Raw genomic sequence first — 54980 nt, 5'->3', positions numbered from 1 at the left:
TCCTCGACCTCAAGCTGCACGACATCCCCAACACGGTCGCCGCGGCCATGCAGGCGATCAACACGCTGAACCCGGCCGTAGTGACGATCCACGCCGCGGGCGGACGCGCGATGATGGAAGATGCCAAGGCCGCCGCGGGTGAGAACACCAAGGTCGTCGCCGTCACCGTGCTCACCAGCCTCGACAACGATGACCTCTCGGCCATCGGCATCACGGCCGATCCGATGGAGCAGGCCCTGCGTCTGGCCGAGCTGTCGCAGGCCGCAGGGCTCGACGGCATCGTGTGCTCGGGCCACGAAGTCGGCGCGATCCACAAGCAGTGGAAGGACGGCTACTTCGTCGTTCCCGGCCTGCGCCTGCCCGACAGCAAGCTGGCGGACCAGAAGCGCATCGTCTCCCCGCGCGAGGCGCGCGACAACGGCGCGAGCCTGCTCGTCGTCGGCCGCCCGATCCGCGGCGCGGAAGATCCGCTGGCCGCCGCCAAGGCCATCGAAGAAACGCTCTGAAACCCATCCTTTCAAGGGGCCATCGCCCCTTGACCCCATAATCGGCACCCTCACCTTTCTCAGCCCGCGCAGGGCGCGCAAGGTGAGGTTGACCGTTCCGGGAGCCCGAGGGCGATGGCCCTCGGAAGCCCCTCCTTCATTTTCCAATCCAGCGCCGCGCACCTCCCATTCATCGCCACGAAACATCCCCTCGTCCAAGTCGTTGGACAAGCTCTGAGAGGATGATGGAGTGCACACGACGATGAAATCGAAGCTTCTTTGGGCCGCTGCGGCCGCGACACTGGCGACGCTTCCCGCGCTGGCGCAGGCGCAGCAGGCCGAAGCCCCCGCGATCGCGGCGAACCATACGCTACTCAGCGTAAACGCGGAAGGCTCCTCCAACCGCGAGCCCGACATGGCCAACTTTCGCGCCGGCGTCACCACGCAAGGCGCCAGCGCCAGCGCCGCCCTTGCCGAGAACTCACAGCGCATGACCGCCGTCTTTGCCGCACTCAAGCGCGCAGGGATCGCCGAGAAGGACATCCAGACCAGCAATCTGAACGTGAGCCCGGTCTATTCACAGCCCGCCCGCCGCCCAGACGGCGGCTATGACGCGAACGAGCGCACGATCACCGGCTACCAGGTCAACAACACCGTCCTGGTGCGCCAGCGCAAGCTGGACAACTACGGAGCCGTGATCGACGCACTCGTTTCCGCGGGCGCGAACGAGGTCAATGGCCCCGACTTTGGCCTGTCTTCCCCCGAGGCGGCGCAGGACGAAGCGCGTACCGCTGCGGTAAAGGCCGCGCGCGAACGCGCCGAACTCTACGCCAGCGCGGCGGGCCTGCGTGTCGTGCGAATTGTCTCGATCAGCGAGGCGGGCGGGTATGCACCCCAGATCCGGGCCAAAAGCGACATGATCCGGGTCTCCGCAGCCCCGCCGCCTGCTCCGGTCGCGGCGGGCGAACTCGACATCACCGCGCAAGTCTCGGTCCAGTTCGAACTGGCCCCGTGAGAGGCCCTGCTGCTCAGTTGAGCATCATGTCCTGCGAATCGATGGCGTAGTTCACCAGGGTAACCGCGTCCTCGTCGCCCTTGCGGTAGGTGAAGCGCTCGGTCCCGGTGCCTTTCTCGAACGTGGTCTGGTAGGTCGCGGTGAGGTAGGTGCCGGAGGTCGAGGCGTTGGTGTTCCAGCCCACCTGCTTGGTCTCCTTCACGGCCCCCAGCTTGGTGTGGACCGCGCCGAGCAGCTTCTCGAACGCGGCCTTGTCGCTGGCGCTACGCAGTTCCGGGTCGGCGCGAGTCCAGATACGGGTGTAGTTTGCCGCATCGAGATCGCCGTGGAACCGCGCGATGACCGCGTCCGCCTTCTCGAAGGACTCCTTGATCCCGCACCCGCCAAGCATTGCAGCGGCGGCAAATGGGACTAGAAGGCGCGCGATACGGTTCATTGCGAAGAGATCCTTGTTGCAACTGGCAGGGGGCAAAGAGCCGAGATCACTCTAGCCAGCGGACAGGCCATGCCAACACCGGCGATCAAGATTTGCGGTATCTCCACAGCCGACGCGCTCGACGCCGCGATCCGCGCGCAGGCCGAGTACGCCGGCTTCGTGTTTTTCGAAAAGAGCCCGCGCCATGTGACGAGCGCACAGGCCGCCGCGCTCTCGCAGCGCGCCCAGGGGCGCATCGCGCGCGTGGGGCTCTTCGTCGATGCCGACGATGCGACCATCGGCGAGGCACTGGCCGCGGCCCAACTCGACGTGCTCCAGCTTCATGGCTCCGAAACGCCCGAGCGCTGCGCGCAGCTGCGCGCGCGCCACGGCGTGGAGGTGTGGAAGGCACTGCCCGTCGCCACGGCCGAGGACGCGGCAAGGGCGCATGGCTACGCCCAGGCCATCGACCGCGTGCTGTTCGATGCCAAGACGCCCAAGGGGACGCTGCCGGGCGGCATGGGCCTGAAATTCGACTGGCGGCTGGTGGCCAACTGGAAGGGCCCTGTCGCCTGGGGACTTGCCGGAGGGCTGACCCCGGACAATGCCGCCGAGGCTCTTGCCCGCACCGGCGCCCCGCTCCTCGACACCTCCTCGGGTGTGGAGAGCGCGCCGGGCGTCAAGGATGCCAACAAGATCGCCGCCTTCTGCCGGGCCGCGCGCGCCTGAGCGCTCAGAACATGATGCCGAGCCCGGCGATGAGGATTTCCTTGTCGCCTTCATGCTCGGTTGCGAGGTGCTTGTACTCCGCCTTGAGGTAGAGCCGCTCGCCGATTTCCTGCTCCCAGCCCCCGCTGAAGCCCCAGGCCGCCTCGCAATGGGGGCAGTCCCTGGACTGATAGTTCAGGCCGACGAAGGCCTTGCCCCGCTCGGTCACCTCCAGACCGGCGCGCACGCCGATGCCCAGCGCCACGTGGCGCTCCTGGACCATCTCCTTGTCGAGGCTGGCCTCGAGCCCCACGAAGATGGTCTCGGTGAGGTCCCAGTCATAGCCCGCCGCGAGGCCAAAGATCGCCGCGTCTTCCTCGGGGCCAAAACTGATGCCGCCGATAGCTTCGGCATAGGCCTCGTCGGCCCGCGCCGGACTGGCAAGGCCCACCACTGCCAGAGCCAGAAGCCCTCCCCACGCCCTGCGCCGCATCGCCTCTTCCTTTGCCGTCAGGGCCAGGTGCAAAGGCGTGCGCCGGGCCCAAGTGAAAGGAGATGCTATCATCCTGAAGAGCGCAGGGAACTCAGGTGTTTCCCGCGCAGATCAAGGGGCAGATGCGGAAGAGTACGCACACGAAAAAGGGCGCCCCGCAGTCGTGCGAAGCGCCCCTTTCGTGCCCGGGTTGCGACCCTCAGGCTATGGGTATGGCGATCAGAACTTCACGCCAACGCCGACCAGACCCACGTCTGCGTCGGGGGTGTTGTCGCCGATCAGCATGTGCTTGTACTCGGCCTTCGCGTAGAAGTTCTTGTTGAGCGACTGCTGCACGCCGCCGCCCAGGTTGACCGAGCTGTTGCAGTAGCGGCAGGGCTTCGACTGCCATGCGGCCGAACCGTAGATCTTGGTGCCTTCGAACAACTTCACACCGGCGCGGCCACCGGCGCCCCATGCGACGCGGGTGTGGTCGGTCAGGATCTTGTCGGCCGAACCTTCGACGCCGATGAAGACGTTCTTGGTCAGGTCGTAGTCGTAACCGGCAGCAACACCGGCGATGGCTTCGTCACCGCTACCGTTCCAGATGATGCCGGTGCGGCCTTCGACGCGGATCTCGTCCGCCATGGCGGGCGTGGCGACGGCAGCAACCGCAGCAGCGGCGAGCGAAACAAGTGCAATACGCATAAAAACAGACTCCAGTTGTACCCCCGACCCTCGGCGGGGGGTGTCCCTCTTGCGGGGCAGGAGCGCCGCTGCGCCTTCCAACCTGTCGGCCAGATGAACGAAATATTCCTTTATGTCCTCTAGACGTCACAATTCTGCGGCATAGAGACACATTATTGCATTGAATGTGCTGGCAATTGCACTCCTTGCAATTGAAAACACAGCTGTCCTCCCCAGCGCGCGATCCCGCTGGACAGGCCTGCGCGGCTCTGCCAATCCGCGCTCACTATGACTGACCAAACGCCTGTGAACCGCCCCGCGAGCCCTCTGGCAGCCGACCAGGTGAACTCGTGGCGCGCCCTGCCCGATGCCTCCGGCCACTTCGGCCAGTTCGGCGGTCGCTACGTCGCCGAAACGCTCATGCCGCTCATCCTCGATCTCGAGAAGGAGTACCGCAAGGCGCAGGACGATCCCGCGTTCTGGTCGGAATTCGATTCGCTGATGAAGGACTTCGTCGGCCGTCCCAGCCCGCTCTACTACGCGCCGCGCATGACCGAGCACTGGCGCGAGAAGGCGCCCGCCGGAAAGGGCCCCAAGATCTACTTCAAGCGCGAGGAGCTGAACCACACCGGCGCGCACAAGATCAACAACTGCATCGGCCAGATCCTGCTCGCGATGCGCATGGGCAAGACCAGGATCATTGCCGAGACCGGCGCGGGCCAGCACGGCGTCGCGACCGCGACCGTGGCCGCACGTTTCGGCCTGCCCTGCACGATCTTCATGGGCGCGACCGACGTCGAACGCCAGAAGCCCAACGTGTTCCGCATGAAGCTGCTGGGCGCCGAAGTCGTCCCCGTGACGAGCGGCGCGATGACGCTCAAGGACGCGATGAACGATGCGCTGCGCCACTGGGTCGCAAACGTGCACGACACCTTCTACATCATCGGCACTGCGGCGGGCCCGCACCCCTATCCCGAGCTCGTACGCGACTTCCAGTCGATCATCGGCAAGGAAACGCGCGAACAGATGCTGGAGAAGGAAGGGCGCCTGCCCGACCGTCTCGTGGCGGCCGTGGGCGGAGGCTCGAACGCGATCGGCCTGTTCCACCCGTTCCTCGATGATCCGGACGTCAAGATGACCGGCATCGAGGCAGGTGGCCACGGCGTCGACACCGACAAGCACGCCGCTTCGCTGACGGGCGGCAAGCCCGGCATCCTGCATGGCAACAAGACCTACCTCCTCCAGGACGAGGACGGGCAGATCACCGAGGCGCACTCGATCTCGGCCGGTCTCGACTATCCCGGCCTTGGGCCCGAGCATTCCTGGCTGCACGAATCGGGCCGGGTCGACTACGTGCCGATCACCGATGGCGAGGCGCTCGAGGCCTTCCAGCTGTGCTGCGCGCTCGAGGGGATCATCCCCGCGCTCGAAAGCGCCCACGCGCTGGCTGCCCTGCCCCAGCTGACGGCCGAGATGGACGAGGACCAGCTTCTTGTCGTCAATGTCTCGGGCCGCGGCGACAAGGACATCTTCACGGTGGCCGAGGCGCTGGACGTCGAACTGTGACCAAGGGCTGGCAGCGGCCCCTGGTCGACGCCCTGATCCTGTGGATGGCGGTCTTCCCCGCCATCTTCGTCTTCGCCGAACTGGTCCAGCGCCGCTCGATCGACCTCTCGTCCTCGCGCTATTACTGGGCCTTCGCCTTCCGGGGCACCTGGCTGAACATCGGCATCAGCCTGGGCTATCTCGGCATTTTCGTATTCCTGACTGCCGGTATCCTTCGCATGACCCGAAAGAGCCTGTTTACCTGATGACCCGCTTCGAAAACGCCTTCGCCAAGGGCCCGGCCCTCGTCACCTTCATCACCGGCGGCGATGGGGACACCGCCGCCAACCTCGACGCGCTCGTTGCGGGCGGCGCCGACGTGATCGAGCTGGGCATGCCCTTCACCGATCCCATGGCCGATGGCGACGCCATCCAGCAGGCCAATATCCGCGCGCTCGGCAAGGGCACACGGACCAAGGACATCTTCGAGCTCGCCACCGGCTTTCGCCAGCGCCACCCGGACGTGCCGCTGGTGCTGATGGGCTATGCCAACCCGATGATCGCGCGTGGGGCTGACTGGTTTGCCGCCGAATGCGCCAAGGCCGGCGTCGACGGGGTGATCTGCGTCGACATTCCGCCCGAAGAGGACGCCGAGCTCGGCCCGGCGCTGCGCGCTGCGGGGATCTCGCTGATCCGCCTGGCCACCCCCACCACCGACGCTTCGCGGCTTCCCGCCGTTCTCGAAGGCTCCTCGGGCTTCCTCTACTACGTCTCGGTTGCCGGGATCACCGGCACGCAGACCGCGGCGCAGACCTCGATCGAGGACGCCGTGGCGAGGCTCAAGGCCGCCAGCGACATTCCCGTCGCGGTCGGCTTCGGCGTGCGCACGCCCGAACAGGCGAGCGCCATCGCGAAGGTCGCAGACGGTGTCGTCGTGGGCTCGGCCTTCGTCGATCTCGTCAAGGAACACGGCGACAAGGCCGCCGGACCTTTGCGCGAACTCACCTCGGCGCTGGCCGAGGCTGTCCACTCCGCGCGCTGAGCGCCTCGAAGGCACGCCCGAAGAGCCATGTCCCGCCCCAACGACTTCGCGGTCTCGGAAGCCCCGGCCGTCCAGACCCAGCTTGACCGTCTTGCCGCGCTGTCGGTCCCGCAGGGCCGCATCGGGCTCGACGTCATCAAGGACCTGTGCGCGCATCTCGGCCATCCCGAGCGCGCGCTGCCGCCGGTCTTCCATGTGGCAGGCACCAACGGCAAGGGGTCGACCTGCGCGTTCCTGCGCGCCGCGCTGGAAGCGGCGGGCAAGACCGTCCACGTCTTCACCAGTCCGCACCTGGTGCGCTTCAACGAGCGCATTCGCGTTGCGGGCACACTGATTTCGGACGAGTTGCTCGCCGAATTGCTCGCCGAAGTGTTCGACGTGGCCGAGACCCACGGCATCGGCGCCAGCTTCTTCGAGATATCGACAGCGGCCGCCTTTCTTGCGTTCTCGCGCATCCCTGCGGACGCCTGCATCTTCGAGGTGGGCCTTGGCGGGCGGCTCGATGCCACCAATGTCATTCCCGATCCCCTCGTCTGCGGCATCGCCGCGCTGGGCATCGACCATGAGCAGTTCCTGCTTTCACCGAGCGAAGGCACCCCGGACGATCCGTTCGCGCGCATTGCCTTCGAGAAGGCGGGCATCGCCAAGGCGGGCGCCGCGCTCGTCACGCTGAGCTACGGCCCGGGCATGAACGAGACCGTGGAGGCCCAGGCCGAGCGCGCCGGGACTTACATCGTGCGCGCAGGCTCGGACTGGTCGACCGCGCCTGAACCCGACGGCTTCTCCTATCAGGACCACAAGGGCCTGCTGCACCTGCCGCGCCCGCGCCTCTCCGGGCCGCACCAGACGATCAATGCAGGCCTTGCCGTTGCCATGCTGCGCCATCAGGACGCGATTGCCATCCCCGACGCCGCGCTGGCTGCCGCGATGGACTGGGCGCGTTGGCCCGCGCGCCTGCAACGGCTCGAGCCAGGCCCTCTGACTGCACTGCTCCCGGAAGGTACCCCGTGCTGGCTCGATGGCGGTCACAATCCCGATGCGGGCAACGCGCTTGCCCAGCACTTCCGCGAGCCGCGCCCGTACGTGCACCTCGTCATCGGCATGCTCGCGAACAAGGACCCGCACGCGCTCATCCGCCCGCTCGCCGCCCAGCTCGCCAGTGTGACCGTGGTTCCGGTTCCCGGCCACGAATGGCACGCAGCGGACGATTTCGACTACGCCCTCGCCCCCGAGGCAAAGAGCGCTGAAGGCGTGCGTGCGGCTCTTGAAGGGCTCGACGTGAAGGACGGCGAAGTCGTCCTTATCGGCGGCTCGCTCTACCTTGCAGGCACCGTACTGGCGGCGAACCACCAGCTTCCCGACTGAGCGGCCGGGAAGGCCCGCGCGCTCACTCGCGCGCGTCGCCTTCGCCGACTTCACCTGCCGTGCCCATGGCATCATCGACAAGGCCGGTCGCCATCATCACCGCGAAGATCGCGATACCCGGCAAGGCCGCGACGGTGGTCGCCAAGTAGAAGTTCACATAGCCCATCGCCTCGATCAGTGCGCCCGCCGTGGTGCCGGTAAGGAAACGCCCGACGACGCTCGCCCCGGCCGAGATCAGCGCGTATTGCGCCGCCGTGAAGCGCAGGTCGCACAGCGCCGAGAAGTAGGCCACCACGACCACACCGCCATAGCCGCTCGCAAAGTTCTCGAACCCGATGGCGAGCGCCATGCCCAGGTTCGAGTGGCCCGCGGCGGCCAGCATAGCAAAGCTGAGGTTGGAGACCGCCATCAGCACCAGCGCAATCAGCACCGAGCGCTTGAGGCCCATGCGCGCGTAGATCACGCCGCCCACGAACACGCCGATGATGAGCGCCCAGAACCCGATCCCCACGTCGTAGAGCGCGATCTCGTCGTTGGAGAAGCCAAGGTCGTCGAACAGCAGGCGAAAAGTCAGGTTGGCCAGCGTATCGCCAATCTTGTGAACGAGGATGAAGGCCAGGACGAGGAACGCGCCCTTGCGCTGGAAGAACTCCGCGAAGGGCCCTGCAATCGAGGCCCAGATCTCGGCCATCCCCTTCTTGTCGCGCACGACCTGGTGGCGCTGGGGCTCGCCGACGACAAGCGCGGTCAGCATCGCGGGCAGCGCGAAGACCGCGCAGACCGCATAGGCCAGGTGCCAGTCCGAACGCGCCGCGACGACCAGCGCGAGCGAGGCGGCCAGACCCGAACCGATGCGCCAGCCATACTGGCTCATCCCCGAGCCGGTCCCCAGCTGGTAGGGCTTCAAGGTCTCGATACGGTAGGCGTCGATCACGATATCGAAGGTCGCCCCCGCAAGCCCCATGAGGACAGCGGCCAGCGCGGTCGCGGCGATGTCCGCCTTCGGGTCGACCAGCGCGAGGTTGAGGTTGGCGGCCATGACGAGCAGGCCGACGACCAGCATCCAGGAGACCCGCTGCCCCAGGCGTCCGATCACGGGCAGCGAAACCCCGTCGATCACCCAGGCCCAGAGCGGCTTCAGGTTGTAGACGAAGAAGGCCAGAGCGAAGGTCGTGATCGTCGATTTCTCGATCCCGTCCTGCGCGAGGCGCGTCGTCAGCGTCGCCGCCAGGAGCGCAAAGGGATAGCCCGAGGACACCCCCAGCATGAAGGCCGCGACGGACTCCTTCTCCATGTAGGGCCGGACCGAATTCCATAGGCCGCGTCGTTGGTTAGTCGTCTGCGCGGTCACATTCGATCCTTTTCGTCATGATCATGCGCGCAACTTAACGAGGCGCAGCGTGAAGGGAAGGCTGGATGAAGCCGCGATCAACAGGTATGGGGCAGCGGATGTCCAAACCACCTCGCAAATCCGGCGGTTCCTCGTACGGATCCGATTCGCGCGGATCCGATTCGCGCGGATCCGATTCGCGCGGATCCGATTCGCGCCGCTCCGAAGGCCGTAGCCCTGCGCGCGGTCCTTCGCGTGGCCCCCGTTCGGGTGGCCGCTCCTCCGACGAGCCCCGCCGCGACGGCCCTTTCAACGAACGCAAGGGCGGCGCCGGGTCGCGCCCGCGCAGCTTCGGCAAGCCGAGGCCTGCCGGTCCCACGCCCAAGGATCCGAACCTGCCTGCACGCGAGGGCGACCGCATCGCCAAGCTCCTCGCCCGTGCCGGGGTTGCGAGCCGCCGCGAGGCCGAGCGCATGATTGCCGAAGGCCGCGTGAAGCTGAACGACGAGCTGGTCGAGACCCCCTCGACCGTGCTGACCTCGCTTGCGGGCGTCACCGTCGATGGCAACCCGGTGAAGGAAGCGGACGCCACGCGCCTGTTCGCCTTCCACAAGCCCGCCGGGCTCATCACCGCCGAGCGCGACCCGGCCGGTCGCCCGACGATCTACGCCGCGCTGCGCAACGCCCTGCCCAAGGATGCGGGCCGCGTGATGCCGGTGGGACGTCTCGACTTCAACACCGAAGGCCTGCTGCTGCTCACCAACGATGGCGAGTTCAAGCGTGCGCTGGAACTGCCCTCGACCGGCGTGCCACGCACCTACCGCGCCCGCGCTTTCGGCGATATCACCCAGGAACAGCTGGAAAGTCTGATCGAGGGCGTCGAGATCGACGGCGTGCGTTACGGTAAGATCGACGCCAACATGGAGCGCGGAGCCGGACGCAACCGCTGGATCGAGATGACGCTCACCGAGGGCAAGAACCGCGAAGTGCGCCGCGTCCTCGAACACTTCGGCCTCAAGGTCAGCCGCCTCATCCGCATCGGCTACGGCCCCTTTGCTCTGGACGAGCTGCCCAAGGGCGCCGCCGTCGAGATCGACGCGAAAGTGCTCGACCGCTTCCGCCGCGATATCGACCGCGCGAAGGGCTGAGGGAGACCACGAGATGAAGGGACCGGCCACCCGGACCGGCCTGCGCATCGTCGCGGGCGAATGGCGCGGGCGCAAGCTCGCCACCCCTGAGGGCGACACCACCCGCCCCACCGCCGACCGCACGCGCGAGACGCTGTTCTCGATGCTGGCAAGCCGCCTTGGCACCTTCGAGGGGCTCAAGGTGGCCGACCTTTTCGCAGGTTCGGGTGCCCTCGGCCTCGAAGCGCTTTCGCGCGGGGCCGCCCACTGCCTCTTCGTCGACCAGGACGCCGCCGCGATCCGCGCGATCCGTCGCAACATCGCCAACCTCAAGGCCCAGGACCGCAGCGACGTGCGCCCGGTCTCCGCGCTCTCGCTCGGAACGGCGAAAGAGGCTCTCGATCTCGTCCTGCTCGACCCGCCCTACGACACCGGTGCGGGCGCGGTGGCAGCCGACAAGCTGGCGCGTCTGGGCTGGATCAACGAGGCGACCTGGGTCTCGATCGAGACCGCCCGGGATGAAAGCGTCTCGGTGCGCGGTTTCGAGGTCGAGGCGACCCGCGATGTTGGCAAGGCCCGCCTTCACATCTTGCGCAAGGTCTGAGGAATAGGCTGCAACGCACTTGCCTGAAACGAAAAAGGGCGCCGGAAGTACCGGCGCCCTTTTTGCTAAAATTGCCTGAGTGGGATCAGGAAGCGGGCGCCTCCAACCCCTTGTCCTCGGGATAGTGGTCGAGCGGGCGGTTGCCGAAGTTGAGGCCAGCCTCGCGCGGATTGATGCAGCCGTCAGTGGCCTCACCGCGGCACACGTCATAGACCTTGCCCTCGACCCGCACCTTCGCGGCCACACCACGCGCGTCCTTCTCGACAACCTCGGGGGATGCCGATGCGCTCTGCGCCTGAGCGCAAAGGGGCAGGACCGCAGCCGCAGCGGCACAAGCAATAAGACCTTTCTTCATAATCTTACTCCCATTACTTAAAGCCCCCTGTGCGCATCCCGCAGCCGCCTTCCGACGCTGGCGGACCGGCGCACATCCCGGGGCCGATCACTCCATTTCGACGCATTGGCCGGTGGAATTGTTCCACGACGGCGACGAAGCGACCTTGCACCGGGTTAATCCGTTCCCTAGTTGTTCACGGGTGACCGAGAGCCATTCCCCGCTGCCCGCCGCGCCCGCTCATCCTGCAGGCGCCGACGCGTCCAATCCCCTCATCGCCGGACTGAACGAACCCCAGCGCGACGCCGTCCTGACGACCGAAGGGCCGGTGCTGATGCTGGCCGGTGCAGGCACGGGCAAGACCTCCGCCCTCACCCGGCGCCTCGCCTATCTCGTTCAGAGCCGCCTCGCCTGGCCGAGCGAGATCCTGTGCGTGACCTTCACCAACAAGGCCGCGCGCGAAATGCGCGAACGCGTCGGCCAGCTCGTCGGCCCGGCGGTCGAAGGCATGCCCTGGCTCGGCACCTTCCACGCCATCGCGGCCAAGATGCTGCGCCGCCATGCTGAACTGGTGGGCCTGGAATCGAACTACACGATCATCGACACCGACGACCAGCTGCGCCTCCTCAAACAGCTGATCCAGGCCGAGGGGATCGACGAGAAGCGCTGGCCCGCCAAGCAACTGGCCGGGTGTATCGACCGCTGGAAGAACCGCGGCCTCAACCCGCGCGATCTCGACGCGCGCGAGAATGAGGCCTACGCCGAGGGCAAGGGCCAGCATTTCTACCATATGTACCAGGAGCGCCTGAAGGCGGTGAACGCCTGCGACTTCGGCGATCTTCTGCTCCACATGCTCAACATCCTGCGCGAGCATCGCGACGTGCTCGAACAGTACCAGCAGCGCTTCAAGTACGTCATGGTGGACGAGTACCAGGACACCAACCAGGTTCAGTACCTGTGGCTGCGCCTGATCGCCCAGCACCGCCGCAACATCTGCGTGGTGGGTGACGACGACCAGTCGATCTACTCCTGGCGCGGCGCCGAGGTTGCCAATATCCTGCGCTTTGAAAAGGACTTTCCGGGCGCCAAGGTGATCCGGCTCGAACAGAATTACCGCTCCACACCGCAGATCCTGGCCGCCGCTTCGGGCCTCATCGACGAGAACACGCAGCGTCTCGGCAAGACGCTCTGGACCGAGCGTCACGGCGGCGACAAGCTCCACGTCGTCGGCGTCTGGGACGCGCCGGAGGAAGCGCGCCGGGTGGGCGACGAGATCGAGCGCCTCGAACGCGAAGGCGCCCCGCTCGACCAGATCGCGATCCTCGTGCGCGCGCAGTACCAGACCCGCGAATTCGAGGACCGCTTCATCTCGATCGGGATGAAGTACCGCATCGTCGGCGGCTTCCGATTCTACGAACGCGCGGAAATTCGCGATGCCCTCGCCTATCTGCGCGTCATTGCCCAGCCCGCAGACGACCTCGCGTTTGAGCGCATCTACAACACGCCCAAGCGCGGGCTCGGGGCCAAGGCCCTGGAAAAGCTGCACCTCCTGGCCCGTCGCCGCGGCATCCCGCTCGCCAAGGCCGCGCTTGAAATCTGCGACACCGACGAATTGCCCGCCCGTGCGCGCAACACGCTGCTTTCGCTGATGCGCGATTTCGCGCGCTGGCGCGACATGGCGAAGGAGGAAGGCCCCGCCGACCTCATCCGCACCGCCCTCGACGAGAGTGGCTACACCGACGCGCTCCAGGCCGAACGCACCCCCGAGGCCAGCGGACGCCTTGAGAACCTCGTCGAGCTCGCCCGCGCGATGGAAGAGTACGACAGCCTCGGCGATTTCCTCGAACACGTCAGCCTCGTCATGGACAATGACGCGCGCGATGATGAGGAGAAGGTCACGATCATGACCATGCACGCGGCCAAGGGGCTGGAATTCGACAACGTGTTCCTGCCCGGCTGGGAAGACGGCGTGTTCCCCTCGCAGCGCTCGCTGGACGAAGGCGGGCTGGCCAGTCTCGAGGAAGAGCGCCGCCTTGCCTACGTTGCGATCACCCGTGCGCGCCGCAAGTGCACCATTCTTCATGCGGCAAACCGGCGCATCTACGGCCAGTGGACCAGTTCGATCCCCTCGCGCTTCATCGCCGAACTGCCCGAGGACCAGATCGAGAGCGAGACCACGCTGTCAGGCGGCGCATCGCTCTGGCGCGCACAGTGGTCCGAGCACGCCGATCCCTTCGCCGACGTCGCCCGATCGCAGCCGGGCCGTACCGTAACGCGCGGGCCAGGCTGGCAGCGCGCCGCCCAGCGCGAGTTCGAGACCGCCCCCAAGCGGGTCAAGGAGAGCACCCGCAGCGCGGCGAGCTTCGCTTCCAAGCCGCGCACCGACATCGAAGTTGGGACGCGCGTGTTTCACGAGAAGTTCGGCTATGGCACCGTTGCGTCGCAGGAAGGCAACAAGCTGGAGATCGAGTTCGAGAAGTCCGGCTCCAAGCGGGTCCTCGACAGCTTCGTAAAGCCCGCTTGAAACATATTGAAAAAAAGCCGGAAGGTATCTCCCTTCCGGCCCTTTTCTCTATCTATTCGTCACATGTCCGCGGCGTCGATCTTGTCCTGCCAGGGGTCCTCGCGGAAGTGGACCTTACCATCAGTCGCGAAGTCCATGATCTGGCCGTTTGCCTCGGCGTAAGGCTTCCAGGCGGGAAGTCCCCAGCCCGTACTCGGCGCGCCGGTCTTGGCGAAGTTGACGAGATAGCTGCTCATCGCATCGCCCATCGCGTTGTCGCGCACGCTTGTCTCGTCGCCATACTTGGCCCTCTGCGTATCGAAGAAGAAGGGGATGTCGGTCGCGTGCTGGGCGCCGGGCACGGCGACCGAATCGGCCACGTAGGAGAAGCGGTACTCGTAGACGGGTACGCCCTGCTCGCCGATCACCTTGGCCAGCTTGCGCGCGCCCGCGACCATCTGCCCCTCGACCCCGCCGATGTCGGCGGCCGTCGCGCCGATCATCACCGGGACATGCGCGAAGTCGCCGTTCTCGAAATGGGTCCGCTGAGGCGCGGCCGTGACACCGTCGACGACGGGCAAGGTGTACGTGACAGGGCCTTCCTGCGGCGCAAAGAGCGCCATGAGGTTGAGGCCGTCGACCACCTCCTCGCCCGAGAGCGCGCGCAGTTTATCCAGCGCAGCGGGGCCCGTGCCGGTGATGCCCTTCTTCTTTGCAAAGGCCAGGCCTGCCTCGTGCGCGGTCTCCATGCTCGACTTGGTAAAGCCCTTCCCGTTGCCTCCCGACATGACCACTGCCTTGTCGAACAGGCCCTTGGCTGCGGGAAGCGTCAGCAGGTTGTCGACCGAGTTGCCGCCCGCACTTTCGCCCGCAATCGTCACGTTGTCCGGGTCACCGCCGAAGGCCGCGATGTTGCGCTTCACCCATTCGAGCGCGGCGATCTGGTCCATGTAGCCGTAGTTGACGAGCTTGCCATGGTCGGGATCGGCCTTGGTGAGCGCGGGGTGCGCGAAGAAGCCGAAGCGCCCGATGCGGTAGTTGAAGCTGAAGACGAGGACGCCCTTCTTCGCCAGTTCCGCCCCCGAATAGGTGGCCGGGGAGGCGCCGCCATTGATGAAGCCGCCGCCATAGATCCACACCAGGACGGGCAGCTTGCCTTGCGCCTTCTCCGGGCGCCAGACATTGGCGTAGAGACAATCCTCCGCAGGCGGCGTGCCGAGCGGTGCGGCATCGCCACCAAAGGGCTTCTGCATACAATCCGAGGCATAGCTCTTGGCCGCGCGCACGCCCGACCAGGCCTTGGCCGGCTGCGGCGCGCGCCAGCGCAGTTCGCCCGTCGGCGGGGCGGCGAAGGGAATACCCTTCCAGCTCAGGACCCCGTCCTGTGCGACACCCGCCAGAGTCCCTGTCTCGACCTTGGCCGTGGGAGCACTCTCCTGCGCGCTGGCCGCAACGCTCAGCCCCGCGAGCACGAGAGCGGACATAACCATCGGAATTTTCATCAGTAACCCTTCCATTCGAGCGCACGTCGACGCGTCCGCTCGTTGCAATCGCACCTGCCAGAGTGGAGTTCCCATGCAAGGAGGCAAGCGCAAAAAGGCGCGCTGTCCATGGACCGGCTTGCAAGCCCGCCGCCATCTGCGCATCCTGCGGCGCAAATGTCCGGAGGGGAGGACCGCCATGAACACCACGACTTCCGCCATGCCGTCGCTGGATCGCCGCCGCCTGCTCGGCGCTTCGCTGATGCTGCCCGCGCTCGGCACACTTGGTCTTTCTGGGCGCGCGCTGGCCGCCGATACACCGCAAGGCGCGATCCTGCGCCAACTTGATGCGGGCCGAGAGGCCGACATTGCCCGGCTGCGCGAATGGATCGCCCTGCCCTCGATCGCAGCGGAGAACCGCAACATGCCCGAAGGCGCGCAGATGATGGCGCGCCTTGCCCGCGAGGCCGGGTTCGAGCGCGTCGAGGTCGTGCCGACCGATGGATTTCCGGGCGTCTTCGGGGTCATGGACAACGGCGCCGAGACGACGCTGGGGCTCTACTTCATGTACGATGTGAAGCAGTTCGACCCGGCCGAGTGGTCCTCGCCGCCGCTTGAGGGGCACATCATCACCAAGCCCGGCTGGGGCCAGGCGCTGGTCGGGCGCGGAGCGATCAACCAGAAGGGCCCGCAGGCAACGCTGCTCGCCGGGCTGCACGCGATGCGCCGCGCCGGGATCACGCCGCCTGTGAACCTCGTCCTCGTCGCGGAAGGCGAAGAGGAAATCGGCTCGCCCCACTTCAAGCAACTCGCCACCCATCCCAAGGTGCTTCCCGCGCTGAAGAAGTGCGCCGGGATCTTCATTCCCGCCTGCTGGCAGGGGCCCGATGGCGAAGTCTCGATCAACCTCGGCGCCAAGGGCGTGGTCGAGTTGGAGCTCATCGCCAGCGGCGAAGCCTGGGGGCGCGGCCCTGTCGGCGACATCCATTCGAGCAACAAGGCCAGCGTCGATTCGCCGGTCTGGCGGCTCGTCCAGGCTTTACAGACGCTGGTGACACCCGATGGGAATACCGCCGCCATCGACGGCTGGTTCGAGAACGTGCGCCCGCTTACTGCGCGCGAGAAGGAGCTGATCGCCATCTCGGCGGCGAACACCGACGAAGCCAAGGTCAAGGCGATGATGGGGGTCACCCACTGGATCGACGACCTGCCCTTCGAGGCCGCGATTGCCCGCCAGGCCAGTCAGCCCACGGTCAATATCGAGGGGCTCGTCGCGGGCTACACCGGGCCCGGCGGCAAGACGATCCTGCCCGGACGCGCAGCTGCCAAGCTGGACCTGCGCCTTGTCCCCAACCAGACCCGCGCCGAAGCCGAGCGCAAGCTGCGCGCGCACCTCGACGCCCATGGTTTTCCCGATGTCGAAATGAAGGTGACTGGAGGCTACGATCCCACCGAAGTCGCCGAAAATGCCCGCCTGATCCGCGCGCAGAAAGAGGCCTATGCGGCGATGGGCGTGAAGGCGAACCTGTTCCCGCGCCTCGCCGGATCCTGGCCGGGCGCCGTGTTTACCGCGCCGCCGGTGTCCATTCCCGCGACACAGTTCGGCATCGGCCATGGCAGCGGCGCACATGCCCCGGACGAATATTTCGTGATCGATTCGACCAACCCCAAGGTCGCCGGGATGTCCCGTGCGAGCCTGGGCTTCGTCGAGCTCATGTACCAGCTGGCACGCACCACGTAAGGCGCGCGCCAGACAGGCGCTCGTTTCAGGAAACCGCGGAAACCGCGAGGAAGTCCGGGATCGGACCGTTCCAGTCGCCCGCCGCTTCGAGCACGGGGGCTGCCACCGTGGGCTCGGCCCGGCGACGCGGCGCGCGGCGCTTGGGAGCCGGAGCCGGGCTCTCGGCCTCGACCGTCTCCTCGGCCACGGGGGCCGGAGCGGGCTTCGCCGCTGCCTTAGGAGCAGGCTTCGCCTTGGCCGGAGCCGCAGTGGTCTTGGTGGCCGTCTTCGAGCGGCTGGCGCGCTTGCGCGGCGCGGGAGCAGCTTCGGCCTCTTCAGCGGCAGGAGCCGCCTCTGCGCTGTCCGCAGCCTCACCAAACAGCGGGATCGTCCCACCTGTCAGCTTCTCGACGTTCTCCACCGCTTCGGCATCGTCCGGGGTCACGAGGGTGAAAGCCCGGCCCGAAGCGCCGCCACGGCCGGTGCGGCCAATGCGGTGGACGTAGTCGTCCGGATGCCAGGGCGTGTCGTAGTTGAAGACGTGGCTCACGCCCTTCACGTCGAGGCCGCGTGCGGCAACGTCGGAGGCGACGAGAATGTTGATCTCACCCGACTTGAAGCAGTCGAGCTCGGCGATGCGCGAGGACTGGTCCATGTCGCCATGGATCTCGCCGGCTGCAAAACCGTTCTGCTTCAGGTTCTTGGCCAGTTCACGCACGGTCGTCTTGCGGTTGCAGAAGATGATCGCGGTCGACACGTTGTCGGTGCGCAGGATCTCGCGCAGCGTCTCACGCTTCTTGCGTGCGGTCACCGGCACCTTGAACTGGGCGATGTTGGTATTGGTCGAGGCCGGACGGGCGACTTCGATGTACTTGGGGTTCTCGAGGAAGCGGTCAGCCAGCTTCTTGATAACCGGCGGCATCGTTGCCGAGAACAGCAGCGTCTGGCGGTTGGTCGGCAGCTTCGAGCAGATCGTCTCGATGTCCGGGATGAAGCCCATGTCGAGCATGCGGTCAGCTTCGTCGATGACCAGCAGTTCACAGCCCGTGAGCAGGATCTTGCCCCGCTCGAACAGGTCCATCAGGCGGCCCGGCGTCGCGATCAGGACGTCCACGCCTTCCTGCAGCGCCTTGACCTGTTCGCCCATCTGGACGCCGCCGATCAGCAGCGCCATGCGCAGGTCGTGGTTCTTGCCGTACTTGACGAAGTTGTCCGCCACCTGCGCGGCGAGTTCGCGCGTCGGCTCCAGGATAAGCGAGCGCGGCATCAGCGCACGGCGGCGGCCATGTGCGAGCACGTCGATCATCGGGAGAACGAAACTGGCGGTCTTGCCGGTGCCGGTCTGTGCGATCCCGATGAGATCCTTCATCATGAGGACCGGGGGGATCGCCTGCGCCTGAATAGGGGTCGGTTCGCTGTAGCCCGCGGCTTCCACCGCTTGCAGCAATTCGTCAGACAGGCCGAGGTCGGCAAAGCTCATATACGCTCAGGTTTCCGGATAAGGGGATGCGGGACAACATGTGTTCTTGGCAATGCACCAGCCACTTGGGACCCGCGCATCACGATTGCGGGCCCCTAGTCCGATTGGTGCACAAAAGTCAAGGAAATCCGCAGAACTCGCGGACGAAAGGACGTCAGTCCCGAATCCGGACAAGTTCGCGCATGCGAGTCAGGCTGCATTTGGTGCCACTGCGCGATTGCAGCTTGTCGCGCTTGACGCAGACCTTTCCGTCTTCGTTGCCCGCAAGATAGAAGCCCGAATAGAAATCCATCGCGCGGCACGAATGGTCGAGTTCCGCGCTCACTACGCGCCGGTCACGCATGAAGAAGATCAGGCGGTTGCCGCGTTCGGGCTGAACCCCCGCGATCCCGGCCGCCGCAACGCACTTGCTCATAGGGCGCTCCTCGTAGCGCGGCGCGCCCGGCCCGCCGGGCATGGCAATGCCGCGCATGTCAGGAGGAAGCGGCGCCCGGCCACGGGGCGAAATGCGGATCGTCATGCGCCGCTCGATGCGCACCTGCCAGGCGGGCTCCGGTTGCACGCGGCGCATCTGCTCCTCAGGAAAGGAAAGAGGCCCCGGCGCATCATCCAGAGCCACCGCCTCGGGCCAGAGCTGCGTACGTGCGGTGTCATGCCCCCACGCCCCACCGTCCCGCGGCTGCAAGGCCGAGGACGCCGGCGCAAGAAACGCCAGCGGTATCAGCAGGACGGATGTGAAACTCATTGCAGACCCATTTCCCCGACGCACGGTGATGCCGCAAGCCGATCCCTAGCGCAACAGCTTGAACGCCTGCTGAACCTTGCCTCGGGAAAACCCTCCCTGCCCGCGCCTACGACGCCGCACGCACTTTCAAGAAGGGATGAAAGTGCCTGGGGGCTGTGCCATAGACCCGCGCAGATGAGCACCTTCGACACCTTCCTGACCGAGGCTAACGCCCTGCTTGGCCCGCGCGGCCTGACCCGCGATACAGACCTGACCGCGCCCTGGACGACCGACTGGCGCGGCCGCTTTCACGGCGCCTGCCTCGCCCTCGCCTCGCCGGCCGACACCGCGCAGCTGAGCGCGCTCGTGAAGCTGTGCGCGGCGCACGGCGTGACGCTTGTCCCCCAGGGCGGCAACAGCGGCATGTCGGGGGGCGCCACGCCGTCGCCCGAGGGCAATCAGCTCCTCGTCTCGCTGCGCCGGATGAACACGATGGGCGCCATCGACGTCGCCGAGCAGCGGGTCACCTGTGGGGCGGGCGTCGTGCTCCAGAGCCTGCACGAAGCGGCCGAGGCGCAAGGCTTGCGCTTCCCCCTGACGCTGGGCGGCAAGGGCTCGGCCACGGTCGGCGGGCTTATCTCGACCAACGCCGGCGGCACGCAGGTGCTGCGCCATGGCTCGATGCGCGCCATGGTGCTGGGCATCGAGGCGGTACTGGCAAGCGGCGAGGTCTATTCGGCGCTAACGCCGCTGCGCAAGGACAACCGCGGCTTCGACCTCAAGCAACTCTTCATCGGCGCGGAAGGCACACTGGGCATCGTCACGGCTGCCGCACTACAGCTTGCACCCGCCATCGGTGAGCGGGTGGTGATCTGGGCGGCCGCGCCCTCGCTGGGCGCCGCGCGCCAACTGCTCCATCGCTGCGAGGAGGCACTGCCGGGCGCGGTAGAGGGCTTCGAGGTGCTGCCCCAGCCCTGCCTCGACCACGTGCTCGAGTACCTTCCCGAGGCCCGTGCGCCGCTCGCCACGCGCGCGCCCTGGCATGTCCTCATCGAAGCGGTCGCGCCGCGCGATGCGCCCGCAGGATCGGGTACGGCCTTGCGCGACCAGTGCGAAGCCGCGCTGGCCAGTGCACTCGAGAAGGGGGTGATCGCGGATGCCACGATCGCGGCCAACGAGGCGCAGGCCGAGGCGTTCTGGACCTTGCGCGAATCCGTCTCCCCCGCCGAGCGCGCGCAGGGCCCCGCCGTCCAGCACGACATCTCGGTGCCCGTGGCCGACATGCCCCGCTTCATCGAGACGGTCAGCCCCCAGCTCGAAGCCGAGTGGCCAGGCACGCGCGCGGTCGCCTTCGGGCACCTTGGCGATGGCAATGTCCATTTCCACATGATCGCGCCCAAAGGGGTCGATGCCGCCACCTGGTATGCGGGCGAGGCCAAGGCCATCAGCGCGCGCGTCCATGATCTGGTCACGCAGTGGAACGGCTCGATCTCGGCCGAGCACGGGATCGGCCAGCTCAAGCGCGACGAACTGGCCCGGCTGGCCGACCCGGTGGCGCTGGGGCTGCTGCGCGCGGTCAAGTCCGCGCTCGATCCGCAAGGTCTCCTCAACCCCGGCAAGCTGATGAACTGAGTAGAAGTCCCCTAGTGGCGGGAACCCTCGGCTTGCACGGCCGCAATCAAGCCACTAAAGCCACGCGCTGATCTTTTTTGAAACCTCGATCGCGGAGAGTATTGCAATGGCCACTGCGCCACAGAATCCATCCCTTCCCTTGTTCTACAAGGATCTGGTGCCGCTCAATTCGCAGCAGCACGCAAGCTGGAAGACGCGTTCGACCGACAAGGCGACCTGGCTGGCCGGGGTGAACTCGATTCCCCTGACCGTCGAAGAGTTCCCGCAGGCACAGCGCCACTTCCCGATCATCTTCACCGGCACCGACCAGCCGATCCCGCTCGCGCTGATGGGCATGAACGAGGGCGTGAACGTCTTCGTCGAGGACGACGGCACGGTTCCCAACCCGATCTACATACCGGCCTATGCGCGCCGCTACCCCTTCATGCTCGCCCGTCTGCGCCCGGACAGCGAAGAGCTCTCGCTCTGCGTCGATCCCAGCAGCGACCTCATCGGCGAGATCGAGGAAGGCGAGGCCCTGTTCGCCGATGGCGAGCCGACCGACACCACCAAGAACATGCTCAAGTTCTGCGAGAACTTCGAGATGGCGGGTTCGAAGACCGGCAACTTCATGGCCGAACTCAAGAAGCACGACCTGCTCATGGACGGTGAGCTCAACATCGACATCGGCGGCGGCCAGCCCTTCAACTACCGCGGCTTCAAGATGGTCGACGAGAACAAGCTGCGCGAAGTGCGTGGCGACATCCTGCGCCAGTGGAACCAGAACGGTCTCCTCGCGCTGATCTACGCCCACCTCTTCTCGCTCGATCTGGTGCGCGACATCTTCGGCCGCCAGATGCAGCAGGGCAAGGGCCCGCATGCCCAGCCGCAGGCTCCGGCCGCGAATGCCTGACCGGGGCGCCTGACCCGGCACGCCGGATCCCAGGCACCTCATTCGGGCCCCTCGCCCGACCGGAAATACCCGCGGCCCGGGTGGACGACGCAGACGCGAAGTCCGCCCGGGCCGCTGCTTTTGAAGGTTACCAACCGCTTCATGACAAAAATGTCACAATCGGATTTGATAATCCGGACACGTGATTTTTTAACTGGACATGATGCGTAATTTTTGCGTCGAAGAATCGCTTGAACTCGGCACAAGGTTCGCTATGTTGGAGACAGCCTGATCGGCGCTACCCTCATGGCCCGATCGGCTGGTGCACTCGATGTGCACCTCCTCCCTGAACCTTGGCCACCTCGCGCGTCGCGCGGGGTGGTTTTTTTAGGTCTGCACGCGCGAGGCGCCAGACCTACTGCGCCTACTGCGCCTACTGCGCCTACTGCGCGGCGAGCGGCCAACCCTCGCCGCCCTCCTCGGCCCCGCGCGGGCGCGCCAGCTCCATGACCGCCGCGGCCTGAACCCGAACCAGGCCCGCAAGCTGCTCCACCAGCGCGTCCACGCCCGCGCTCGGCGCACGCATCTGCGCATCGAGATAGCACGTCCGGTCGATCTCGACCTGAAGCGCGTGGATGCCGCGACGAGGCGCGGCATGACGGTCGAGGACATAGCCCCCGGCATAGGGCCGATTATGGGCCGCAGTGCGCCCGCAACGGGCAAAGTGGGCAAAGGTCGCGGCGATGACCGCGCCATGGCAGCTCGCTCCGAAGCGATCCCCGATCACGATCTCGGCGCCGGTCTGGCCGGGCCGGGCCTGGAGCGGCGGCATCGAATGCAGATCGACCAGCAGCGCCACACCCCAGCGCGCGCGAATTTCCACAAGGCGCTGCGCAAGCGCGGCGTGATAGGGCGCATGGACCTGCGCGATCCGGGCCTCGACCTCCTCGCGGCGCAGCGAACGGCGCCACAGCTCACCAATACCCGGCAGGCGCCGGGGAATGAGACCAAGGCCACTGCGCGCCCGCGGCGAAAGCGCGCCCCGCGACGCACCCGAGCCCCCTTCGCCCGGCATGCGCTCGACCATCCCCCAGTCGACATCCTCGGGCGCACGGTTGAGATCGATCATCGCCCGCGGTGCATGGGCCAGAAGCAGGTCGACGCCGGTCGCCTCGGCCACCCCGCGCGCGAGAATGTCGACGAAGCGATCTTCCAGCCGCACACTCGCCTGCGCAGCTTCGCGCAGGTCCCCCAGCAGCGCCTCGGGATAGGCTCTCCCCGCGTGCGGCACGGCCAGCAGGATCGGCATCTCCCCTGCGCCTCCTCCATGCAGCGTGTACGCGGGCTGCGGCTGCGCATGCCCCGGCACACTGCCTCCCGAAAGCGCGAGGGACGGCGCGTCCGGGCCGGACAACGAATCTGGTGAATGGGGAGCAGGCGACATGGGGCGAACGCTGCCCCGTTCCCACGCCCCTGTCAAAGCCCCGGCGCACAGCCCACCTCGCGGCCTCGCCCCGACAGGTCCCCAAGACCATTCCGGGCAAGAAATTTAACCCCAACCGCGCTATGACGAGTCGCCCAGAGCATTTTTCCGCCTGATGGATTCACCTGATGATTCCGAATATGCGGAAAAAGCATAATCTGGAGCGGTTGGTCCGATTCCATCGGATCGGGAGGCCGCTTCACAAGACACCGCCTTGCGGTCGCACACGAACACCAGGTTGGAATAAAACAAGAGATGATCCGCATCCTCCTAGCCGAAGACGATCAGGCCATGCGCACCTACCTCGCACGCGCACTGGAAAATGCCGGGTACGACGTCGTCGCGGTCGACCGAGGCACGCAAGCGCTGCCCCACCTCGAAAGCGACAGCTTCGACCTGCTCCTCTCCGACATCGTCATGCCCGAGATGGACGGCATCGAACTGGCCCAGCGCTGCGCCAAGATCGCGCCCGCCACCAAGGTCATGTTCATTACCGGTTTTGCCGCCGTTTCGCTGCGCGCCAGCCGTGAAGCCCCGCAGGCCAAGGTGCTGTCCAAGCCCTTCCACCTGCGCGATATCGTCTTGGAAGTGCAGCGAATGTTCGGTTTGAGCGAGCACGTGCAGATCTGATTACATTTTTCTGAAAAAAGCCCTTGCCAAGAATCGGAAGCCCCTTTAGAGGGCCTCTCCACCGAGGGGGACAACTTCTCGGAACGCTCGAATGGAATGGGCGTATAGCTCAGTGGTAGAGCACTATGTTGACATCGTAGGGGTCGCAAGTTCAATCCTTGCTACGCCCACCATTCCGCAAGACCCCGCCGGCTGAAAAGCCAGGCGGGGTTTTTGTTTGGGGCTTTGCGCGCCCTTCCCCGCTCACCACGCTCCGGCATCGACAAGCATGGCCGCAAGGTCTTCGGGCCAGACCTGCTCGTCCAGCCGCTCCAGCTCGGCACGAGGACACCAGCGGTGCCCGGCTATGGCGTCCTGCTCCAGGGCGGTGCGATGGAGCGCCGACAGGGCCGCACCGTCGTGGCGCACCAGGAAGTAGCGCTCCTCGCTCTCCACCGGCTCGCCTGTGGGCATGACGAAGTGCACCGTGCGCCGCGCCACCTCGCGCCCGGGATCGGTGATCGCAAAGCCGGTTTCCTCGAACAGTTCGCGCAGGGCCGCCTGCGCGAAATCCTCGCCCGGCTCGAGCCCGCCACCCGGCGTCGCCCAGAAATCACCTCCGCGCAAAGCACCCTCACGAAAGACGAAGCGCAGCAGCAAAACGCGCAACTGCGCGTCGAGTACAAGCAAGCGGGCGGCACGGCGGGTTCTCATGGTGCGCGCAGCGATGCCCGAAGAGCCGCACCTGCGCAATCGTGCGCCGCGCCCACCTTTTCGCCACTTCGCCTGCCCGCATCGCGCCCCTGTCGATGCAGGCCCGGTCGCGATGGCCGAACGCCATGCCTTTGCGCAACCAAGATATTGCAAATCATTATCTACGGCTTGCAAGGCGCTCTGGGACGCCCGGACAGACCCGCCTTGCTATACGGGCGCTCTCTGCCTAAGAGACGGCCCAATTCTCACCCACCTTCACCCCAGGGGAGCTTTTCTCGAATGGCAAAAATCAAGGTAGTTAACCCCATCGTCGAAATGGACGGCGATGAGATGACCAAGATCATCTGGGAGTGGATCCGCGAACGCCTGATCCTTCCCTACCTCGACATCGATCTGAAGTACTACGACCTCTCGGTCACCAAGCGTGACGAGACCGACGACCAGATCACCGTCGACGCCGCCAACGCCACCAAGGAATACGGTGTCGCCGTCAAGTGCGCCACGATCACCCCGGACGAAGCCCGCGTCGAGGAATTCAGCCTCAAGAAGATGTGGCGTTCGCCCAACGGCACGATCCGTAACATCCTGGGCGGCGTCGTCTTCCGCGAGCCGATCGTCATCAGCAACGTGCCCCGTCTGGTTCCGGGCTGGACCGACCCCATCGTGGTCGGCCGTCACGCCTTCGGTGACCAGTACCGCGCCACCGACACGCTGATCCCGGGCCCGGGCAAGCTGCGCCTCGTGTTCGAAGGCGAAGACGGTCAGGTCATCGACAAGGAAGTATTCGACTTCCCGGCTCCGGGCGTCGCCATGGCGATGTACAACCTCGACGAGTCGATCCGCGACTTCGCGCGCGCCTCGTTCAACTACGGCCTCAACCTCAAGTGGCCGGTGTTCCTGTCGACCAAGAACACGATCATGAAGGCCTACGACGGCCGCTTCAAGGATCTGTTCCAGGAAGTGTTCGACACCGAAGGCTTCGCCGAGAAGTTCAAGGAAGCCGGCATCACCTACGAGCACCGCCTGATCGACGACATGGTCGCCTCGGCACTCAAGTGGTCGGGCAAGTTCGTCTGGGCCTGCAAGAACTACGACGGTGACGTGCAGTCGGACACCGTTGCCCAGGGCTTCGGCTCGCTGGGTCTCATGACCTCGGTTCTCATGGCGCCCGACGGCAAGACCGTGGAAGCTGAAGCTGCCCACGGCACCGTGACCCGTCACTACCGCCAGCACCAGCAGGGCAAGGCCACCTCGACCAACCCGATCGCGTCGATCTTCGCCTGGACCCGTGGTCTTTCCTACCGCGGCAAGTTCGACAACACCCCGGACGTCGTCGCCTTCGCCGAGACCCTCGAGCGCGTCTGCATCGAGACCGTCGAGAGCGGCAAGATGACCAAGGACCTCGCGCTCCTGATCGGTCCGGACCAGAGCTGGATGACCACCGAGCAGTTCTTCGAGGCGATCGTCGAGAACCTCGAGAAGGAAATGAAGGCCCAGGGCCTCGGCTAAGCCGAAACCCGGCTTCCTTCATCGGAACCGACACGCGGGGCGGGCTGGACATCCAGCCCGCCCCGTTTGCGTTGGGACGAGGCACATAGGCGGCCAATACGTTCACTATGGATCATAGTCGCTGCCCGAAATCTTAAAAAAGTGTTATATAGTTGGCTCGTACCCTGCCCTTCGGGATCGCAACGTTCGAGACGCAGCAGGGCCATGGATCCATGTGAACGTGGACCACACGAAAACCCTGCTGCCCGTTGCAGTCGACCTGGCCAAGACCGGGTTGGAGAGAGAAAGAGGGCACGCCAGGTATGGGCTACGTCTCAGCGGCCGAATTCGTGCGCAAGTTTGCGCGGTTTCGCGATGAAGCACACGATTCGCCAGTTTTCATCACCCACCACGGGCGCGAGACGCACGTGCTTTGCCCCATCGATCTGTGGAACCGGATCGGCGGCGGCGAACCGGGCGAGAACCCCAACCAGCGCAACGAATCGGCCAATTTCGCGCTTGCCGACTGGATCGACGACGGCATCATCGCCTGCGACGAGAACATGCGCGTCGTCTACGCCAATCGGAATGCCCACGCCCTGACCAAGTCGCGGCCCGGCACGCTGATCGGCCCCACGCTGATCGAGGCCCTTCCCTGCATCAGCGGAAGCCTGCTCGAAGTCCAGGCCCGCCAGACGCTGGTGCATGGGCACCCGAACATGGCCGACATCCCCTCCCCCTTCGTCGAGAACGCCTGGCTGCGCTTCCAGACCTTCCCGCTCGAGGACCGCCTCGCCATCCGCCTCCACGACATCACCCAGGACGTCGAGCGCCACTTCAAGGCCAACGTCAAGGAAGCCATGATCGAGGCGCTCAACAAGCATGGCGGCGTGGCCTATGCCCGCGTTTCGGTGCGCGGCACCATCGACCGTGTTGATGCTCCTTTCTGCGAAATGCTCGACCTGCCCGAGGAGCGCCTCATCGGCGTCGCCCTCACCGACCTTGTCGCGGTGGCCGACAAGGTGGCCTTTCGCGAAACACTCGAAGGCGTGCTGCGCGGCGGCGAGCCGGTCCGCCTGCACACCCATTTCCTGACCAATCGGGGCGAGACGATCCCGCTGTGCATGGCGCTGGTGAAGCTCGAAGGTGTCTACGGCAGCGAAGGGGCCATCGCCGTCTTGACCGACGAGAGCGACAGCGCCTGAATCCACCTGCCTGCTGCGGGGCAAACGCCAAGTGCCGTCGTGATGCGTGCGGCCAGCCGCCCGAAGCTTGTCCGATCCGGTTCAGTGTTCCAGGCTTGAGCAATGCCTGTCCCCGACTACCCAACCCACAGCCGCTTTTCGACCCTAGCCAAATCCGCAGCAGTGGGAGCCTATGCGGGGACGGCTCTATTCGTGCTGGTCATTGCCATCGTTGAAACGCAGCCCTTGTCCACGTTCGCACACGAAGCGTGGATCATTCCGGTTCTCATCGCCGGGTATGGCACGGTGGCCATCCCTTTCACGGCACTGGGGTTATGTCTCTTTGGCCTGCCTCTTCGCGCGCTTCTGGGGCCCTGGCGCGACGCCCCCTGGATGGCTCTGCTCGCCGCACTGTGTGGAGCCGTGACGGGGCTCATCTTCTTCTGGCTTTTCACCGGCCTGACTTGGGGGCCACTTACCCTTGCGACCTTCAGGAGTGGCGCATTCGGCATCACTTGGGGAGTGCCCACAGGGCTCGCGTATTGGCATTTCGAGAGGAAGGCGTCTGCCCCTCCCGGAATGGCGGGGCGGACAAAGGTAAACAGAAAATTGCAGTGACCATCTGCCCAATACGAAGGTTGGCGGGAACGGGCCTTTCCACGAAATTAACTACCACTGCAACTAGCTGAGACAGCGACCACTTTTCCCAAAGGCAGCCTGTGTAAAATACGAAGGCCACCCTTCAGGGCCTTCAAAGTCTCCTTCGCATTCCGCGCGCATCCTGAACGTGGAGATAAGGAGAGAGACGATGACCAAGGCTATCGGAGGAGCCATTTACCCACGTTACGCGCGGCCTCGCCGCATTCTGGCCCCCGTCGCGCGCCGCCTGTCGCGGATCCGCCGTCTGCCCGCCCACACGGGCGGCGCGGTCCTGGTGGAAGCTGCGCTTGCCCTTCCCGTCCTCATCATGCTGCTTCTGGGCGTCGTGACTTACGGCGGCTGGTTCATGGCCGCCCATTCGCTGCAGCAGGTCGCCAACGAGGCGGCCCGCGCTTCGGTCGCCGGGCTCGATGCGGGAGAACGGCGCCAGCTGGTCGACACCAGTGTGGCCGACAGCGTCCTGCACACCGGCACGCTCGATCCGGACCTGGTGACCGTGCAGACCGGCCTCGACGGCCAGTATTACCGCGTCACCCTCGTCTACGATGTCACCCAGGCCGAAATGTTCAGCAACTCCCTGGTGCCCCTGCCCGGCGACACGATCGCGCGCGCAGCCACCGTCCAGCTTGCCGGGATCTGAGGAGTTGGCCCATGAAAGCACGCACAACATGCCTTCGTACCCTTCGCCGCGACAACGAGGGGGCGGTCACCGTCATGCTGGCAGGCTCTCTGCTCATGCTGATGGGGGTGGCCACGGTCGCTGTGGATCTGGGCGCGATCTACCTCGCTGAGCGCCGCCTCCAGGGCCTGGCCGATGCCGCTGCGATGGCCGCCGCACAGGAAAACGCCCTCGAAATGCGCCGCTCGGCGGTCCAGGGCCTCATCGACCAGAGCCGCGAGGCCGACATCGAGATCGCCGAACTCGAAAGCGGCACCTATCGCCAGGACAAGATCGTGCCCCTGGACGAACGCTTCCAGCTTGGCGGGGAGGACAGCGCCGCACGCGTCCACCTTGTCCAGACCGTCCCGCTCTTCTTCGGGCGCGCGCTCGGTTTCGAAACGGCCACGGTGCGCGCGCGGGCTACGGCCGCGCGGATCGACATGGCGGCCTATTCGCTGGGTTCGAGCCTTGCCACCGTATCGGACGGCATTCCCAACGCGCTGCTCTCGGCGCTGATCGGGACCGAGCTCAACCTCTCGGTGCTTGATTCGCAGAACCTTGCCAGCGCCGACGTCGACCTCTTGGGGTTTGCCGAGGCCCTCAAGTTGCAGGTCAATGCGAACGAGGGCACCTACGCCGATCTGTTCAACACGCCTGTACCGCTGGGCGATGCGCTGCGCGCGATCGGCTCGACCGCCTCCGACAGCGCCACGGTTGCCCTCATCGACCGGATCGCGGACGAGGCCCCCTTCGTCGAAGTGCGCCTTGCCGACCTCCTCGATCTGGGTCCCTACGGAGCGCTTGACTACGATCCGGGCACGGCGGGCGTGGAGGTCGATGCCTTCTCGCTGGTGCGCATGCTACTGGAACTCTCGCACGGCGACACGCTCGACATCGAACTGGACCTGGCCGCCACCGGGCTCTCCAGCGTCCATGTGCGCCTCGTGCGCGGCTATGGACTGGCGCATTCCCCCTGGCTGACGATCACTGGCGCGCGCGATTACGTCCTGCGCACGGCCCAGGCCCGGCTGCTCGTGTCCGCGCGCGTGGGTACGGGGAGCCCTTGGCTGCCATCCATCGAACTCCCCCTCTACACCGAGCTCGCCCAGGCCGAGGCGACGCTCGACGATATCCAGTGCAGCGGCGATCCCGATAGCGACGGTGTGCGGCTTGGCGTGACCCCGGCCATCGGCACCATCGGCATCGGGCGGCCCGACGCGCAGGACATGGGCGACCTTTCGAGCCCGGTCACGCTTTCGCGGGCCACGCTCGTCAATGTACCGCTGATTGCGCGCGTCACCGCACTATCGGAAGTGTCGCTGGGCGGCACGACCGGCCCGCAGGAGGTCCTCTTCACCTTTGCCGACATTCGCGACAAGGTGACCAAGACCGTCTCGACGCAGGATCTCACCCAGTCGCTGGCGACCTCGCTGATCGCGCAGACCGACCTCGAAGCCCAGACCCTGGGCCTCTCGCTCAGCCTCTCCTCTGTCACCAACATCGTCGGCAATACCCTGTCCACGATTGCCCCGACACTCGATGCAACCGTGTTCTCTCTCACGCAGGCGCTCGGCGTCCGCCTCGGGGCCGCCGACGTACAGGTCAACAAGGTCCGCTGCGGAGTGCCCACCGTCATCGCCTGACGCATCCGGACCGACCCGCGGGAGAGCCTCCCCCTTTCTCTCTCCCGACACCTACCGGGCCCGCCGCCAGACCCTCGGCCGCGGGCCCGTTTTCCTGTGCGAGCCGGGACTCCTTGGCGACGGTCTACTGCCTGGAATGGTGCTGACCCCATCGCCATTTCCGAAAGGCCTGAACACCGGAACCAAGAGCCAGGGCACCGCCTATTGCGAGCCAGACGAGCGCCCAACTTTGAAATAGGTCTGTTTCCTGCGAATGTTTCAAAACCAGCCCCATGCCGATCGAGGCGACCAAGGCCAGCTTTCGGTACGTAATTTTTGAGAGCACGAGCCCGCGCGCTTGCTCCCTCGTCAATGCGGCACGCTCCGGCGTCCGATGCCGAAGCGCCCGAGCTGGTGCATTCCACGACCAATAGTAGAACACCACGAATGCTACCATGATCGCGTACACTCCGATCCTGATCGCGAACATGGACTCGGAGACGTCCCTGCCCCGATTGAACCAGGGTACCAGCACTGACAGGAGGACAATCGCCATGATCATCGACCAGTTCGCGTACCGGATGTGCGCGCAGTAGGCCGTTATGAATGCCTCCTTTTCCGCCTCGCTCACGCGATATTGCGCACCCTTCTGGCTCTTTCTGTAAAGGGCGCCCTCGGCATCCGCAGTGAACTGATCGGCAAACATTTGCCGGACGCGTTTGGAGCTGGAATGGGCAAACATCCTAATACGTTAAGTGCTTCGTCTGACTTCCGCCATCAAATTGGGGGGCACTGTTGAAGCCATACGGATGGACGGACACATGTGTTCCTGTTATGTTCCAATTATGGAAGCCATCAAGGGCCGCGGCGCGGTCAGCAATCAGACGAGTACGCGCTTCAATCTCACGCAAAGTGAGAGCGATGGCGACTGGCTTGACGAGCGAGAGCAGATCGACGGCCCTCCCCCTTCGGTCACGACGGTCGTCACCGAGTTGCACCCCAGAACAATCGTCTCGTTCAACCAATCGCCCGACATCCCCTTCGACCGCTCGATCAACGCGTACAACGGATGCGAACATGGCTGCATCTACTGCTTTGCCCGGCCCAGCCATGCCTACCACGATCTCTCGCCGGGACTGGACTTCGAAACCAGGCTCTTCGCCAAGCCCGATGCCGCCCGGCTGCTGCGCGAAACGCTGGCTCGCCGGAACTACCGCGTCGCGCCGATTGCGATGGGGACCAACACCGATCCTTACCAACCGATCGAGCGGCGCTACCGGATCACCCGGGACATCCTCGAACTGTGTCTGGAGGTCGGCCACCCGGTCAGCCTCGTCACCAAGTCCGACCGGATACTTGCCGACAGCGACGTGCTGGCCGAGCTGGCGCGGCGCGATCTTGTCAGCGTCGGGATCTCGGTCACCAGCCTCGATGCCCGCCTCTCGCGCCTGCTCGAACCGCGCACGGCAGCTCCTGCCAAACGCTTTGCCGCGCTCGAGGCCCTGAATGCCCAAGGTATTCCCGCCCACGCCATGATCGCGCCGGTCATCCCCGCAATCACCGACCACGAACTGGAAAGCCTGGTCGAGGCAGCCGCGAAGGCGGGCTCGCGCGGGGCCATGTGGATCATGCTGCGCCTGCCCCTCGAAGTGGCCCCGCTCTTTCGCGAATGGCTCGAAGCCCATTTCCCCGACCGCGCAGGCAAGGTCATGGCGATCATCCGCGAAATGCGCGGCGGGCGCGACAACGATCCGCGCTTTGGCGAACGCTTCCGGCCCCAGAGCCCCTGGGCCGACCTCGTGCGCAGCCGCTTCCGCCTTGCCATGAAGCGCCACCGCCTTGGGCCTCCCGGCGTCCACCTCGATTGCAGCCAGTTCCGCGCGCCCTCGCCCGACGGGCAGCTGAGCTTGCTATAGAGGCCCGGGCATGATCAGGAAGACACCGCCCATGCCACAATACACTTGCCTAATAACAAGTGCCGTGCGTTCATGGCGCACTTGCATTGCCCACCGTGCTCCCGGAGGAAAATCCATGAACGCCGCTCTCCTCGCGCTGGCTCTTGCCAGTCTTGCCCAGGCTGCAGGCGCGTCCCCAGCGCCGGACGGCCAGGCTAGGCTACCCTCGGTGAGCCGCGCGCAAGCCTGCACCCCGGGCTGCCTCTCCACGACCGAGGCGGTCACCTACGCCTCCTATCTGGGCTCGAAAGCAGGCGTTGCCGGGATCTTCGAGATGCCCGTGCGCGCGGTGGGCGCGCAAAGCGGCCACATCTACCTGAACTCCGAGCGCGACTACCGTGACCGCAACTGCCTGACCGTCTCCATTCCCATGCGCACTGCACGGCGCATGTTCGGCAGCGATGACCCGGATGAGATTGCCAAACACCTGAAGGGACAGCGCATTTTCGTGAAAGGCATCGCCCGGCAGGTCCGCATCAATTTCACCGCCAACGGCCAGCCGACCGAAAAGTACTATTTCCAGATCCACGTCCTGGCCGACCAGCCCGAGCAGCTACGCCTCGCGGTCTGAGGCACGACGAGCTCCCGTCCCGCACCTTCCGTCTCCCCGCTGAACGCGCGGTAATCTGCGGTTCATGGAACCGGAGGCGCGCATCCTTGGTTATTCCCGGCAACACGAAACAACAACGGGATGCGAAACCATGGCAGATGAATACGTGACCCACGAGCGCCGCACGACCACCGACGAACCGGCTGCGGCACAGCCTACCCACACCACCGTCATCCATGAGAGCAAGTCGTCCTCAGGCGGCAGTGGCCTTGTCATCGCGCTGATCCTGCTCGTCGCGGTTGTCGGCGGCTTCTACCTCTTCAGCCAGACCTCCTCGAGCGAGGTTGCGCGCGACAACGCCATTGCCGATGCGGCGCAGGATGTCGGCAATGCGGCCTCGCAGATCGGCGATGCGGCCGAGAGCGCGGCCGAAGGCGCCGCCAACAACTAAGGCCCCGCGCCCTCACACGCAAAAAAGGCCCGGCATTCCATGGGGAGTGCCGGGCCTTTGTGCGTGTTTCAAACGAAGCGCGCAAATCAGGCCGCGCGGCGCACGCTCTCGGGGCCCTGGCGGGCGATCAGCGAGATGTTCGAGAGCCCCTCGACACTGGCGAGTTGCTCGGCGAATTCGCCGTCGAGCGCAAAATCGCGACCCAGCCGCACCCGCTGGTCACGGCCATCGCCCAGCTTGAGCGTCGCCATCACCTCGCCCGTGCCCTTGCGCCCCGGACGCATGAGGAGCGCGAGTTCCTGCACCGCCTCGACCGTGCTGATGTCGAGACGCAGGAGCATGCGCGCGCCCGCCGTCACTTCGGCCAGCGGACGTCCGCTGCGCACGGTGACGCGCGGCGGCTCGTCCTCGCTCGGGCTGTCGAGCTCGACCTGAAGCAGCAGGCAGGCGTTTTCCTTGCCCCAGGCGACGAAGGCATCGACCATGTTCTCTTCAAAGCAGCAGGCCGAGAAGTTGCCCGAAGCGTCCGAGTAGTCGACCATGACGAAGTCCTTGCCCCGCTTGGTCTTTCGCTTCTGCACGTTCTCGACCATCGCGGCCATGACGGCGCCGGTGCGCCCGCCCTCACCGCCCCCTGCCATGAGGCTGGTGTAGGTGCGCGCGCCGTTCGCCGAGGCGACCGCACGGTACTGCTCGACCGGGTGCGCGGCAAAGTAGAAGCCGAAGACCTCGCGCTCCTTGGCCATCTGGTCCATGCGGCTCCAGGGCTTGGCATCGACCAGGCGCAGGCCCTGCACCGCGTGGTCCTCGTCCCCGAAAAGACCGCCTTGCGTCGAATTGCGCTCGCGCGCGGACATGTCGGCCTCGGCGAGCAGCGTGTCGGCGTTGGCGATGACCTTCGCGCGGTTGGGTTCAAGCCCGTCCAGGCCGCCCGCCGCGCCCAGGCTTTCCAGCAGGCGGCGGTTCATCGAGCCCGCCGGGGCGCGCCGGAACAGGTCATCGAGGCTGGTGAAAGGCCCGTTGGTCTCGCGCTCCTTGACCACCGCGTCCATCGCCTTCTCGCCCACGTTGCGGATGCCCGCCAGCGCATAGCGCACAGCGAGGCTGTCGTGGGTTTCCTCGACGATGAACTCGGCTTCGGACTTGTTGATGTCGGGCGGCGCGACCTCGATGCCGTTGCGGCGCATGTCGTCGACGAAGATCGCCAGCTTTTCGGACTGGTGCATGTCGAAGCACATGGCCGCGGCGTAGAATTCGTGCGGGTAGTGCGCCTTGAACCAGGCGGTGTGGTAGGCAAGCAGCGCGTAGGCCGCCGCGTGCGACTTGTTGAAGCCGTAGCCTGCGAACTTGTCGATCAAGTCGAACAGTTCGTTGGCCTTGGGCGCGTCGATGTCGGAGACTTCCTTGCAGCCCGCGACGAAGCGCTTGCGCTGCTTGTCCATCTCCGCCTGGACCTTCTTGCCCATGGCGCGGCGCAGAAGGTCTGCATCGCCCAGCGAGTATCCGGCCAGGATCTGCGCGGCCTGCATGACCTGTTCCTGGTAGACGAAAATCCCGTAGGTTTCCTCCAGGATACCCGCCAGCTTCTCGTGCGGGTAGATGATCTTCTCCAGCCCGTTCTTGCGTCGGCCGAAGAGCGGGATGTTGTCCATCGGGCCCGGGCGGTAGAGCGAGACGAGCGCGATGATGTCGCCGAAGTTGGTCGGCTTCACCGCCGCGAGCGTGCGGCGCATGCCTTCCGATTCCAGCTGGAACACGCCCACCGTATCGCCGCGCTTCAGAAGCTCGTAGGTGCCCGGATCGTCCCAGCTGAGCGTCGAGAGGTCGATCGTGATGCCCCGCCGCTCCAGAAGATCGCAGGCGCGGCGCAGCACCGAAAGCGTCTTGAGGCCGAGGAAGTCGAACTTGATGAGGCCGGTGTCCTCGACGAACTTCATGTCGAACTGCGTCACCGGCATGTCCGAACGCGGATCGCGGTAGAGCGGGACCAGCTTTTCCAGCGGTCGGTCGCCGATGACAACGCCCGCCGCGTGGGTCGAGGAGTTGCGCGGCATGCCTTCGAGCTGGACGGCAAGATCCACGAGGCGCTTCACTTCGTGGTCGTTGTTGTATTCCCGGAGGAATTCTTCCACCGGCGGCGAGGTGGAGCCGTCCTTCTCCTTCTTGCCGTTGAGCGCCTGGTCGAGCGTCCACGGGTCGGTCGGATGGTTGGGCACCATCTTGCACAAGCTGTCGACGCGGCCATAGCCCATCTGCAGGATGCGCCCGCAGTCGCGCAGCACCGCGCGCGCCTTCATCTTGCCGAAGGTGATGATCTGGGCGACGTGGTCGTGCCCGTACTTCTTCTGCACGTAGCGGATCGTCTCGCCGCGCCGGGTTTCGCAAAAGTCGATGTCGAAGTCGGGCATCGAGACGCGTTCCGGGTTGAGGAAGCGTTCGAACAGCAGACCCAGCTTGAGCGGATCGAGGTCGGTGATGGTAAGCGCCCAGGCAACGAGCGAACCAGCGCCCGAACCACGGCCCGGCCCCACAGGAATGCCGCTATCCTTGGACCACTTGATGAAGTCGGCAACGATCAGGAAGTAGCCGGGAAAGCCCATGCCCACGATGATGTCGATCTCGAACTTCAGCCGCTTGGCGTAGTCGATGAAGTCTTCGGTGACGCCCTTCTCGCGCAAGGCTTCGTAGGCGCTAGCCAGTTCCTCCCCCTCGAAGGCGAGCGCCTCGTCGAGCTCGGCTTCGGTGGCGTCGGGCCAGTAGGGGGCGAGACGGCGCGCCAGGCCGCGGCGCGAATCGCGCGCGAGCATCGCTTCCTCGCCCTTCTTGTCACCGGCAAGGCTGGGCAGCAGCGCCGGACGGCGCGGCGGGACATAGGCGCAGCGCTGCGCGACGACGAGGGTGTTGGCCATCGCCTCGGGCAGATCGGCGAACATCTCCTCCATCGCCTCGATCGGCTTGACCCAGCGCTCGGGCGAGGAGCGCGGACGTTCGGCCGCGTCGACCTGGGTGGAGTTGGCGATGCACAGCATGGCATCGTGCGCGTCGTGGAAGGAACTTTCCGAGTACTGCGCCGGGTTCGAGGCCACGAGCGGGATGTCGCGCGCATAGGCGAGATCGATCAGCGCCTCCTCGCTCGCGTCCTCGACCTCCTCGCCGGTGCGGGTGATCTCGATATAGAGGCGGCCCGGGAAGAAGCGTTCGAGCGCTTCGCAATAGCGGGTCGCCTCGGCCGTATCGCCCTTGGCGAGAAGCCGCGCGAGCGCGCCCTCATCGCCGCCCGAAAGACAGATCAACCCATCGGTGTAGCCTTCGAGCGACTCAAGCTCGATGTGCGGCTCCAGTTCGAGCGGGCGTTCGAGGTGCGCGCGGCTGACGTGGCGGCACAGGTTCTCCCAGCCGGCCTCGTTCTGCGCGAAGAGCGCGAGCCAGTCGATCGGACGATCCTGCCCCTGCGCCACGGCGCCCGGGCGTGCAACGGCAAGGAACGTGCCGACGATGGGCTGGATGCCCGCCCCCTTGGCCGCCTGGGCATAGGTGGGCGCGGCGTAGAGGCCGTTGCGGTCGCAGATCGCCATGGCCGGGAACCCCCGGGCTTTCGCCAGTTTCGCCATGGCCTTGGGGTCGATCGAGCCATCCAGCATCGTGTAGCTGGAGAAGATGCGCAAGGGTACGAAAGGAGAGAACGCCATATCCGCGATCTAGGCCCCGGGCTGCGGACGGATCAAGACCTTGCGGGCATCGAGCGGGGGATAGCCGCGCACGCGGGCGCATCGCAGACGTACGGGGCGCGGACGCTGGTTAACGCTAGAGCATGACTATCTGGCGCCCATCCGGCGAGCGATGATGCCCTCGCCGCCGCGATAATTACAAAATCTTCGTTATTATATAAACTTAGATCGTAAATTTAAGGCGGCGTCCCTCTTTTCAATCTACGCACAAAGAGTTAAGGATAGTTTCCTATAGATACATCCCAGAACGAGAGCGTGCATCGACGCGACGGACAGCAACCAGGGTGAGCCGCAGGCAGCAAGGCATCGGCCTTGACCGCAGGTGGGTGCCCCCGCTCAAGATGAGGACGCCAGTTCGCCATGCCCGATATCGCACCATCGCATCTCGCTCGCCCCGCACGCGTCATGGCCCGGCGCTGACCCCGAGATGGCGGACATCCCCACCATTGCCGTGTGCAGTACGGCGGCTGCGGCGATCCTGTGCATTGCCATGGTCTTGGCATGGTTCAAGGACGGTCGCCCGCGCCATTCGGTCTGGCTCTTCTCGCCTTTTGCGGTAGCCATCCCCGCTGGCATCCTGCTGAGCTACCCGGACGAACTGGGCGGTGCGCCCGCGCTGGCCTTCGGGTGGTTCCTTTTCACACTGATGTTCGGCGCGGCCTGGCAGTGCGCGCGCTATGCCGCGCGCCGACGCCCGCTGCCGATCCCTGCCTTCATCGCCTGCCTTGTCAGCCTCGTCTTCTCGCTGACACTCGGGAACGATGCCCACTTCCCCGAATGGCGCATGTTGCCGCGCACGCTCCTGATGGCGGGTTTCAGTCTGCTGAGCGCGCGCGAGTTCCAGAGCCTGCGCGACCGCCACCTGCCCTCGGCGCAGACGCTGGCCTGGATCTTCTACGCTTTCGGCGCCTACCATGCGCTGCGCGTCCCCTTCACGACACTCCTCCCAGCGCCCTACGGCTCGCTCGAGACGCAGACCTGGGCCATCGCCAGCTTCAACTTTCTACTCGTGCTGCAAGGCCTTCTTCTGGCCGTCTTCATGACCACGCTGGGACGCGAGCGGATCGCGCTGCACCACTTCCAGCTCGCCATGGTCGATCCGCTGACAGGCGTGGGCAACCGCCGCGCGCTCGACCGGCGGCTCGCCCAGCTGGCCCGCGAAGATGCCGGGCGCGAGGGTCAGGTGCTTGCGCTGGCCGTGCTCGACATCGATAACTTCAAGTCGATCAACGACCGCTTCGGGCATGGATTTGGCGACGTGGTGATTGCAGGCGCGGCCAATGTCGCCTGCGAGTTCGTCCATCACCACAGCGTCTTTCGCCATGGCGGCGAGGAATTTGCCGTGCTCGTCGAGGCCGCCTCGCCGGACAGCGCCTACGCCCGGGTCGAACGCATCTGCGCCGCCTTTGCAGCCCGCGCACATCGCAACGCCGACCACGCGCACCTGGCGACGCTGAGCGCGGGCGTTGCCATCCACACGCCCGGAGTTTCGCCCCAGCAGCTTCTCGACGAGGCCGACCGGGCGCTCTATCTCGCCAAGGCGCTGGGCCGCAACCGCACGGTCCTGGCCGACGAGGCGGGCATGGCACGGCTGATGGAAGAGGCTCTGCACGCCGAGACCAGCCGCGCACCGTTGCCGCCCGCCGACGCCGACGTTCCAGAAACGCAAACCCTCGCCCCCAGTGGACCGGAGCGCCGCCGCGCCTGAGCCTTGCTCAGAGCAGCTTCTCGATATCGCGGGAAAGTGTGACGGGCTTTTCGGTCGGGCCGTAGCGGCGCACGACATGGCCCTCACGGTCGATTAGGAACTTGGTGAAGTTCCACTTGATCGCCTTGGTGCCCAGAACACCCGGCGCTTCGGCCTTGAGCCACTGGAAGAGGGGATCGGCGTTCGCGCCGTTGACCTCGACTTTGCCCATCACCGGGAAGGAGAGGCCGAAATTGATCTCGCAGAACTGGGCGATGTCCTCGGCCGAGCCGGGCTCCTGTCCGCCGAACTGGTTGCACGGAAAGGCCATGACCTCGAACCCGCGCGGACCATAATTGCGATAGAGGGCTTCGAGGCCCTTGTACTGCGGGGTGAAGCCGCATTTGCTGGCGGTGTTGACCACCAGCACCACCCTGCCGAGACGGTCGGCCAGGCCCACCGTCTCGCCAGAAGGCAACCTCGCCGAAAAATCGGCGATGGTGCGTGGATCAGGCATCGCCCTTGGGGAAATCCGAACGGCGGTACAGCGTCACGATTTCGGCGTACTTGAAGGTGCGGTCACCGGCCTTCTGGATCGCGTAGTCCTCACGCTTTTCCTCGGGCAGGTCCATCACGAACTCGATCATCTCGGCCACGGTCCCGCGGCGCAGGACCTTGAAGCGGTGGAACAGGCCGCCGCCGTCCTCGCACTTGTGCAGTTCGGCCGAATCGTTCCAGGCGAAGCCGGAACCGGCGCCTTCACCGCCGTGAATGGTGGAGGGATTGTCGCTCATCGCGCTTGGCCTTTCATGTTCACTCTTATGGGACCGCCCGGTGCTGACGGTAGTTGTACCGAGCTTTTGTTTCCATTTGGCAATGTCGATCGCCAAAATCAACGCGCGCGTGCTCTCGTGTGGACGCACGCGTGCAATTTTCAGGCAAGCACGCCCTCATGCAGGCGCACCACGCGGTCCATCGCCGCCGCCAGACGCTCGTTATGGGTCGCCACAAGCGCCGCGCTGCCCTGCCCGCGCACGAGTTCGAGGAACTGGGCAAAGACGGTGTCGGCGGTGGCCTCATCCAGATTGCCGGTCGGCTCGTCCGCCAGCACCAGCCGGGGCGAATTGGCCAGCGCGCGGGCAACCGCCACGCGCTGCTGCTCGCCGCCCGACAGCTTGCTGGGCCGGTGGTCGAGCCGCTTGCCCAGCCCCAGCGCGGTCAGGAGCTGGGTTGCCCGCTCCTCGCAGGCCCCGCGCGCGCGGCCGGTGATGAGCTGGGGCAGGACCACGTTCTCGATCGCGTTGAAATCGGGGAGGAGATGGTGGAACTGGTATACGAAACCGATGTGATCGCGCCGCACCGCCGCGCGCGCGTCCTTGCCCAGGTTACTGGCATCGATCCCGGCGATCTCGATACGCCCGCCAAAGCCGCCTTCAAGCAGGCCGATGGCCTGGAGCATGGTCGACTTGCCCGAGCCCGAGGGGCCCAGCAGCGCGACGATTTCGCCCGGCTGCACGGCAAGGTCGACCCCGCGCAGCACGTCGATGCGCACGCCCCCCTGCTCGAAACTGCGGGTCACGCCCTCCAGGCGCACTACCGGATCGGTGGACGGATCGGCCGGGGCCGGGACGACGAGGGGATCACTCATAGCGAAGGACCTGGACAGGATCGGTGCTCGCCGCCTTGAACGCGGGGTAGAGCGTGGCGAGGAAGCTGAGGACGAGCGAGAGCACGCAGATGATGGCGATCTCGACCGGATCGGTGCGCGCGGGCAATTCGGTGAGGAAGCGGATCGAGGGGTCCCACAGGTTCTGTCCCGTCAGCCTCTCGACCAGATGCACGACCGGCTGGCGGAAATAGAGGAAGACCGCGCCCAGCACCAGCCCGGCTACCGTGCCCGCAGCGCCGATGCAGAAGCCCGCGGTCACGAAGACCTTCATCAGCGAGCGGCGCGTCGCGCCCATCGTGCGCAGGATCGCGATGTCGCGCGTCTTGGCGCGCACCAGCATGATCAGCGAGGACAAGATGTTGAACACCGCGACGAGGACGATGATGGAGAGGACCACGAACATCGCCACACGCTCGACCGCCAGCGCCTCGAACAGCGAGGCGTTCATCTGCTTCCAGGTGGTGACGACGGCCTTGCCCTTGAGCTGGCGTTCCAGCGGGGCCAGGAATTCGCTCACCCGGTCGGGATCGGATGTCGTGATCTCGATGGTCCCAATGGTGTCGCCCAGGAGCAGAAGTTGCTGCGCATTCGCCATGGGCATGATCACGTAGGTCTGGTCGAGGTCATAGATCCCGATTTCGAAGATGGCGGTCACCGTGTAGGCGATCTGGCGCGGCACGGTACCGAAGGGTGTCGGGCGACCAGCCGGGTTGACGATGGTAATGGTATCGCCCACCCGCGCGCCCAGATTCTGGGCCAGCTGCGAGCCGATGGCGATGTTGCTCACCCCATCCGCCAGCGATTTCAGGCTGCCTTCCTTCACCTTGTCGGCGAGCGCATTGATGTCCCCTTGCGTGTTGCCGCGCACAAGGATGCCTTCGACCCGGCCATTGAAGGTACTCATCAGCCCCTGCTCGATCAGCGGCGAGGCATGGGTCACACCCGGGGTCTTGCGGGCCTTCTCGAGCACCTCCTCCCAGTTATCCATACGTCCGCCATACGCCTGCACGATGGCATGGCCGTTGAGGCTGACGATCTTGTCGAAGAGTTCGGCGCGAAAACCGTTCATCACGCTCATCACGATGACGAGCGCGGCGACGCCGAGCATGACCGCCACGAGGCTGATCCCGGCGACGAGCGCAATGAAGCGCTCCCCCTTGCCGGGCAGCATGTAGCGCTTGGCGATGGTCCATTCGAAAGGAGAGAGTAGCAAGCGGGACGCCGCCTTCTATGAAGAGGTGAAAACCGGATAAAGCTGTGCAGGCGCCAAGCCTTAGGGTGAAGGCTTGAGGGAGGCAAGCAAGGAGCACTCCTGCCCCCGTGCTCGCCGCCCGGACGCGCCCGCCTGAAGCGCACAAGATGCCTCGCGGTTCCCGACCCGAGACGAGAGCCAGTCCGTGTCACATCCGCGTCACCTTTTCGCGTCAAGGGAACAATGGCACCTGTTGCGGGTTCACGCCCTCTTGCAATTGCGGCCGATCCCTGCAAATGCGCCCTCGACCTTGACGCAGGCGCGGGCCCTCATTCCATGAACCTTACACACCCCTTTCGTGACGCCGACGGGGACAAACTGCGCGAAGAGTGCGGTGTCTTTGGCGTAATCGGAGCACAGGACGCGGCGAACATCACCGCCGCCGGTCTCCACTCCCTTCAGCATCGTGGCCAGGAGGCGGTGGGTATCACCTGCTTCTCGGGCAGCGATTTCCGGTCGCATCGCGGACTGGGCCACGTGGCCCAGGTCTTCGACAACGACACCCTCGAAACGCTTCCGGGCGCGATGGCCTCGGGCCATGTGCGCTACTCGACCACCGGCGGTTCGGGCCTGCGCAACGTGCAGCCGCTCTACGCCGATCTGGCCGCAGGCGGCTTCTCGATCGCGCACAACGGCAACATCTCCAACGCGATGACGCTCAAGCGCGACCTCGTGATGAAGGGCTCGATCTTCCAGTCGACCTCCGACACCGAGGTGATCATCCACCTCGTCGCGACGAGCCGCTACCCCACCCTTCTCGACAAGTTCATCGATGCCCTGCGCATGGTCGAGGGCGGCTACGCCCTCATCTGCATGACCAACGAGGGCATGATGGCCTGCCGTGACCCGCTGGGCATTCGCCCGCTGGTGATGGGCCGCATCGGCGATGCCATCGTCTTTGCTTCGGAAACGGTGGCCTTCGACGTGATCGGCGCCGAATTCATCCGCGCGGTCGAGCCGGGCGAGCTGGTCCAGGTGGACTTCAAGGGCACGATCTCGAGCCACCGTCCCTTCGGCAGCCCCTCCCCGCGCCCCTGCATCTTCGAGCACGTCTACTTCAGCCGTCCCGACTCGGTGATGGACGGGATCTCGGTCTACCAGGCGCGCAAGCAGATCGGCATGGAGCTGGCCAAGGAATCGCCCGCCAACGCGGACGTGGTCATTCCGGTGCCCGACAGCGGTGTTCCTGCCGCGATCGGCTACGCGCAGGAATCGGGCATTCCCTTCGAGCTAGGCATCATCCGCTCGCACTACGTCGGGCGCACCTTCATCCAGCCCGGCGACGCAGCGCGCCATTCGAGCGTGAAGCGCAAGCACAACGCCAACCGCGCCATCGTGGAAGGCAAGCGCATCATCCTCATCGACGATTCGATCGTGCGCGGCACGACCTCGATGAAGATCGTCGAGATGATGCGCGATGCAGGCGCGGCCGAAGTGCACATGCGCATCGCCAGCCCGCCCACGCAGCACTCGTGCTTCTACGGCGTCGACACGCCCGAGCGTTCGAAGCTGCTCGCTGCCAAGATGGACACTCAGGCCATGGCGGACTTCATCAAGGCCGACAGCCTCGCCTTCGTCACCATCGACGGCCTGTATCGCGCGGTGGGTGAGCCCAAGCGCGCCAAGAAGTGCCCGCAGTTCTGCGACGCCTGCTTCACCGGTGACTACCCGACCCGTCTCACCGACTTCGAGACCGCGGGCAGCCGGGCATGAGCGCGGCCCCGGCGACGACGTTCGAGGGCCAGATCGCCCTGGTGACCGGCGCCAGCCGGGGCATCGGGGCGGCCACCGCCAAGGCGCTCGCGGCCGCGGGCGCCCACGTGGTGCTCACCGGCCGCGACACCAAGGCGCTGGAAACCGTCGAAGAAGCGATTTTCGAGGCCGGCGGATCGGCGACCATCGCCCCTGTCGACCTTGTCGAGCCCGACGGCATCGCGCGCCTCGCCACGGCGGTCTCGCAGCGCTGGGGCAAGCTCGACATTCTCGTCATCAACGCGGCCATCCTGCCCGAGTTGACGAGCGTCGCCGACATCGACCAGCGCGTGTTCAACAAGGCGCTGACCACCAACGTGCTCGCCTCGCAGGCGCTCATTGCCAATTTCGATCCGCTTCTGCGCAAGAGCCCGAACGCGCGCGTGATCGGCATGACCACGACCGTGGCCGGCGCCCCGCGCGCCTTCTGGGGCGCCTATGGCGCCACCAAGGCCGCGCTCGAGGTCCTGCTCGACTGTTACGCGCAGGAAACCGAAAAAACCTCGAAGATCCGTGTCGCCATCGTTAACCCTGGTGCGACCCGCACGGCGATGCGCGCACGCGCCTATCCGGGCGAGGATCCCGCGACGGTCAAGACCCCCGAGACCGTCGCCGAGCGCATGGTAGAGCTCCTTACCGAGCCCTTCCCCAGCGGGCACCGCGAATTTCTTAACCAATCGAAGTAATCTGCGGTAAACTGCTTTCTGACAGCAAAGGCTTTTTCCACGCGGCCGATTCCGGCCGTGGTCGGCAATGCATTCAGGCGCAGGGACCCCTCATCATGGCCAGCACCGGCAAGCAGTTGTACGAGAACGCGGCGCAGGAAGATCGTAGCGCGCCGCGCGAACGCATCTCCATTCCCGCCTCGCTGCGCGCGTCGGGCGGCAAGGGCTACCAGACCGTCGTGCGCGACCTTTCGATGTCGGGCTTTTCGGCCATGGCGATGAGCCGCATCCACCCCGGCACCTATTGCTGGCTCACCCTGCCCGGCATGGAATCGATGGCCGCCAAGGTCATCTGGTGGGACGAGGGCATGGTCGGCTGCGCCTTTGAAAACCTCATCGCCCCGATCATCTACGAAGACCTCATGGTCCGCTGGCGCCTGAAGGGCTGGCTCGGCAAGAGCGAAGGCTGAACCGGCCAGGCAGAAAAGCGCCACCTCGCCTGTCTTTACAAGCGCCGCGCGCCTGGCGTGAGGCAGACAGTTCGGGGAGCCCGAGGGCAATGGCCCTCGGAACTGCTTTCTTCTTCCTATTCCCCCTTAAAACTCTCCCAAGCTCCCAGCGCGCGTTCGCGCCCGGCGCGATGTTCGATCAGCTTTTGCGGATAGCCCTTCGGGCGCGCCATCGGGGAAGGATCGTGGATCTCTCCTGCGGGCAGATCGGCCAGTTCGGGCACCCACTGGCGGATATAGCCCGCCGCATCGAACTTCTCCGACTGGCTGAGCGGCGCCATGATCCGCACGAACATGTTTGAATCAACGCCCGAGCCCGCGTTCCACTGCCAGTTGACCGCGTTCGAGGCGTAATCCGCATCCACCAGCGTGTCCCAGAACCACTTCTCGCCCTCGCGCCAGTCGATCAGCAGGTGCTTGATGAGGAAGCTGGCCGTGATCATGCGCACGCGGTTGTGCATCCAGCCGGTGTGCCACAGCTCGCGCATCCCGGCATCGACGATGGGATAGCCGGTGCGTCCCTGCTGCCAGGCCTCCAGATCCTCCTGCGCCTGCGCGCCGCTGCGCCAGGGAAAATCGTCGAAGCCCTCGCGCGCGGAGGTCCCGCCATAGTCAGGGTACTGCAGGATCACGTTCTGCGCGTAGTCGCGCCAGCCGATCTCGCTGAGGAACGTCGCGACCGAGCCGCCCGCCGAAGATGTCGCGTGCCACACCTGTGCGGGGGAAATCTCGCCGAAATGCAGATGAGGGGACAGGAACGAAGTCCCGTTTCGCGCAGGCAGGTTGCGCTGCCCTTCGTAGCGCGAGGCTTTCTCGGCAAAGGTCTTCAAGCGCGCCTTCGCGCCCTCCTCGCCCGGCGTCCAGAAATCGCGCAAGCCCCCCGCCCAGTCGGGCTTCGTCGGCAGCAGGCCCCAGTCGTCCAGCGCCTCGCTTTCGGGCCAGCTTTCGGGCGCGGCGATGGTGTGCGGGCGATAGAGCGGATCGGGCGGCGGCAGGCGTTCGTGCAGCGCGCGCCAGAAGGGTGTGAAGATCTTGTAGGGCTGGCCCGCGCCCGTCGTCACCGATCCGGGCGGCGCCAGGTAGTTTCCGTGATGAAGATGCAGCGTCAGCGCCTTGCCCACCGCCTTCTCGGCGTTGCGCCACCAGGGCTCGTAGTGGCGCAGCGCATGGACCTCGCTCGCCCCCACCTCCTTCGCCAGAGCGGGGAGCACCTCCTCGCACCTCCCCCGGCGCAGGATCAGGCGCGAACCCTTCTCTTCCAGTGCCGCAGACAGGCTTTCCAGCGAATGGTGCAGCCACCAGCGCGAGGCCCCGCCCATGGCGCGGTGCTTTGCCGTCTCGTCATCGAGGACATAGACGGGGACGACCGGCCCCTTCGCGGCGGCCTCGACCAGCGCGGCCTGGTCGGAAAGACGAAGATCCCGGCGGAACCAAACGATTACAGGTGAACTCATGGCTTGCGCAACGCCTCCCTATGCGCTGCGTTCCCTAGACCATGATTCTTTCCGAGCAAACATCCCGCCCCGTGCTGCACAGCCATCCGATCAGCCGTCGCAAGGCCCTGATCGTGGCCATTTTTGCCTGGACGGGTTTTGCACTTCTGGCCTGGGCGGTGCTGACCGGCCACACCGCCACGATCGACCGTACCGCCCTGCTGTTCTGGCGCGACGGAGACCTGCGCCCGATCGGCCCTGTCCGCCTGCTCGAAGTCGTGCGCGACATCACGGCGCTGGGCGGCGTGCTCTTGCGTAATCTCTTCGCCCTCGCCGCCATCGTCGCGCTCGTCTTCCTGGGGCACCGCCGCGCGGCGAGCCTCCTGGGCCTTACCGTCGTGCTGGGCTGGGTGGTCGAAGTCGCGATCAAGCTGCTTGTCGGACGCCCGCGCCCGGAGATCACGCTGCATCTGACCGAAGCGGGCGGCTCCAGCTTTCCGAGCGGACACAGTTTCAATTCGGCCGTGGTCTTCCTGGCCATCGCGCTCGCCTTTGCCGGCTTCAGCTCGCGCGAGCGGGTACGCGTGACGATCCTGGGCGCCGCGCTGGCCACCAGCCTGATGGTGGCCTGGAGCCGCGTCTGGCTGGGTGTCCACTGGCCCGCCGATGCGCTGGCCGGGTGGCTGGGCGGGACGGCCTGGGCCTTTTCGGCCGCCGCCCTCCTCGGCCCGGCCGCGCGCCTCACCGCGGCGAAGAGTGAACGCTTCAGCGGCCCGAGCAGCGCCCTTCACTGACAGGTAGTGCCACCTCGACCCGGAAGCCATCCGCGAACCCGCCGCGCGCATAGCGGCCGTCTCCCACCGTGACCGTCTCGGTGCAGCCCTCACGCGATATGCGGGCGAAGGGCATCTGTGACCACTCGAGGAAATCGCGCAGTTCGGCCGACGCTTCGATGGCCCGGCGAACCTCGGGCCGCGCCATGTTGTCGGGTTCGGGGGCCTGGACCTCGCTAAGCGCGCCAGGATCGGCCAGCGGATCGTAGCGGGCATAGCCCAGCGCGCCGTTCTCCCGCCACACTACCTCGCGCTGCCAGAAGGCAAGCGGCCCGGGGCTGGCAAAGACCCGGTCGGGATGGGCATGGGGCGGCGCCTTGCGCAGCGCCGCGCCCGCCATCTGCGAGATGCCGATGTTGGCGCCGATGAACAGGACGACGCCCGCAAGGCCCGCGACGGCGGCCTTGCCCGGAAAGGCCGCGCCTGCCTTCGCCTTGCGCCAGGCCAGGAAAATCCCACCCCCCAGCATCGCCAGCAGCCAGGGCGAGACGATGAACAGCCCATCGGTGTGGAACCAGCGCGTGCTGGTGGGGGACAGAAGCTGCACCGCGTACGTATTCTGAAGATCGAGCAAGGGATGGGTCAGCGCGCCCAGATAGCACAGCGCCAGAAGCCACCAGGGCCGCATCTCCAGTCCGCTGGCAAAAGTTGCGCCGCGCTTCACCTGCCAGCGATCAAGCAGCCACAGGAGCCCTGCGAGCAGCGGGGGCATCACCAGCACCCCGCCGACGAGGCCATGGGTGAAACCCCGGTGCATCGCCAGCGGCGCCCAGGGCGCCCAACCGAAGAACACATCGATATCGGGCATGTTTGCCGCCAGCACGCAGGCCGCAAGGCCCTTGCGCGTACGCCGCTTGAGGCCGGTTTCCGCGAGCGCCCAGCCGGTCAGGCTGTGGGTGATGTTATCCATTTTTTCCCGTATCTTGAGCGAGGTTCGGCGCCGTGTATCGCGGTACGCAGCCGCGCTGGCAAGGGCACTTCGGGCAACGCGCAAGGGCCCCGAAGGTGCCTGACCTTGGCGGAACCGAAGGTCGACTTGCACGAAAGACACGACGGAAATCGGCAAATCAGGCTGGCAAATCAGTGGCGCATGGGCCATCTTGAAATCGATGCCTGCCGCGCTTTCCTCCTCCCGGATTTCCTGCCACGCGGGCTCTCATTCAATTTACCGGAATTTATCCAGGCAATGACCGATTACGCGAATCTTCCTTACCGCCCCTGCGTCGGGGTGATGCTTGTCAATGCCGACGGCAAAGTCTTCGTCGGCAAGCGAATCGACACCAAGGAGGGCAATTTCTGGCAAATGCCGCAGGGCGGCGTGGACGACGGCGAGGACCTCAAGGACGCTGCCCTTCGCGAGCTGCTCGAGGAAACCGGCGTGCCCGCCGACAAGGCGGTCATCCTCACGCGCACCAAGGACGAACTGCTCTACGACCTGCCCGACGAACTGCTGGGCAAGCTGTGGAAGGGCCAGTTCCGCGGCCAGCGCCAGCACTGGTTCCTCGCCCGCTTCGAAGGGAGCGATGAGGACATTGACCTCAACGCACACGAGCCGGCCGAATTCTGTGACTGGAAGTGGGTCGACGGCGATGATCTGCCCGAGCTCATCGTGCCCTTCAAGAAGCGCGTTTACCGCTCTGTGCTCGAAGAGTTTCGCGCGCTGATCTGAACCGCGTCAGATCTCCAAAGACAACGAAAAAGCCCGCTGGACCCGAAGGTTCGGCGGGCTTTTTTTTTTTTCGTACGTCAGTTCCGGCTTTGAAGCGCTTACTGGTTCGCGCTTTGCGTGCCCGGTGTCGTCTTTACCTCGGGCGCGCTCACGACCTTGGCGGCGTTCTCGGGCGAAGGGCCCCTCGCAATCGCCGCCGAGACGTCACGGGTCTGCGCGCAATCGGCACCGCACAGGCTTTCCAGCCGCGCGAGGCGACGGTTCGCCTTCTCGGTCGCGCCCTTCTCGGCCAAGGCAATGCCTTCGCCCGCCAGGGCTTCAAGATTGCGCGGGTCGCGTTCCAACGCGATGCGATAGTAGCGGATCGCCTTGCCGGTAAGGCCCTTGGCACGCTCCGCCTCAGCCAGCGCAACCAGCACGGCGACGCTGCCCGGTTCGACCGCAAGGGCCGCCTCGAAGGCATCGACGGCCTGCCCCGTAGCGCCTGCTTTCAGGCTTGCCTGGCCCTGCTCCATCAGCGCGCTCGCACGCGGGTCGAGCGCCTCGCTCGCCTGCGAATGCAGCATGCTGGAAGAGACGGCAACAACAAGAGAAAGGGCAACGGCAGCAGGCGTATAACGCATCAAGAAGTCCTTGGCAGAGGTCTGTTTCCGCGACATGAGCGCAAGGCTATCACAGCCGTTTGAAGCGCGCGACGAAAAACCCGTCGGTTCCGTCCTGCCCCGGCGAGAGGCGCAGTCCCGCCCCGCGCGGCGTACCGGCGGGAAGCGCAATCGCCTCGGCCTGCCACCCCGGATTGCGCGCGAGGAAGCCTTCGGCCTGGTCCGCACCCTCGGCATCGAGAAGCGAGCAGGTCACGAAAACAAGGCGCCCTTCGGGCTTCACCAAGCTTGCCGCAATGTCGAGCAGGCGCGCCTGCGTGGTGGCGTAGCGCAGGATCTGCTTGTCGGTGAGGCGCCAGCGGGCCTCGGGATTGCGCCGCCAGGTGCCCGTGCCCGAGCACGGCGCGTCCACCAGAACCGCATCGGCCGCTCCCATCAGGCCCGAGAGCCCGGCAGGCTCCTTCCCCGGGTTCAGGAGCAGGGTCTCGATAGGCAACGTCCCTGCCCGCTCGGCGCGCGGGGCAAGGCGCGAGAGGCGCGTGCGGTCGCTGTCACACGCCACCAGCCGTCCGGTGTTGGCCATGCTCGCGGCCAGCGCGAGGGTCTTGCCGCCTGCGCCCGCGCACAAGTCGACGACCGTCTCACCGGGCGCAGCGGCGACCACTTCGCAGGTCAGCTGCGAACCGGTGTCCTGCACCTCGATGGCGCCGCTCGCATACGCCTCGGTCGGCTCGATCCGGGTGTCGGGAGGATAGCGCCATCCGTTGACGGCCTGCGTCTTCTCCGCGCCCTCGGGCAGGTCGTCGGGCGTGCCCTTGAGCGTGTTGAGCCGGATATCGAGCGGCGCGCGGTCGAGCATGTGGGCGGCCGCCTCGGCGTCGATGCCGCTGTTCGCCAGGCGCATCATGAGCCAGTAGGGCGCCGCCCCGCGGGCCGCTACAGGCTCCTCGGGCGAGATCGCGGCCGGTGCATGGCGCGAGCCGTCGAAGAGCTCGGCAATATCAGGATTTTCCTGCGCCACGCGCAGCATCGCCGCGCGGCCCGTCTCGGGCACTTCCCCGCAGGCCCGGATCGCCCGGTAGGTCAACTCGCGCACCGCGCGCCGGTCCTTGCTGCCGGCAAAGCGGCGCGCGCGGAACCAGTCGGCGATGATGCGGTCAGCAGGCGCACCGTTGGAGCGCGCGGCCTCGATCACGAGGTCGAGGATCTCGATCGCGGCCTGAACGCGGGCGGAAGGGGTCATCGGGAACTCTCCTGGCCGGCCCGAAACGCCTGCCAGGCGGCCTCCATCTCGGCGCCCGGGGGCACCTGGAGACATGCGTAAGGCGCCGCCTTGCGCTGCGCGGCGGCGGCCTCACATGCCTCGTGCGATACGAACAGGCCGGGGACGCGGGTGACCGGCGGAGCGGCAGACGCCGCTCCGGGATCGGCCAGCACCAGAAGCATCCAGGGAAGGAATTCCTCCATTCCCGGCCTCCGGCTCAGCGCGTCGGGTAGTTGGGCGCCTCGCGGGTGATGGTCACGTCGTGGACGTGGCTTTCGCTGAGGCCCGCATTGGTGATGCGCACGAACTGCGAGTTCTTGCGCAGGTCCTCGATCGTGGCTGAGCCGGTGTAGCCCATCGCCGCCTTGATGCCGCCCACCAGCTGGTGGATGACGTCCTTGGCCGGGCCCTTGAAGGCAACCTGGCCTTCGATGCCCTCAGGCACGAGCTTCATCTGGTCCTTGATATCGCCCTGGAAGTAGCGGTCGGCCGAGCCCCGGCCCATCGCGCCCACCGAGCCCATGCCGCGGTACGACTTGTAGGCGCGGCCCTGATACAGGAAGGTCTCACCCGGCGCTTCGGCAGTGCCCGCCAGCATCGAGCCGACCATCACGGTCGAGGCACCGGCGGCGAGCGCCTTGGCGGCATCGCCCGAGGTGCGCAGGCCACCATCGGCAATGACGGGAACGCCCAGCTTGTCGGCCGCTTCGGCCGCGTCCATGACGGCGGTCAGCTGGGGCACGCCCACGCCCGCGACGATGCGCGTGGTGCAGATCGAGCCCGGGCCGATGCCGACCTTGATGCAGTCCGCACCCGCCTCGGCCAGCGCCTTGGCGGCCTCGGCGGTGGCGACGTTGCCCGCAATCACCTGGACCGAGTTGGAGATCTTCTTGGCGCGTTCGACGGCGCGCGCGACATCAGCGTTATGGCCGTGCGCGGTGTCGATCACGACCACGTCGCACTCGGCATCGATCAGCGCCTCGGTGCGGGCAAAGCCCTTGTCACCCACGGTCGTCGCGGCCGCGACGCGCAGGCGGCCTGCAGCGTCCTTGGTCGCGTCGGGATAGGTGACGGCCTTCTCGATATCCTTGACGGTGATGAGGCCCACGCAATGGAAGGCATCATCGACGACAAGCAGCTTCTCGATACGGCGGGCGTGCAGCAGGCGGCGCGCCTCGTCCTGGCTGACGCCGGTGCTGACCGTCGCCAGATTCTCGTGCGTCATCAGCTCGCGCACGGGCTGCGCGGTGTTGTCGGCAAAGCGTACGTCGCGGTTGGTGAGAATACCGACCAGCTTGCCCGAGCCTTCGACCACGGGAATGCCGCTGATCTTGTGCATCTGCATGAGCGCCTGCGCCTCGCCCAGCGTCGCGTCGGGGGCGATGGTGATGGGGTTCACCACCATGCCGCTCTCGAAGCGCTTGACCTGGCGGACAGCCGCGCACTGTTCCTCGATGGTCAGGTTGCGGTGGAGCACGCCGATCCCGCCCAGCTGCGCCATGACGATCGCCATGTCGGCTTCGGTCACGGTGTCCATGGCCGAAGAGATAACGGGGATGTTCAGACCGATTTCGCGCGTAAGCTTCGTGCGGGTATCGGCCTGGTTGGGAACGATGTCGGACTTCGCGGGACGAAGCAGAACGTCGTCAAAGGTGAGTCCGAGCTGGATTTCCATGTGTGCCACCATGCCTTTGGGGAGATTCGTGGCGGCCCATGTAACCAAGTGGTGCGCTTTGGGCTAGTGGGCAGATGCGCTTCTTATGCCTCGCTGGTGCACAAAAACGCGTTTTTCTGACCAAACAGCAATTTGGACACATGTCCTGGTGGGTCAGCGCGGCCTTGCGCCGAGTTTCAGGGCGCCTCGAGGCGGACGAGCGGCGCGTTGCGCGGGTCGGAGAACCAGCGCCCAAGGTCGGTGAGCAGGAGCACGTCCTCAACCTCACCTCCCAGTTCCAGGCCATGGGTCAGGTCGTCGCTGGGGCGGTGATAGTCGCTCTCGTAGAAGGCGCGCATACGGGTGATATCGCCATAGGCCGTCGTGACCATGACAGCCGGGATATCGTGCTGGAGCAGCGCCCAACCATCCTGGCGGCGCACGAATTCGTTGGCGTCCTCGCTGTCGAGAAGGTCAAAGTGCGCGCGGCGGGCCACTTTCGCGATGTCCTCGTCGAGGCCCGTCATGCCCTTGCCGACGATGGCGAAGGGCGTGCCGGCGGGCGCGATGGCGACCGAGTCGATATTGAAGGCCGCCACGATGCCATCGAGCGGGACCGGAGGGTTCTCGGCAAAGGCATGGGCGCCCAATAGCCCCACTTCCTCCCCGGTTGTGGACAGGAAATAGATGTCGCGTTCCAGCGGCGGCCCCTTGGCGAGCGCGCGCGCCACTTCGGTAAGCGCAGCCACCCCGCTCGCGTTGTCGATCGCGCCATTGCAGACGGTATCTTCCGCGGGCGGCTCGGCGCAGGCCCCGAAGTGGTCCCAGTGCGCCACGAACAGGACCGCGCCCGCATCGGGATTGCGCCCGGGCAGCTTGCCGATGAGGTTGTGGGTATGAATGGTCGTGGAGCGGGTGGTGGCCTCGAACGAGGCAGAGAGACCCAGCGCAAGCGGCGTGAAATCGGCACGCGCCGCCTTTGCCTCGAGCGACGGGAGTGTCTGCGAAGTCCCCTCCAGAAGCCCTGCCATGGCCTCGGGGCTGATGAAGGCCTCCAGATCGCCGCCGGTCGCATCCTGCGCCAGCGCATAGCCCGAACGTCCGCGCCGGGCGACGACTTCCTCGAAACTGCGCGACCCGTCCAGCACGGTGAGCACGGCGGCTGCGCCCATCTCCAGGAACGCGCTCTGCCGCGTGCCGGACGCCTCTTCGCCCTCGCGCAGGCCGTCGAGCAGGACGACGATACGCCCGGCCAGTTCGTTGCGCGTCAACGCGTCCGCCTCGAGGTTGCCCACGAACAGCAGCGGCGAGCGGCGCGCAAGTCCGCGCTTGCCCGAGGTCAGGACGATCACGTCCTCGCTCGTCAGCGCCTTCGTGCTGCGCCCCCGGAAGAACCGCGCCGACGAGGTCGCAGGCTCACGCGCGACCAGGGTCACGGGCGCAAACCACTCGTTGGCCGGATCGTTGGTGCCCGAGACGAGGCCGATGTCGAACCATTCCCGGCCCAGGTAGCGCAGTGTTTTGGCTTCGCCCTCGGTGCCCGGTTCGCGGCCCGCAAACTCGTCGCTCGCCAACCTCTCGATATGGTGGCGAAGGCGCCCTTCGAGCGCACGTTGGGCTCGGCGCGAAGCGGCCTCGAGCGGCGCCGCGCCGGTCACCGCCATTACGCCGGCAAGAACGGCCAGCAAGGCACGCCTGCCCCACACGCGCCAGTCCGCGCGCGCCATAGGCACGGCAGGCAGCAGCCACACGGCGTTCGAGAACGGTCTGACGAACACGGAAGGTATCGCGTTTCCCTTGTGCGGCAGGACGCCGCAGACGCCTCATGGCACAAGCGATCCCGGTGCCGCAACGGCGGTTTGCACCGTGCAGGAGATGGATGGCCCAAGACCGCCGCCACACACCGCATGGCTTGTGCAATTTTCGCAACGGGAACGCGAACAAGTGTGATACGTTGAACGCATCAAGCCGGGCAGAATGTCCGGATATCAAGCCGATAGAGAAAAGCGGCCCGGCGCATTCGCCCGCTTCCAAGGCCGCTCCTATGGAGACGTTCGAATGTCCACGCGAACCCGCGCCCTCATTGCCGCCCTTGCCCTTCTCCCGCTTGCCCAGCCCGCGCTCGCACAGGGCGACAGCAAGCCGATCACCAGCAAGGATCCCTCCGCGCTCGACATCGCCAAGACGCCGGTGACCGACCTCAACCTCGACTCCAAGGAAATCCCCGTGGTGCTGACCCGCGCGGTGGAGCAGCCCTACGACCTGACCGGCCTCGACAGCTGCGCGGCCATCGGCCAATCGGTGCAGGAGATCTTCGCGGCCATCGGCCCCGATGTCGACATTCCCAAGGAGGAGCGCGACCGCATCAGCGCCGGGCGCGTCGCCAAGTGGGTGGTCTCCTCATTCATTCCCTTCCGCGGCCTCATCCGCGAAATCTCGGGCGCAAACGACCGTGAGCGTGAAGTGCGCACCGCGATCCAGGCCGGCATGACGCGGCGCGGCTTCCTCAAGGGCGTGGGCGCCTCGCGCGGGTGCGACTATCCCGCAGCGCCTGCCACCGCCGAGGACATCGCCGCCATCGAAGCCGAACTCGACCGCCGCGACGCCGAAAGCAAGGACGGCGACAAGGATCCAAAGGACGAGCGCGGCGAGGAACAGGGTCCGCGCACCAGCGAGGGCGTTCCCATCGTCAACCAGCCCGTGGTCCAGGGCCAGAACTAGGCCCCGTCACGCGCGAAGGCGGGAACGGCGTTGCACCGCCCTCCCCGCCTTCTCGACTGTACGGATATGGGGTCAGATTTCGTCGGCCCGCAGGTCGCGTTCCACTTCGGCGCGTGCCTCGGCCAGTTCACGCTCGATCTCGGCCAGCGCTCCCGCGCGGCTCGCCGCATCGTAGCCCGCCTGCGCGGCAATCTCGTGGCGGGCCCCTTCCAGCGCGCTGAGCACGATCTGCGCGATGTGCTGCGGGGGCCCTGCGCAAATCACGACGTGCTCGTCGTTCTTGGATTGGCCCCGTGCGTGCGCGCGGCCTTGGGTGTCGGCCGGACAGCGCGTATCGATCACCATCTCGCGGCGTGTTTCCCCCACACCGTCCTGCGCCGGATGCACGATGCGCACGGTCTTCACCTTGCCATCCTTCGAGACGAATTCCTCGACCTTGGGCGCATGGGCCAGAGCCTTGGCGACCATCGCGTCGATTTCGACCTCGTTCATTCCCGCATGGCGCGCCTGCTTCTGGGCCTCGCGCACGGCGCGTTCGGTCGAGGCGGCGACCTCAGCGGCCACGGCCGGCGGAGCGGGGGGAGCCGGAGGCGCCGGGGGGATATCCCCCACGCGCGCGGGCGCC

52 protein-coding genes, 1 tRNA gene and 1 pseudogene (1 of these 54 running past the window's edge) are annotated in these 54980 nt (G+C 66.0%); 30 read left to right on the top strand and 24 right to left on the bottom strand.

The window, feature by feature from the left end; genetic code table 11:
- A protein-coding gene (gene pyrF / locus MTR65_RS02440) for an orotidine-5'-phosphate decarboxylase (RefSeq protein WP_039394324.1) crosses the window boundary here: on the top strand, window positions 1-506 show its 3' portion. Its footprint begins 172 nt before the window's first position; only the last 506 of its 678 coding nucleotides appear in the window; its start codon lies beyond the left edge, outside the window; its stop codon occupies window positions 504-506.
- 241 nt (window positions 507-747) lie between these two features.
- Window positions 748-1500 (top strand): SIMPL domain-containing protein, encoded by a 753-nt coding sequence (locus MTR65_RS02435; RefSeq protein ID WP_243796767.1) that lies wholly within the window; start codon window positions 748-750, stop codon window positions 1498-1500.
- Between the two features lie 13 nt (window positions 1501-1513).
- Here MTR65_RS02435 and MTR65_RS02430 read toward each other — a convergent pair whose 3' ends face one another.
- Entirely contained in the window at window positions 1514-1936 is a 423-nt protein-coding gene (locus MTR65_RS02430; protein ID WP_243796766.1) for a DUF4019 domain-containing protein, read from the bottom strand.
- Window positions 1937-2005: 69 nt separating this feature from the next.
- On the opposite strand from MTR65_RS02430, the gene MTR65_RS02425 reads away from it, so the two are divergent.
- Window positions 2006-2644 carry a phosphoribosylanthranilate isomerase gene (locus tag MTR65_RS02425; RefSeq protein WP_243796765.1) on the top strand — a complete coding sequence of 213 codons (639 nt, stop codon included), beginning with the start codon at window positions 2006-2008 and terminating at the stop codon, window positions 2642-2644.
- Window positions 2645-2648: 4 nt separating this feature from the next.
- On the opposite strand, the gene MTR65_RS02420 is transcribed toward MTR65_RS02425, so the two are convergent.
- Together MTR65_RS02420 and MTR65_RS02415 are read right to left on the bottom strand one after the other, a co-directional pair.
- Window positions 2649-3116 carry a porin family protein gene (locus MTR65_RS02420; RefSeq protein WP_243796764.1) on the bottom strand — a complete coding sequence of 156 codons (468 nt, stop codon included), beginning with the start codon at window positions 3114-3116 and terminating at the stop codon, window positions 2649-2651.
- Between the two features lie 219 nt (window positions 3117-3335).
- Window positions 3336-3803 carry an outer membrane protein gene (locus MTR65_RS02415; protein ID WP_148625673.1) on the bottom strand — a complete coding sequence of 156 codons (468 nt, stop codon included), beginning with the start codon at window positions 3801-3803 and terminating at the stop codon, window positions 3336-3338.
- Window positions 3804-4070: 267 nt separating this feature from the next.
- Here MTR65_RS02415 and trpB point away from each other — a divergent pair, with 267 nt between their 5' ends.
- Genes trpB through MTR65_RS02395 form a run of 4 tightly spaced genes read left to right on the top strand, consistent with a single transcriptional unit; the run spans window position 4071 to window position 7734 of the window.
- The gene (gene trpB, locus MTR65_RS02410) at window positions 4071-5348 is read left to right on the top strand and encodes a tryptophan synthase subunit beta (RefSeq protein WP_243796763.1); all 1278 of its coding nucleotides are present in this window, start codon (window positions 4071-4073) and stop codon (window positions 5346-5348) included.
- Window positions 5345-5593 (top strand): hypothetical protein, encoded by a 249-nt coding sequence (locus tag MTR65_RS02405; protein WP_039394344.1) that lies wholly within the window; start codon window positions 5345-5347, stop codon window positions 5591-5593. Before trpB ends, MTR65_RS02405 begins: the two co-directional genes overlap by 4 nt.
- Window positions 5593-6369 (top strand): tryptophan synthase subunit alpha, encoded by a 777-nt coding sequence (gene trpA / locus MTR65_RS02400; RefSeq protein ID WP_243796762.1) that lies wholly within the window; start codon window positions 5593-5595, stop codon window positions 6367-6369. The genes MTR65_RS02405 and trpA overlap by 1 nt, the downstream gene beginning before the upstream one ends.
- Window positions 6370-6396: 27 nt before the next feature.
- Window positions 6397-7734, top strand: coding sequence for a bifunctional folylpolyglutamate synthase/dihydrofolate synthase (locus tag MTR65_RS02395; RefSeq protein WP_243796761.1), 1338 nt, complete (start codon window positions 6397-6399; stop codon window positions 7732-7734).
- A 22-nt stretch (window positions 7735-7756) separates the two neighbouring features.
- On the opposite strand, the gene MTR65_RS02390 is transcribed toward MTR65_RS02395, so the two are convergent.
- A complete protein-coding gene (locus MTR65_RS02390; protein ID WP_243796759.1) occupies window positions 7757-9028 on the bottom strand; it encodes an AmpG family muropeptide MFS transporter in 1272 nt (423 codons plus the stop codon).
- A 155-nt stretch (window positions 9029-9183) separates the two neighbouring features.
- Between MTR65_RS02390 and MTR65_RS02385 the strand changes: the two genes are divergently transcribed.
- Entirely contained in the window at window positions 9184-10212 is a 1029-nt protein-coding gene (locus MTR65_RS02385; RefSeq protein ID WP_419145027.1) for a pseudouridine synthase, read from the top strand.
- A gap of 13 nt (window positions 10213-10225) precedes the next feature.
- Window positions 10226-10795 (top strand): 16S rRNA (guanine(966)-N(2))-methyltransferase RsmD, encoded by a 570-nt coding sequence (rsmD, locus tag MTR65_RS02380; protein WP_243796757.1) that lies wholly within the window; start codon window positions 10226-10228, stop codon window positions 10793-10795.
- 85 nt (window positions 10796-10880) lie between these two features.
- Here the strand turns inward: rsmD and MTR65_RS02375 are convergent, their stop codons facing one another.
- Window positions 10881-11150 carry a hypothetical protein gene (locus tag MTR65_RS02375; RefSeq protein ID WP_243796754.1) on the bottom strand — a complete coding sequence of 90 codons (270 nt, stop codon included), beginning with the start codon at window positions 11148-11150 and terminating at the stop codon, window positions 10881-10883.
- A 202-nt stretch (window positions 11151-11352) separates the two neighbouring features.
- Between MTR65_RS02375 and MTR65_RS02370 the strand changes: the two genes are divergently transcribed.
- Window positions 11353-13653, top strand: a complete 2301-nt coding sequence (locus MTR65_RS02370) for an ATP-dependent helicase (RefSeq protein WP_243797509.1) — start codon at window positions 11353-11355, stop codon at window positions 13651-13653.
- Window positions 13654-13712: 59 nt separating this feature from the next.
- Here MTR65_RS02370 and MTR65_RS02365 read toward each other — a convergent pair whose 3' ends face one another.
- A complete protein-coding gene (locus MTR65_RS02365; RefSeq protein WP_243796752.1) occupies window positions 13713-15134 on the bottom strand; it encodes a carboxylesterase/lipase family protein in 1422 nt (473 codons plus the stop codon).
- Window positions 15135-15312: 178 nt separating this feature from the next.
- Between MTR65_RS02365 and MTR65_RS02360 the strand changes: the two genes are divergently transcribed.
- Window positions 15313-16854: a M20/M25/M40 family metallo-hydrolase gene (locus MTR65_RS02360; protein ID WP_243796750.1), complete on the top strand. Its 1542-nt coding sequence runs from the start codon at window positions 15313-15315 to the stop codon at window positions 16852-16854.
- Window positions 16855-16879: 25 nt separating this feature from the next.
- Here the strand turns inward: MTR65_RS02360 and MTR65_RS02355 are convergent, their stop codons facing one another.
- A complete protein-coding gene (locus MTR65_RS02355) occupies window positions 16880-18313 on the bottom strand; it encodes a DEAD/DEAH box helicase (protein ID WP_243796748.1) in 1434 nt (477 codons plus the stop codon).
- Between the two features lie 154 nt (window positions 18314-18467).
- Window positions 18468-19058, bottom strand: a complete 591-nt coding sequence (locus MTR65_RS02350; protein ID WP_243796746.1) for a hypothetical protein — start codon at window positions 19056-19058, stop codon at window positions 18468-18470.
- Between the two features lie 174 nt (window positions 19059-19232).
- Between MTR65_RS02350 and MTR65_RS02345 the strand changes: the two genes are divergently transcribed.
- Window positions 19233-20669 (top strand): FAD-binding oxidoreductase, encoded by a 1437-nt coding sequence (locus tag MTR65_RS02345; RefSeq protein ID WP_243796744.1) that lies wholly within the window; start codon window positions 19233-19235, stop codon window positions 20667-20669.
- A gap of 106 nt (window positions 20670-20775) precedes the next feature.
- A complete protein-coding gene (locus MTR65_RS02340) occupies window positions 20776-21561 on the top strand; it encodes a SapC family protein (protein WP_243796742.1) in 786 nt (261 codons plus the stop codon).
- 421 nt (window positions 21562-21982) lie between these two features.
- Here MTR65_RS02340 and MTR65_RS02335 read toward each other — a convergent pair whose 3' ends face one another.
- Window positions 21983-22849, bottom strand: a complete 867-nt coding sequence (locus tag MTR65_RS02335; protein ID WP_243796741.1) for an N-formylglutamate amidohydrolase — start codon at window positions 22847-22849, stop codon at window positions 21983-21985.
- Window positions 22850-23278: 429 nt separating this feature from the next.
- Here MTR65_RS02335 and cpdR point away from each other — a divergent pair, with 429 nt between their 5' ends.
- Window positions 23279-23653, top strand: a complete 375-nt coding sequence (cpdR, locus tag MTR65_RS02330; protein WP_243796740.1) for a cell cycle two-component system response regulator CpdR — start codon at window positions 23279-23281, stop codon at window positions 23651-23653.
- A gap of 98 nt (window positions 23654-23751) precedes the next feature.
- A tRNA-Val gene (locus MTR65_RS02325) sits at window positions 23752-23826 on the top strand.
- A gap of 70 nt (window positions 23827-23896) precedes the next feature.
- Here MTR65_RS02325 and MTR65_RS02320 read toward each other — a convergent pair.
- Complete coding sequence (locus tag MTR65_RS02320; RefSeq protein ID WP_243796739.1) at window positions 23897-24346, bottom strand: NUDIX hydrolase; 450 nt, start codon at window positions 24344-24346, stop codon at window positions 23897-23899.
- Between the two features lie 279 nt (window positions 24347-24625).
- On the opposite strand from MTR65_RS02320, the gene MTR65_RS02315 reads away from it, so the two are divergent.
- From MTR65_RS02315 to MTR65_RS02295, 5 genes are all read left to right on the top strand, one after another.
- A complete protein-coding gene (locus MTR65_RS02315; RefSeq protein WP_213501350.1) occupies window positions 24626-25855 on the top strand; it encodes an NADP-dependent isocitrate dehydrogenase in 1230 nt (409 codons plus the stop codon).
- Window positions 25856-26157: 302 nt separating this feature from the next.
- The gene (locus tag MTR65_RS02310) at window positions 26158-27039 is read left to right on the top strand and encodes a PAS domain-containing protein (protein ID WP_243796738.1); all 882 of its coding nucleotides are present in this window, start codon (window positions 26158-26160) and stop codon (window positions 27037-27039) included.
- A gap of 102 nt (window positions 27040-27141) precedes the next feature.
- Window positions 27142-27636 (top strand): hypothetical protein, encoded by a 495-nt coding sequence (locus MTR65_RS02305; protein WP_243796736.1) that lies wholly within the window; start codon window positions 27142-27144, stop codon window positions 27634-27636.
- Between the two features lie 190 nt (window positions 27637-27826).
- Entirely contained in the window at window positions 27827-28318 is a 492-nt protein-coding gene (locus tag MTR65_RS02300) for a TadE/TadG family type IV pilus assembly protein (RefSeq protein ID WP_243796735.1), read from the top strand.
- An 11-nt stretch (window positions 28319-28329) separates the two neighbouring features.
- Window positions 28330-29982 carry a pilus assembly protein TadG-related protein gene (locus MTR65_RS02295; protein ID WP_243796734.1) on the top strand — a complete coding sequence of 551 codons (1653 nt, stop codon included), beginning with the start codon at window positions 28330-28332 and terminating at the stop codon, window positions 29980-29982.
- 124 nt (window positions 29983-30106) lie between these two features.
- Here MTR65_RS02295 and MTR65_RS02290 read toward each other — a convergent pair whose 3' ends face one another.
- Window positions 30107-30703, bottom strand: coding sequence for a hypothetical protein (locus MTR65_RS02290; protein WP_243796733.1), 597 nt, complete (start codon window positions 30701-30703; stop codon window positions 30107-30109).
- A gap of 103 nt (window positions 30704-30806) precedes the next feature.
- Here MTR65_RS02290 and MTR65_RS02285 point away from each other — a divergent pair, with 103 nt between their 5' ends.
- The 3 genes from MTR65_RS02285 (at window position 30807) to MTR65_RS02275 (ending at window position 32917) form a co-directional block, all read left to right on the top strand.
- Window positions 30807-31877, top strand: a complete 1071-nt coding sequence (locus MTR65_RS02285; RefSeq protein WP_243796732.1) for a PA0069 family radical SAM protein — start codon at window positions 30807-30809, stop codon at window positions 31875-31877.
- A gap of 115 nt (window positions 31878-31992) precedes the next feature.
- On the top strand, window positions 31993-32487 hold the full coding sequence (locus MTR65_RS02280; protein ID WP_243796731.1) for a hypothetical protein: 495 nt from the start codon (window positions 31993-31995) through the stop codon (window positions 32485-32487).
- Window positions 32488-32617: 130 nt separating this feature from the next.
- On the top strand, window positions 32618-32917 hold the full coding sequence (locus MTR65_RS02275; RefSeq protein ID WP_243796730.1) for a hypothetical protein: 300 nt from the start codon (window positions 32618-32620) through the stop codon (window positions 32915-32917).
- An 86-nt stretch (window positions 32918-33003) separates the two neighbouring features.
- On the opposite strand, the gene dnaE is transcribed toward MTR65_RS02275, so the two are convergent.
- Window positions 33004-36606: a DNA polymerase III subunit alpha gene (gene dnaE, locus MTR65_RS02270; protein WP_243796728.1), complete on the bottom strand. Its 3603-nt coding sequence runs from the start codon at window positions 36604-36606 to the stop codon at window positions 33004-33006.
- A 466-nt stretch (window positions 36607-37072) separates the two neighbouring features.
- Between dnaE and MTR65_RS02265 the strand changes: the two genes are divergently transcribed.
- Window positions 37073-38353: a GGDEF domain-containing protein gene (locus MTR65_RS02265; RefSeq protein ID WP_243796727.1), complete on the top strand. Its 1281-nt coding sequence runs from the start codon at window positions 37073-37075 to the stop codon at window positions 38351-38353.
- A 7-nt stretch (window positions 38354-38360) separates the two neighbouring features.
- On the opposite strand, the gene MTR65_RS02260 is transcribed toward MTR65_RS02265, so the two are convergent.
- From MTR65_RS02260 to MTR65_RS02245, 4 genes are all read right to left on the bottom strand, one after another.
- Window positions 38361-38849, bottom strand: a complete 489-nt coding sequence (locus tag MTR65_RS02260; RefSeq protein ID WP_243796726.1) for a glutathione peroxidase — start codon at window positions 38847-38849, stop codon at window positions 38361-38363.
- Window positions 38842-39126: a hypothetical protein gene (locus MTR65_RS02255; RefSeq protein WP_148625721.1), complete on the bottom strand. Its 285-nt coding sequence runs from the start codon at window positions 39124-39126 to the stop codon at window positions 38842-38844. The genes MTR65_RS02260 and MTR65_RS02255 overlap by 8 nt, the downstream gene beginning before the upstream one ends.
- 140 nt (window positions 39127-39266) lie before the next feature.
- Window positions 39267-39980: an ABC transporter ATP-binding protein gene (locus MTR65_RS02250; protein ID WP_243796725.1), complete on the bottom strand. Its 714-nt coding sequence runs from the start codon at window positions 39978-39980 to the stop codon at window positions 39267-39269.
- Window positions 39973-41214, bottom strand: coding sequence for a lipoprotein-releasing ABC transporter permease subunit (locus MTR65_RS02245; protein WP_243796724.1), 1242 nt, complete (start codon window positions 41212-41214; stop codon window positions 39973-39975). The genes MTR65_RS02250 and MTR65_RS02245 overlap by 8 nt, the downstream gene beginning before the upstream one ends.
- Window positions 41215-41529: 315 nt before the next feature.
- Here MTR65_RS02245 and purF point away from each other — a divergent pair, with 315 nt between their 5' ends.
- The 3 genes from purF (at window position 41530) to MTR65_RS02230 (ending at window position 44140) form a co-directional block, all read left to right on the top strand.
- The gene (purF, locus tag MTR65_RS02240; protein WP_226636083.1) at window positions 41530-42966 is read left to right on the top strand and encodes an amidophosphoribosyltransferase; all 1437 of its coding nucleotides are present in this window, start codon (window positions 41530-41532) and stop codon (window positions 42964-42966) included.
- Entirely contained in the window at window positions 42963-43691 is a 729-nt protein-coding gene (locus MTR65_RS02235) for an SDR family NAD(P)-dependent oxidoreductase (RefSeq protein ID WP_226636084.1), read from the top strand. The genes purF and MTR65_RS02235 overlap by 4 nt, the downstream gene beginning before the upstream one ends.
- Before the next feature lie 95 nt (window positions 43692-43786).
- On the top strand, window positions 43787-44140 hold the full coding sequence (locus tag MTR65_RS02230) for a PilZ domain-containing protein (RefSeq protein WP_226636086.1): 354 nt from the start codon (window positions 43787-43789) through the stop codon (window positions 44138-44140).
- Window positions 44141-44256: 116 nt separating this feature from the next.
- Here the strand turns inward: MTR65_RS02230 and MTR65_RS02225 are convergent, their stop codons facing one another.
- Window positions 44257-45633: a cryptochrome/photolyase family protein gene (locus tag MTR65_RS02225; protein ID WP_243796722.1), complete on the bottom strand. Its 1377-nt coding sequence runs from the start codon at window positions 45631-45633 to the stop codon at window positions 44257-44259.
- 71 nt (window positions 45634-45704) lie between these two features.
- Here MTR65_RS02225 and MTR65_RS02220 point away from each other — a divergent pair, with 71 nt between their 5' ends.
- Entirely contained in the window at window positions 45705-46406 is a 702-nt protein-coding gene (locus tag MTR65_RS02220; RefSeq protein ID WP_243796719.1) for a phosphatase PAP2 family protein, read from the top strand.
- On the opposite strand, the gene MTR65_RS02215 is transcribed toward MTR65_RS02220, so the two are convergent.
- Entirely contained in the window at window positions 46378-47355 is a 978-nt protein-coding gene (locus tag MTR65_RS02215; protein ID WP_243796717.1) for a metal-dependent hydrolase, read from the bottom strand. The two genes, MTR65_RS02220 and MTR65_RS02215, sit on opposite strands and share 29 nt — an antisense overlap.
- Before the next feature lie 276 nt (window positions 47356-47631).
- Here MTR65_RS02215 and MTR65_RS02210 point away from each other — a divergent pair, with 276 nt between their 5' ends.
- A complete protein-coding gene (locus MTR65_RS02210; protein ID WP_243797506.1) occupies window positions 47632-48114 on the top strand; it encodes an RNA pyrophosphohydrolase in 483 nt (160 codons plus the stop codon).
- A gap of 98 nt (window positions 48115-48212) precedes the next feature.
- Here the strand turns inward: MTR65_RS02210 and MTR65_RS02205 are convergent, their stop codons facing one another.
- From MTR65_RS02205 to MTR65_RS02185, 5 genes are all read right to left on the bottom strand, one after another.
- A complete protein-coding gene (locus tag MTR65_RS02205; RefSeq protein WP_243796714.1) occupies window positions 48213-48737 on the bottom strand; it encodes a tetratricopeptide repeat protein in 525 nt (174 codons plus the stop codon).
- 49 nt (window positions 48738-48786) lie between these two features.
- Entirely contained in the window at window positions 48787-49959 is a 1173-nt protein-coding gene (locus MTR65_RS02200; protein ID WP_243796711.1) for an RsmB/NOP family class I SAM-dependent RNA methyltransferase, read from the bottom strand.
- Entirely contained in the window at window positions 49956-50183 is a 228-nt protein-coding gene (locus MTR65_RS02195; RefSeq protein WP_243796709.1) for a hypothetical protein, read from the bottom strand. The genes MTR65_RS02200 and MTR65_RS02195 overlap by 4 nt, the downstream gene beginning before the upstream one ends.
- Window positions 50184-50197: 14 nt before the next feature.
- Complete coding sequence (gene guaB, locus MTR65_RS02190; protein WP_226636101.1) at window positions 50198-51655, bottom strand: IMP dehydrogenase; 1458 nt, start codon at window positions 51653-51655, stop codon at window positions 50198-50200.
- Window positions 51656-51831: 176 nt separating this feature from the next.
- Window positions 51832-53412, bottom strand: a complete 1581-nt coding sequence (locus MTR65_RS02185) for a M28 family peptidase (protein WP_243796708.1) — start codon at window positions 53410-53412, stop codon at window positions 51832-51834.
- A 280-nt stretch (window positions 53413-53692) separates the two neighbouring features.
- On the opposite strand from MTR65_RS02185, the gene MTR65_RS02180 reads away from it, so the two are divergent.
- Window positions 53693-54355, top strand: coding sequence for a hypothetical protein (locus MTR65_RS02180; protein WP_243796707.1), 663 nt, complete (start codon window positions 53693-53695; stop codon window positions 54353-54355).
- A 72-nt stretch (window positions 54356-54427) separates the two neighbouring features.
- On the opposite strand, the pseudogene MTR65_RS02175 reads toward MTR65_RS02180, so the two are convergent.
- A pseudogene (locus tag MTR65_RS02175) lies at window positions 54428-54980 on the bottom strand (hypothetical protein); the annotation flags it as partial.

Source organism: Novosphingobium mangrovi (assembly GCF_022818885.1).
Taxonomy (GTDB): Bacteria; Pseudomonadota; Alphaproteobacteria; order Sphingomonadales; family Sphingomonadaceae; genus Novosphingobium; species Novosphingobium mangrovi.
The sequence above is the reverse complement of the archived record's forward strand: the minus strand, read 5'-3'. Positions and strand labels throughout refer to the sequence as shown.

What these genes read in the sequence shown, in the direction of transcription:
- MTR65_RS02390 (WP_243796759.1), bottom strand. Translation starts at nt 9,028, where the DNA reads ATGGAGAAGGAGTCCGTCGCGGCCTTCATGCTGGGGGTGTCCTCGGGC.
- trpB (WP_243796763.1), top strand. Translation starts at nt 4,071, where the DNA reads ATGACTGACCAAACGCCTGTGAACCGCCCCGCGAGCCCTCTGGCAGCC.
- MTR65_RS02205 (WP_243796714.1), bottom strand. Translation starts at nt 48,737, where the DNA reads ATGCGTTATACGCCTGCTGCCGTTGCCCTTTCTCTTGTTGTTGCCGTC.
- MTR65_RS02310 (WP_243796738.1), top strand. Translation starts at nt 26,158, where the DNA reads ATGGGCTACGTCTCAGCGGCCGAATTCGTGCGCAAGTTTGCGCGGTTT.
- MTR65_RS02420 (WP_243796764.1), bottom strand. Translation starts at nt 3,116, where the DNA reads ATGCGGCGCAGGGCGTGGGGAGGGCTTCTGGCTCTGGCAGTGGTGGGC.
- MTR65_RS02415 (WP_148625673.1), bottom strand. Translation starts at nt 3,803, where the DNA reads ATGCGTATTGCACTTGTTTCGCTCGCCGCTGCTGCGGTTGCTGCCGTC.
- MTR65_RS02290 (WP_243796733.1), bottom strand. Translation starts at nt 30,703, where the DNA reads ATGTTTGCCCATTCCAGCTCCAAACGCGTCCGGCAAATGTTTGCCGAT.
- rsmD (WP_243796757.1), top strand. Translation starts at nt 10,226, where the DNA reads ATGAAGGGACCGGCCACCCGGACCGGCCTGCGCATCGTCGCGGGCGAA.
- MTR65_RS02350 (WP_243796746.1), bottom strand. Translation starts at nt 19,058, where the DNA reads ATGAGTTTCACATCCGTCCTGCTGATACCGCTGGCGTTTCTTGCGCCG.
- MTR65_RS02305 (WP_243796736.1), top strand. Translation starts at nt 27,142, where the DNA reads ATGCCTGTCCCCGACTACCCAACCCACAGCCGCTTTTCGACCCTAGCC.
- MTR65_RS02275 (WP_243796730.1), top strand. Translation starts at nt 32,618, where the DNA reads ATGGCAGATGAATACGTGACCCACGAGCGCCGCACGACCACCGACGAA.
- MTR65_RS02195 (WP_243796709.1), bottom strand. Translation starts at nt 50,183, where the DNA reads ATGGAGGAATTCCTTCCCTGGATGCTTCTGGTGCTGGCCGATCCCGGA.
- MTR65_RS02255 (WP_148625721.1), bottom strand. Translation starts at nt 39,126, where the DNA reads ATGAGCGACAATCCCTCCACCATTCACGGCGGTGAAGGCGCCGGTTCC.
- MTR65_RS02335 (WP_243796741.1), bottom strand. Translation starts at nt 22,849, where the DNA reads ATGCCGATCCTGCTGGCCGTGCCGCACGCGGGGAGAGCCTATCCCGAG.
- MTR65_RS02235 (WP_226636084.1), top strand. Translation starts at nt 42,963, where the DNA reads ATGAGCGCGGCCCCGGCGACGACGTTCGAGGGCCAGATCGCCCTGGTG.
- MTR65_RS02395 (WP_243796761.1), top strand. Translation starts at nt 6,397, where the DNA reads ATGTCCCGCCCCAACGACTTCGCGGTCTCGGAAGCCCCGGCCGTCCAG.
- MTR65_RS02360 (WP_243796750.1), top strand. Translation starts at nt 15,313, where the DNA reads ATGAACACCACGACTTCCGCCATGCCGTCGCTGGATCGCCGCCGCCTG.
- MTR65_RS02250 (WP_243796725.1), bottom strand. Translation starts at nt 39,980, where the DNA reads ATGAGTGATCCCCTCGTCGTCCCGGCCCCGGCCGATCCGTCCACCGAT.
- MTR65_RS02215 (WP_243796717.1), bottom strand. Translation starts at nt 47,355, where the DNA reads ATGGATAACATCACCCACAGCCTGACCGGCTGGGCGCTCGCGGAAACC.
- MTR65_RS02425 (WP_243796765.1), top strand. Translation starts at nt 2,006, where the DNA reads ATGCCAACACCGGCGATCAAGATTTGCGGTATCTCCACAGCCGACGCG.
- MTR65_RS02210 (WP_243797506.1), top strand. Translation starts at nt 47,632, where the DNA reads ATGACCGATTACGCGAATCTTCCTTACCGCCCCTGCGTCGGGGTGATG.
- trpA (WP_243796762.1), top strand. Translation starts at nt 5,593, where the DNA reads ATGACCCGCTTCGAAAACGCCTTCGCCAAGGGCCCGGCCCTCGTCACC.
- MTR65_RS02200 (WP_243796711.1), bottom strand. Translation starts at nt 49,959, where the DNA reads ATGACCCCTTCCGCCCGCGTTCAGGCCGCGATCGAGATCCTCGACCTC.
- MTR65_RS02280 (WP_243796731.1), top strand. Translation starts at nt 31,993, where the DNA reads ATGAACGCCGCTCTCCTCGCGCTGGCTCTTGCCAGTCTTGCCCAGGCT.
- MTR65_RS02430 (WP_243796766.1), bottom strand. Translation starts at nt 1,936, where the DNA reads ATGAACCGTATCGCGCGCCTTCTAGTCCCATTTGCCGCCGCTGCAATG.
- MTR65_RS02225 (WP_243796722.1), bottom strand. Translation starts at nt 45,633, where the DNA reads ATGAGTTCACCTGTAATCGTTTGGTTCCGCCGGGATCTTCGTCTTTCC.
- MTR65_RS02435 (WP_243796767.1), top strand. Translation starts at nt 748, where the DNA reads ATGAAATCGAAGCTTCTTTGGGCCGCTGCGGCCGCGACACTGGCGACG.
- MTR65_RS02345 (WP_243796744.1), top strand. Translation starts at nt 19,233, where the DNA reads ATGAGCACCTTCGACACCTTCCTGACCGAGGCTAACGCCCTGCTTGGC.
- MTR65_RS02265 (WP_243796727.1), top strand. Translation starts at nt 37,073, where the DNA reads ATGGCGGACATCCCCACCATTGCCGTGTGCAGTACGGCGGCTGCGGCG.
- dnaE (WP_243796728.1), bottom strand. Translation starts at nt 36,606, where the DNA reads ATGGCGTTCTCTCCTTTCGTACCCTTGCGCATCTTCTCCAGCTACACG.
- MTR65_RS02355 (WP_243796748.1), bottom strand. Translation starts at nt 18,313, where the DNA reads ATGAGCTTTGCCGACCTCGGCCTGTCTGACGAATTGCTGCAAGCGGTG.
- MTR65_RS02340 (WP_243796742.1), top strand. Translation starts at nt 20,776, where the DNA reads ATGGCCACTGCGCCACAGAATCCATCCCTTCCCTTGTTCTACAAGGAT.
- purF (WP_226636083.1), top strand. Translation starts at nt 41,530, where the DNA reads ATGAACCTTACACACCCCTTTCGTGACGCCGACGGGGACAAACTGCGC.
- cpdR (WP_243796740.1), top strand. Translation starts at nt 23,279, where the DNA reads ATGATCCGCATCCTCCTAGCCGAAGACGATCAGGCCATGCGCACCTAC.
- MTR65_RS02285 (WP_243796732.1), top strand. Translation starts at nt 30,807, where the DNA reads ATGGAAGCCATCAAGGGCCGCGGCGCGGTCAGCAATCAGACGAGTACG.
- guaB (WP_226636101.1), bottom strand. Translation starts at nt 51,655, where the DNA reads ATGGAAATCCAGCTCGGACTCACCTTTGACGACGTTCTGCTTCGTCCC.
- MTR65_RS02375 (WP_243796754.1), bottom strand. Translation starts at nt 11,150, where the DNA reads ATGAAGAAAGGTCTTATTGCTTGTGCCGCTGCGGCTGCGGTCCTGCCC.
- MTR65_RS02295 (WP_243796734.1), top strand. Translation starts at nt 28,330, where the DNA reads ATGAAAGCACGCACAACATGCCTTCGTACCCTTCGCCGCGACAACGAG.
- MTR65_RS02315 (WP_213501350.1), top strand. Translation starts at nt 24,626, where the DNA reads ATGGCAAAAATCAAGGTAGTTAACCCCATCGTCGAAATGGACGGCGAT.
- MTR65_RS02260 (WP_243796726.1), bottom strand. Translation starts at nt 38,849, where the DNA reads ATGCCTGATCCACGCACCATCGCCGATTTTTCGGCGAGGTTGCCTTCT.
- MTR65_RS02300 (WP_243796735.1), top strand. Translation starts at nt 27,827, where the DNA reads ATGACCAAGGCTATCGGAGGAGCCATTTACCCACGTTACGCGCGGCCT.
- MTR65_RS02180 (WP_243796707.1), top strand. Translation starts at nt 53,693, where the DNA reads ATGTCCACGCGAACCCGCGCCCTCATTGCCGCCCTTGCCCTTCTCCCG.
- MTR65_RS02320 (WP_243796739.1), bottom strand. Translation starts at nt 24,346, where the DNA reads ATGAGAACCCGCCGTGCCGCCCGCTTGCTTGTACTCGACGCGCAGTTG.
- MTR65_RS02365 (WP_243796752.1), bottom strand. Translation starts at nt 15,134, where the DNA reads ATGAAAATTCCGATGGTTATGTCCGCTCTCGTGCTCGCGGGGCTGAGC.
- MTR65_RS02385 (WP_419145027.1), top strand. Translation starts at nt 9,184, where the DNA reads ATGTCCAAACCACCTCGCAAATCCGGCGGTTCCTCGTACGGATCCGAT.
- MTR65_RS02230 (WP_226636086.1), top strand. Translation starts at nt 43,787, where the DNA reads ATGGCCAGCACCGGCAAGCAGTTGTACGAGAACGCGGCGCAGGAAGAT.